Here is a 57671-nt window from a genome sequence, read left to right as displayed (position 1 = left end):
GGCACAACAACTGCTTCCGAAGCAAAAAGATATACAGAAAATGTGGTTGTCTCAAACGCCACAACCGTAGAAAGCGTAATTGCAAAAACGGTGAAAACATTAAAAATATAAAAATTATAAACCTAACAGGTTTTAAAAACCTGTTAGGTTTAAACTAAAACTTATGATAAAGAACGATTTATTCCTAAAAGCCCTCCGCGGCGAGACAGTAGAACGCCCGCCCGTTTGGATGATGCGCCAAGCAGGAAGATATTTGCCCGAATTTCAGGAAATAAAACAGAAATACGACTTTTTCACGCGGTGCCAAACACCAGAACTTGCCAGTGAAATAACCGTTCAACCCATTAGAAGATATGGAATGGACGCTGCTATTTTATTCAGCGATATTTTGGTAATTCCACAGGCAATGAACATTCACGTAGAGATGAAACCTGGCATTGGCCCGTGGTTACCAGACCCAATCCGTTCGGCAAAAGATTTGGAGCGCGTAATAGTTCCGGATATTCACGAAACCCTCGGTTACGTAATGGACGCTATAAAAATGACGAAAGAAAAACTCAACGACGAAATTCCGTTGATTGGTTTTGCGGGTAGTCCTTGGACTATTTTGTGTTATTGTGTTCAAGGTCAGGGCTCGAAAAATTTCGATATTGCAAAGGAATTTTGTTTCACACAACCTGTTGTTGCGCATGAATTGCTTCAGAAAATAACAGACACAACAATTCTTTATTTAAAGGAAAAAGTAAAGGCTGGCGTAAACGCCGTGCAGGTTTTTGACAGTTGGGGCGGGATGCTTTCGCCTACGGATTATCAAGAATTCAGTTGGCAATATATGCAGCAAATTATTGATGCCCTTAAAGATGAAACGCCTGTAATTGCTTTCGGGAAAGGATGCTGGTTCGCTTTGGACACGATGGCAAAAAGTGGTGCTTCGGCTTTGGGTGTGGATTGGACTTGTTCACCAAAAAATGCTCGTTATTTGACTGGAGGAAAAATCACCTTGCAAGGAAATTTTGACCCAACGCGACTTTTTAGTCCGCCTTCTGAAATAAAGAAAATGGTGAAAAAGATGATTGATGAGTTCGGAAAAGACCGCTATATCGTGAATTTGGGCCACGGAATTTTACCAAACATTCCATTGGAGAATGCGAGCGCTTTTATTGAAGCGGTGAAGGAATACAAACAAGAATAGATGCTTTGGCAGATTTTAAAGAAACTTGATTTTAAGCAACTTTTCGGGTTGTTTTGGATGTTTTTAAAAAATCCGATGTATGTTCTTCCTACCGTTCTTGCCACAAAAGAATGTATGGATATTGCGCAACGGGAATTTGGAAGCAAGCACCATTTAAGCAATCCGGCGAACGCATTTAGGCATGCGTTATGGGTTATTTTGATAATTCGGAAATGCCTAATTTGGAAGAGAAACGAGGAAAAAGCAATTTTGTGGGCAAAAAAATTCACCGATTGGCACGAAAAGTTTTCGCCAAACGAAGCTTTGGAAGAAGCGATGGATCTGCACAACAACCAAATGGGCATTGTTTTTTTTGAAGAAATAAAATATAAAAATGAAGTGGAAACCATTTCGTTTTTGAAACAAAAAGCTTCGGAAGCGGTTAAAATTGAAACTGTTGAAGAAGTTGAAAATTTTAAAACTAAATTAGTTTATATAGAATAATTGTCCGTTCGAGCGCAGTCGAGAACTTCAAATTAGGTCTCGACCGCGCTCGACCAGACATTTAACGGCAATGATTAAAAACATTCTAAAAGGCATAAAAGCATACGCAGGAACTTTCAAGCTCATTGGCCAACTTGGGCTTTGGAAGTATTTTGGTGTGCCAATGGCAATTAGTTTTTTTACTGCAGTTACGATTGGTTTTTCCGCTTGGGGACTGAGTGATAACCTTGGCTCCTTCATTTCAAAGATCTGGTTTTGGGAATGGGGCGCAGAAACTTTTAGAACCATCAGCGATTTTATTGGAGCACTAATTATTATTGCATTGGGAATTATTCTCTATCGGCATATTGTAATGGCCTTGAGTGCGCCTTTTATGAGTCCCGTTTCAGAAAAAATTGAAAAGCACCTTTTTTGCGAAAATCATTCCCACAGAAACACTTCAAATGTTGAACAACTTTGGCGCGGCATTCGAATAAACGTTCGAAATTTATTGATGGAGCTATTGCTAACCATCCCCATTATTTTGATTGGTTTTATTCCAGTTGTTGGAATAATTTCTTCAGTATTTTTGTTTTTGGTGCAGAGCTATTACGCAGGTTTCGGAAATATGGATTACACCTTGGAACGGCATTATAAATATTCAGAAAGCATTCAATTTGTTAGAAGAAATCGAGGTTTGGCTATTGGCAACGGAATAGTTTTTATGCTGATGCTTTTAATTCCCATTGTTGGAATAATATTGGTTTTGCCGCTTTCGGTAACTGCTGCGAGTACTGAAACTTTAAGGGTTTTGGAAAACGCAAAATCACTTCAGAAAAAATTACAATGAAAGAAAAATTTGTAGCATATATAAAGAATTTACAGAACGAAATCACTTCCGCATTAGAAGAAATTGATGGTTCAGCTAAATTCAAAGAAGATAAATGGACTCGCGCTGAAGGCGGCGGAGGAAGAACCCGCGTAATTGAAAACGGAGCAGTTTTCGAAAAAGGCGGCGTAAACATCAGTGAGGTTTTTGGGAAATTGCCAGATAGTATGCAGCAATATTTCGGCGTAAAAGATGCTGACTTTTTTGCTTGCGGATTAAGTTTGGTGCTTCATCCAAAAAGTCCGATGGTGCCAACGGTTCATGCCAATTGGCGCTATTTTGAAATGTACGATTCCGAAGGTAAAATCGTGGACAGTTGGTTTGGCGGCGGACAAGATTTAACGCCCTACTATTTGTTTGAAGAAGATGCCAAACACTTTCATCAAGTATGCAAAACTGCTTGCGATGGACATAATCCGGATTTTTATGAAACTTATAAAAAACGTTGTGACGAATATTTTTGGAACGCCCATCGCGAAGAAGCACGAGGAATTGGTGGTTTGTTTTTCGATTATTTGAAGAAGACTGATGAAATGGCGATGCAGGATTGGTACAATTTCGTGACAGAAGTTGGCAATAGCTTTTTGGATTGCTATCTTCCCATTGTTCAAAAAAGAAAAGATATTCCCTATACCGAAGAAAACAAAACTTGGCAGGAAATACGCCGTGGCCGTTATGTGGAATTCAATTTGGTTCACGATAAAGGAACGCTCTTCGGCCTAAAAACAAATGGCCGAATTGAAAGCATTTTGATGAGTTTGCCGCCCCACGTTCAGTGGCGCTATGATTTTCATCCCGAGAAGGGAAGTGAGGAAGAAAAGCTTGTTGAAGTTTTAAGAAAGCCGAAAGATTGGATTAATTAATTTTAGATGTACGATTTTAGATTTATGAATGAAATAATCGTAAATCTAAAATCGTAAATCACAAATCAAAAATAGCTATGTACCCATTAAGAAGAAACCGAAGATTGCGAACCAACGAAAGTATGCGAAGCCTGGTCCGTGAAACCATTATAAGCCCCAATGATTTTATCGTGCCACTTTTTGTGGTGGAAGGAAAGGGCGTGAAGGAGGAAATTGCCTCGATGCCGAACTATTACAGGTTGAGTTTAGATAATCTTCAAAAAGAAGTGAAGGAGCTTTGGAAACTCGGTTTGAAATCTGTTTTACTTTTCGTAAAAGTGGATGACAAATTGAAAGATAACAGCGGAAAAGAAGCATTGAATGCTGACGGATTGATGCAGCGCGCCATTAAAACCGTAAAAAACGCGGTTCCGGAAATGATTGTAATGACTGATGTTGCCTTGGATCCTTTTTCAGTTTATGGCCACGACGGAATAATTTCCGAAGGAAAAATTTTAAATGACGATACAAATGCTGTTTTGGCAGAAATGTCGTTAAGCCACGCCATTGCTGGAGCAGATGTTGTTGCGCCTAGCGATATGATGGACGGCCGGATTTTTGAAATCAGAACACTGTTGGAAGACGAAGGGTTCTGCGATACGGGTATTATTGCATACAGTGCAAAATATGCCTCGGCATTTTACGGACCATTCCGCGATGCCTTGGATTCTGCGCCAGTGGATTCAAAAGATATTCCTAAGGATAAAAAAACCTATCAAATGGATTACGGAAACCGCGAGGAAGCCATTCGCGAAACCTTGATGGATATTGACGAGGGCGCTGATATTGTGATGGTAAAACCCGGACTTTGTTATTTGGATATTGTTCGCGAAATTAAAGATGCCGTGAATGTTCCCGTGGCTGTATATCAAGTGAGCGGTGAATATGCAATGCTAAAAGCGGCGGCCGAGAAAGGTTGGTTGGATCACGATGCGGTGATGCTAGAACAAATTACAGCCATAAAACGCGCCGGAGCTTCCTTGATTGCGAGTTATTTTGCGAAGGATGTTGTAAAACTGATTAATTAGCAAAATTTTATCTTTCCGAATTCATTTTTCACATACATTTGCGGCGTGAAACATGTTGAAAAACATATAGGTAGGTTGCTGGTCTCGATTGCCATTTTGTTGGTTTTCGGGAATTTGGCTTTTGCTGGAGAAACGGTAGTTAAGAACAAAACCACCAAAATTTCGGCTTTACAACACAACGATCACGGCAAGCCTTTTGTTTTTAATGAAATCTCTATTGGCGAGGCTTCACAAACGGTTTCGCAGAATGAATATTTGGGGCTCGGATTGTTTGGAACTTTTTATTCCAATCAAGATTTTTCGTTTGCCAATGTTTCTTCTTTATTTAATTCTTCTTATTCTGTAAAAGACAAACGGGAGCTCATCTTCCGGCATTTGTTTCCCTTCCACTTTTTTTGGTGATTTTTTGATGATTTTTTGGCTGTGTTTGAATTGATTTTCAAACGCTTATCTATTCAAAATTATTCATCTTAAAAATTATTCATTATGGAATTCAGTGCAACCCTTGTGGGAATTATTATTACGTTAGTAATGTTGGCGCCAGTGGCTTATTTAATTATAGCCTCATCTGGCAAGGACAACAAAGTGAAGAAATCTGTAAAACAGCTTTCACAGACCAATGGTATTCAGTTAAAAAACATTGATGTTATTGGCAATTGTGTGATTGGCGTGGATGAGGTTTCAAAAAAATTGGTTTATACTTCGAAAACAAATCCTTCCGCAGATTTTAAAATTGTAAATATGGAAGATGTGAAGGATTGTCGCGCAAAAAGCATCAAACAAACCGATAAAACCCTGGATTGGGTTGGTTTGGAAATTGTGGAAAAAGCTGGCAGACGCGAGATATCTTTTTACAATGAGCACGATGAAAACGAGCTTTCCAAAGATGCATTTGTGTGTCTTCAGGATGCGAAACGTTGGGAAAGTACACTACGGCCACTTTTAAAAGCCTCGTAGTAATATAAAAAACCGCCCACTGTGGCGGTTTTTTTTATGCAATTAACAAAGTGTTTCGACTTTACCAATTTGTAAATCTTTATTTTAGAGGAAAATTATTTTATCACTATGACCTTACTGATTGTTTATGCGGTGCTTTCCATTTTCTTTTCGTTTTTATGCTCCATTTTGGAAGCCGCTTTGCTGAGTTTTACCCCCACTTATTTGCGTATGAAGGCTCAAGAAGGGAAAGCCTACGCAAAAACTTTGACGAATTTTAAAAAAGACATAGACAAACCACTGATTGCAATCTTGACCCTTAACACGATTGCACATACTGTAGGAGCAATACTTGTGGGGGTTGAAGCGGAAAAACTACCCTATAAATTAGAACTTTTTGGAATGAACATCGTTGGAATTGTTTCGGCGATAATGACGATGCTTATTTTAGTAGTTTCAGAAATAATCCCAAAAACCATTGGCGCTACTTACTGGAAAAAGTTAGGGTCATTTACTGCGATGTTTTTGAACTTTATAATATTCCCCTTAAAATATACTGGGATTTTATGGCTGTTAATGTTAATTACACGAATGGTTGGAAAATCTGCACACGTAAGCACCATGAGCCGCGAGGAATTTATCGCCATCACGGATGCTGCGGAAGAAGAAGGCGTTTTTGAAGAAAGCGAAACAACAGTAATAAAAAATCTTTTGGTTTTTAAAAGCGTGCAGGCAAAAGATGTGATGACGCCCTTTACGGTGGTTACGCTGGAAGACGAAACCATGAATTTGGAAAATTTTCATCAAAGCCACAAAAGCTTGCGGTTTTCAAGAATTCCCGTTTATAAGGGGAAAAGCCACAATATTACTGGGTTTGTACTGCGGGATGATATTTTGGAAGAAATTGTGGAAGACCGTGGCGATAAACTGTTAAGCGATTTGAAGCGGGAAATTTTTGTTGTTTCTGCAGAAAAACCGATTCCGGAACTTTTTGAAACCTTTATAAAACAGCGTGTGCACATTGCTTCGGTGGTTGATGATTTTGGAAACACCATAGGCGTTGTAACAATGGAAGATATTATTGAAACCCTTTTGGGACTTGAAATTATGGACGAAAGCGACAGCATTGAAGATATGCAACTACAAGCCAGAAAGAACTGGGAACGTCGTGCAAAACGTATGGGAATACAATTAAACGAGGTTTTGGAACCCAAACAAGAAGACGAATAATGAAAACCGCATTTATTAACACTCCCGTGGGAATTTTAGAATTGAAAGGAGATGCAGAGGGATTGGCATCGGTGCTTTTTAAAGACGAAGAAAATGATGTGGTTTCTGAAAAAATACCAAAAGAATTAAAAGATGCGGCTTTACAACTTCAAGAGTATTTTGAAGGAAATCGGAAGGAATTCAACTTAAAACTTTCCCCAGAAGGAACCGATTTTCAGAAGCGTGTTTGGGAAGAATTACAAGAAATCCCTTTTGGAAAAACGACCAGCTACCAACAAATGGCAAACACTTTAGGCGACCCTAAAGTAATCCGTGCGGCAGCTTCGGCCAATGGAAAGAATCCAATTTCTATCATTATTCCCTGTCATCGGGTTATTGGTAGTGATGGTTCGCTCACTGGTTATGCTGGCGGATTGCATCGAAAAAAATGGCTTTTGGAATTTGAAAATCCGTCACCACAGCAATCCTTATTTTAGATGAAAAGGCTCAAAAAATTCTTCAAATGGGTTTTTATTCTACTTATCGTTTCGGTAATTGGATTTTATGTTACGGGCTACGGCTATATTTTAAAAGGCGTTTGGGTGGTCTATCTTCACGGGCACACCACTGCCTATATTGACGATTTTAAATTTTTTGAAGTTGAAGAAATTCCTGCAAGCATCAATCCGCAGCCTTGGCCAATCCATAAAGATTACAATACGGTTGAAGCCACCAAAGCACTTTCAGAAATGAACGATACCTTGGGGACAGTTTCTTTTTTGATTATAAAAAACGACAGCATTTGGTATGAAAAATATTTTGATGGTTTTTCGAAAAACTCTCAAACCAATTCCTTTTCCATGGCGAAAAGTATTACCTCAGCCTTACTTGGAAAAGCCATCGACGATGGTTTCATAAAAAGCTTGGAACAACCCGTTGGTGATTTCTATCCACAATATGCAGGAACTGGAATGACGGTTGGCGATCTTTCCTCGATGGCTTCGGGCTTGGATTGGGACGAATCCTATTCCAATCCATTTGGAATGACGGCGAGAGCTTATTATGATTCTGATTTGGCGGAAACTATTTTGAAACTTAAAGTGGTTGATACGCCTGGGGTGCGCTACAAATATTTAAGCGGGAACACCGAACTTTTAGCGATGGTGATTCAAAAATCCATTCAAAGGGCAAGTATCAATTTAAGTGGTTATCTGCAAGATAGCTTTTGGCAGCCCATGGGTTTTGAGCAACCAGCAATTTGGCAAATTGATGATGATGAAAACAGATTGGTGAAAGCATATTGCTGTTTGGGAAGTAATGCACGGGATTTTGCACGTTTCGGAAAACTTTATAAAGATTACGGCAAATGGAACGGACAACAAATTTTGGATTCGGCTTTTGTGGCAAAATCCATCAAACCGCGATTTGCTGAAAGTGCAGAATACGGTTACGGCTTTTGGTTGAGTGATTTTATGGGAAAGAAAATTTTTGCAATGCGTGGTATTTTGGGTCAGTATGTTATTGTTGTTCCAGAGGATGATTTGATTATTGTTCGGTTGGGCCATCAGCGTGGCAATAAAACAGATTTACCTTTTAGTAGTGATTTTTATGTTTATGTGGATGAAGTTTATAAAATGCTGGAACAAAACCAATAATTTTTTGTAGCTTTAATTCTCTCCCCGATTGAAAATTTCAAAATATGATTAAGCGAATAAACTTGGAACATATCCTGTTTTTGGATATTGAGACCGTTCCGCAGCACGAAAATTTTGACGAATTGGACGATACTTCAAAAACGCTTTGGGAACTGAAAAGCCAATACCAAAGAAAGGATGAAGTTTCAGCAGAAGACTTTTATGAACGTGCTGGAATTTGGGCAGAGTTTGGAAAAATTGTCTGTATCTCCGTAGGCTATTTTGTATTGAAAGGCGATATTCGGAATTTTCGCGTAACAAGTTTTCATGGTGCTGAGGTGAAAATTCTGAAGGATTTTAAAACACTTTTGGAAACACATTTCAATAAACCTCATCATGTGCTTTGCGCACATAACGGGAAGGAATTCGACTTTCCATACATCGCCCGAAGGATGATTATTAATGGAATTGACATTCCTTTCAAACTTGACCTCTTCGGAAAAAAACCTTGGGAAGTTCCGCATTTGGACACACTGGAGCTGTGGAAGTTTGGCGATTATAAAACCTTTACCTCCCTCAAGTTGATGGCTCATGTCTTGGGCATTCCTTCGCCGAAGGATGATATTGATGGCAGCCAAGTGAGACAAGTTTTTTACGAAGAAAAAGATATTGACAGAATCATTATTTATTGTGAAAAAGACACAGTTACAGTCGCCCAGATTTTCTTGCGACTTCGGAATGAGGAAATTTTAAACGAAGACGAAATACTTTCTGTGTAGCATTTTTCTGGAAGAAATCTCTAAATGTGGATTTCTATTTTATTTTTAGTAGATTTATCAATCATAATAAAATAGCACATCTATGATAATTCCAAGATTCAATCCAAAATCATTTTTAATAGTTTTACTTGCTTCGGCTCCACTTTTTATTTCCTGTAAGGATAAAGAAACTGAAGTGGAAACACCTAATACAGTTCAAGAAGCAACCCTGGAACAGAAAAAACAAGCTTTGCAAAATGTAGCGCCTACTTCATCCCAAACAATAAACAATTCCGCTACTGGTGATGTAGCTGTAAATCCACCACACGGACAACCCGGTCATGATTGTGCTATTCCTGTTGGCGCTCCATTGAATGGTCCAGGAAGTGCTACTACACCTGGTTTAAACAAAACCAATTCGGTTCCTCCCACAATTTCAGGTGGTGGTGTAAATCCACCGCACGGGCAGCCTGGGCATAGATGTGATATTAAAGTGGGGGATCCCTTATAAAATTTTCAAAATATTTAAAAAGAAGAGGCCCATTTCAAAACGAAATGGGCCTCTCCAATTTTCAATATTAAATAACTATTCTTTTACAAAACGTTTCATTAGTTTGTTGTTTTCAGTATTTACTTCGATGATGTAAATACCACTTTGTAAAGAAGAAACATCAACGTTTTCAGTATATGCTCCTTTGCCCACAACTTGGCCAACGGTATTGTAGATCACGTAATCTTTGCCGGCAGCATCAATTAGCGAAATATTCAATGTGTGTTTTGCTGGGTTTGGATACAATGTCATTTCAGCATTGCTTAAAGAATTATTTCCGCCGTCAATACCTTGAACAGGATTAGTGCCTATATTAACTGTATAGTCTTCAACTTCACCATAGCTAAAAGTTTCACAAGCTGATTGTGAACTGCTATATTTCATAGAAACTCTCATTCTTGTTGGTCCTGACAATGCTGAAGTAGGTACGGTGAACGATGAACTCAACGTTCCGCTGCTTGTTGAATTTCTATTAACCATCAATTCATTGGAATCAAAAGTTCCATTGTGATTAAAATCTATCCAGACTCTCCAATATTCACGATAGCTACCGCTTGAAAAACCGGCACTATACTGTATAGTGTTTGAACCGTAGCCCACATTTGCGCTCAAGCTTGTATTATCTTTATAACCACCATCATTTCCTGAAGATTTATTGAGGTTATTTAATTTCACAAGATCAATCCATTCATAGCTTGAATTGTTCCCTTTTGAAGCACAATAAGTAATAGAATTAGACTGAGTAGTGAAATTCACCGTATTGCTAAAACCAGAATTGTTTCCGGCTGCATCATGAGCCCTAACTTTAAAGGAATATGCTGTAGAAGCAACTAAACCTGTAATATTTGCCGAAGTTCCCGTAACAGTGCCAATATTTGTACTTCCTTGGAAAACATCATAACCGGTTACGCCAACATTATCAGTGGAAGCATTCCATGAAAGTGTTGCGGTGGTTTGCGTTACGTTTGAAGCAACCAAATTGGTTGGGGTTGAAGGAGCTTGTGTATCTCCTCCAGTTCCTGCTTCAATACAGAAAGCGGTTGTTTCAGAACTTCCGAAACTACCTCCACTGAAAATAACTCCAGCATCACTGGATAAAGTATAAGAACCATTTCCATAAGAACAGCAAATACCGTCACCATAAGCATCAGTAATTGTGAATGTATAATCCCCAACAGCTAAACTTGAAAAAGTTCTGGTAACTGTTGATCCATCTGGGTTTGCAGAAGTATAACTTGCAGAATCTATGGTTGTGCCTGAAGAGTTTTTCAATGTCCAGCCAGTTTCTTCTGGGTAATTGTCAAAAGTAATTGACAGGTAAATATCCCCAGTTTGGCAATCTCCTGGAGGTGGATCTCCACCGCCATCATAAGCACTACCTACCCCAACAGCATACCAAGCGTTGGTTACAGCTTCTTCCTCGGCACTGCCAGCGCCGTATAAATCAATGGCTGCTTGAATAGCTCCAGTTCTAGCATTTGCATATGTAGAATTTGCAGATAAATAGAAACTTAAAGTTCTATATGCAATATTGGAAGCTTTTGTCATTCCTATTCCAGAAATGTTAAATGAATTTCCAATATCATTTGTTCCGGATCCACCTACAACTGTACGGTAAAACCAATGGTTTAAAACACCGGAATTGGTATGCACACCGCAGTAATCATTGTATTGTGTAGGAGTTCCACAATTTGGATTTTGCCAGTATTGGCCACCATAAGTATCCGGTTGACCTTGTGAAGTAGGATTGCTCATAGAGCGCAATGCGGCCGACCCGCTACGGCGATCAATTTCATCACCAATCAACCAAACGGCAGCTGATGGATTTGTGTCGCTTCCGTTTCCTTTTGCGAAATGCTCAATAGCAGCTCCCCAAATATCAGAAAACCCTTCGTTTAGACCCCCTGATTCTCTTTGGTAAGCCAAGTTTGCTGTATATGTTGTAACGGCATGTCCAATTTCGTGAGCCGCAACATCTATAGATGTCAATGCATCAAACCCATTACAGCCTTCGGAAACACAAGAGCCATCACCGTAAGACATTACAGAACCGTTCCAGAAAGCGTTGTCATAATTAGTGCCAACATGTACATAACTTCTTATTTGGGCGCCGTTACCATCATAACTATTTCTACCATGTTTTTGTTGCCAATAATCATAAGTCATCATAGCTCCCCAATGCGCATCAAGCGCTGCATTGTCTTTATTTGCACTGTGCTCAGCCGTCGTCCAGTTATTATCGTTGTCTGTAAATTGTTGATAATTGTTTACATAAGGATAAGGACTTGCTGCTGCTTGATGTAAAGCGTCACGGGTATAAACCTTTCTGCCTGCATCACTTAAAATATAGCTTCCGCCGCTTAGTGCTGTTTCAATTGTTCTTGTGCCGCTGTATCTGGTTTGTGCAGTTCCGCTTGCCAATACAACAGGTAATTCTTCAACTGCGATTCGCTCACAAAATTCCGTTTCGGTTTCTACGGTTGCTTTTGCTTTTCCAACGAATCCCATATCTGTTGCGTGTTTTATGATTGCATCATAAAAAAGAGGTTGTCCATTTTTTGCGTCTATATATAGGTAACCGCGACTTATTGGGTTTGTAGCAAAAATATCAAACTTATACGCCAGCTTATAGGCATTTATCTCTTTAATATTATCAGCACTTGAAAAATCTGGCAAAATTACAAGTTCGCCTTCCGGTTTTGTGTAATTGTCCATTTCTTTTGCTGCATCTGGATATTCCCACATATAGTTTTGAGCACCTATATGATTTATGGCTTTATTGAATGCTTGCGATTTGCTGATTGTTGGAGTTACGTCAAACTCATTAATTCTGTAAAATTCACTGCTTAATGATTTTACAGAGCCTTCTTTACTGTGCAATACTACTGTGCCAAATTCTACCTTAACACCTTTATAGTATTGTTGCATTTTTTGGTGTGTAAACCCTAAAGGGTCTTGTTCTTGTTTTAGCGTTGTGAATGAAGTTTCTGAGGAGGGATTTAAAACTTCTTTAAAAATTTGGGAGGAATTTTGAAGGGAATAGGATTGCGAAGCATCAAAAACCTTCAGACTTGGGGGTTGCTTAACGTTTCTCTTTTCATCGTTTTTGTTTTGGGCGGAAACGTCCGCAGAAAACACAAAGATTATTAACGAAAACAGAAAAACGAACTTGTTAATTTTTTTCATAATAATGTAAGATTTAGTGAATAAATAGTTTGTTATGTTTTTAAAAACACTTAAAAGAACGAAAAAATTCGATTAAACGAAATTCTTTTCGATGAACTGCAGTTAAAATATTATTCTCTTGTTTGTTATATCTTTGAATATATGAATAGCAAAAGCCTACTTTCAGCAACCAACCTTTCAATTTCTTTTGGCCATAAAGGCAAAAGCACAGAAGTTTTGCGCGGCATTTCTTTTGATGTTTTTGAAAATGAAATTTTGGGCATTGTTGGAGAATCCGGTTCGGGCAAATCGGTTACCTCACTTTCCATTATGGGCCTGTTGCCGAAAAAGCAAACAACGTTATCGGGGAATATTCTTTTTGAAAAAAAAAATCTGCTGAAAATTGATGAAAAGGAATTCCGAAAAATCCGCGGTAGTGAAATAGCCATGATTTTTCAAGAACCGATGAGCGCGCTGAACCCTTCGTTAAAATGTGGTTTTCAAGTTTCCGAAATACTGCGACTTCACTTAAAGATGAATCCTTCCGAAGCGAAAAAAGAAACCATCTCATTATTCGAAAAAGTAAAATTGCCGCGGCCCAATGAAATTTTTAATAGCTATCCACACCAAATAAGCGGTGGACAGATGCAGCGAGTTATGATTGCAATGGCCATTGCATGCAAACCAAAACTGCTCATTGCCGATGAACCTACAACTGCACTAGATGTAACGGTTCAAAAAGAAATTATTTCGCTTTTAAAATCAATCCAAAAAGAAACGAAGATGGCGATGGTTTTTATATCGCACGATTTGAACTTGGTTTCAGAAATTGCCGATAGAGTCGTGGTGATGTATAAAGGTGCCATTGTAGAAAACGCAACCACTGAAGAAATTTTCAAAAATCCACAGGCAGAATACACAAAAGCACTTTTAGAGTCGCGACCATCATTGAAAGTTCGCTTGGCCAAATTGCCCACCATTGCTTCCATTGCCGATAAAAGTTTTGTGGCACGGGAAGTGAAAGCGGCCGAGCGCGCAAAAAAACATAAACAAATTTATACCCAAAACCCAATTTTGGAAATCACCAATTTAGAAAAACAGTATTTCAGCAATGTTGGCATATTTGAGAAAAAAGAAATTGTAAAAGCGGTTGACAACGTTAGTTTTTCAGTTTTTGAAGGAGAAACTTTAGGACTTGTGGGCGAATCCGGTTGCGGAAAATCTACTTTAGGAAAAACAATTCTGCAACTTGAAAAGGCAACTTCCGGAAGCATAAAATACCGAGGAAAGGAACTTACAAAACTTTCAAAGAGTGAAATCAGAAATCTTCGGAAAGAAATACAGATTATTTTTCAAGATCCCTATTCTTCTTTAAATCCGCGTTTAATGATTGGCCAGGCATTGATGGAGCCTATGGAAGTGCACGATTTGGGAAAAAATAAAAAAGAAAGAAAAGAACGAGTTCTGTCCTTGCTTGAAAGAGTTGGATTGGATGAAAGTTATTTCTATCGCTATCCACACGAACTTTCTGGCGGGCAACGCCAACGGGTGGGAATAGCGCGAACCATTGCCGTGGAGCCAAAATTGGTTATTTGTGATGAATCTGTTTCAGCTTTGGATATTTCTGTGCAGGCGCAGGTTTTGAACTTGCTGAATGAACTGAAGAATGATTTCGGGTTTACCTATATATTTATATCACACGATTTGGCGGTGGTTAAATATATGTCTGATCAGCTTTTGGTAATGAACAAAGGAAAAATTGAGGAATTGGGCGATGCGGATGAAATCTATGCAAATCCACAAACGGAGTATTCAAAAAAACTAATTGAGGCAATTCCGAAAGGAATTTAGAAACACTTAAGAATAAGCAATAAAAAACCCGTTCTAACCTCACTAAGAACGGGATTTTTTTTATCTGCTTCACAACAGATTTGGGGCATAAACAACCATAAAAAAAGATTAGACCAATAAAAACACTTTCTTAAAAATGAAAAGCACGTTTACTAACAATTCTCTGGTGCTTTTAAAAGATCTAATTACTTTTTCCATATGAGGTTAAGTTGGTAAGATTTGGGTCTGCTAAGATGAAAACAATTTTCAAACAAAACGATAAAAAGCATATAAATTCGATGAAATGCATTAAATTTTAACATTTGATTGCTTTTAGACCTTTTTTTAACATAAAAAAACCATGAAAATCATGGTTTTTAAAACTTTTGAGATTGATATTATTCTTAAAATTCCATCTCTTTTATGGTTCCATTTACTATTAAATCACCTTCCGTAGCTTTTATAATTTCTTGCACCGAAACCCCCGGTGCACGTTCAAGAAGGTGAAATTTCCCATCCACGATTTCCAAAACGGCAAGATTTGAAACTATTTTCTTAACACATTTAACGCCCGTAAGTGGCAAACTGCATTCTTTCAATAATTTAGACTCGCCTTCACGGTTAGTGTGCATCATCGCGACGATAATATTTTCTGCGGAAGCAACCAAATCCATGGCGCCACCCATTCCTTTCACCATTTTCCCGGGAATTTTCCAATTGGCAATGTCTCCGTTTTGGGAAACTTCCATTGCCCCAAGTATCGTTAAATCTACATGCTGCCCACGAATCATCCCGAAACTCATGGCCGAGTCAAAAAAAGATGCACCAGGTAGGGCTGTTATAGTTTGTTTTCCTGCATTAATCAAATCTGGGTCTTCTTCGCCTTCAAAAGGAAATGGACCCATTCCTAGAATTCCGTTTTCACTTTGAAATTCTACGCTTATATCGTTACGTACAAAGTTGGCTACCAAGGTTGGAATTCCAATTCCCAAATTAACGTAGTAGCCGTCTTTTACTTCTTTTGCAATTCGCTGTGCTATTTGTTCTTTTGAAAGTGCCATTAGTTTCTTTTTCTTACAGTTAATTGCTCAATACGCTTTTCATACTTTTCCCCTTGAAATATTCTTTGGATAAAAATTCCTGGAATATGGATTTGATTTGGGTCTAATTCGCCAGCTGGAACTAATTCTTCTACTTCCGCAACGGTAATTTTTCCTGCGCCACACATGGCTGGGTTAAAATTTCTAGCGGTTCCCTTAAAGATGAGGTTTCCGGCTTCGTCACCTTTCCAAGCTTTTACGAAGGAAAAATCTGCTTCAAAAGCTTTTTCCATAACGTACATTTTTCCGTGGAATTCTCTAGTTTCCTTGCCTTCGGCCACTTCTGTTCCATAGCCCGCGGGAGTATAAAATGCAGGGATTCCGCTTCGAGCGGCTTCACAGCGTTGTGCTAAAGTTCCCTGTGGCACTAGTTCAACCTCCATTTCACCGCTTAACATCTGCCGCTCAAACTCTGCATTTTCGCCTACATAGGAAGAAATCATTTTTTTTATTTGGTGCTTTTTCAATAAAAGTCCAAGGCCGAAATCATCAACACCCGCATTGTTTGAAATACAAGTAACATTTTGGATATTTCTATTAACCAATTCCGAAATAATATTTTCGGGAATGCCACAAAGCCCAAAGCCCCCGAGCATAAAAGTCATCCCGTCTTTAATGCCTTCACAGGCCTCGCGAACGTTTGCAACTGTCTTTTTTATCATTTTTTAAATTTTCTGAAAATTACAAAATTTCAACCTATAAAAAAACCTCACATTTTCCTAAGATCTGTGAGGTTTTCATTTATAAGAATTTTATTAAATACCAAATTCATCAGGCATTTCCTCTACATCGGGATTGCCTTGGCGCCATTTGGAACAATCGGTTTCTATGGAAAGATTTGCGGGACGTGTAAAACTTCCCGTTGAAACATCCAAATCTTTATCGGCATAGCAGCTTTTCATATACATTCCCCAAATAGGCAATGCCATTGTAGCTCCCTGTCCGTAGCTTGTGGAACCAAAATGCGTAGCGCGATCATCACCACCAACCCACACACCAGTAACCAAATTTGGAACCATCCCCATAAACCAGCCATCGCTATTGTTTTGGGTAGTTCCTGTTTTACCAGCAATTGGGTTTTTAAAATCATAGGGATAACCTGTTACTGCATTTTTATAGACTGGAGAATTTACCGCCCATGTTCCTCTCAGGCGAGCACCCGATCCGGATTGTGTTACGCCTTCCATTAAACTTACCGTTACATAGGCCGTTTCATTGCTAATAACATCTTTGGTTTTTGGAACATTTTGATAAAGAACCGTTCCGTTTTTGTCCTCAATTCTTTGAATTAGTATTGGTTCAACATAAACCCCTTCATTTGCAAAGGTGCTATACGCGCCAACCATTTCATAAACCGAAACATCAGGTGTTCCAAGCGCTATGGAAGGTACGGCAGGCATATTTTCGGTATCAACGCCCATTTTCTTAACTAAATCAATTACTGGTTCTGGACCCACGCGGTCTATCAACCTTGCCGTAATAGTGTTTATGGAATTTGCGAGTGCATATTTTAAAGTTACCATTCCTCCATAACCGCCGCCAGCATTTTTAGGTGCCCAAGGTTTTATTAAATTGTGTCTTCCCGCTGGAATGGTGTACATTGTGTTTGGCAATGTATCACAGGGCGACATATGCATTTGGTCTATTGCCGTGGCATATACAAATGGTTTAAAGGTGGAGCCTATTTGACGTCTTCCCTTTTTTACCATATCATATTTATAATGTTTATAGTTAATGCCTCCCACCCACGCTTTTACTTCACCTGTTTGCGGAGTCATGGACATCATTGCTGCCTGCAGAAAAGATTTGTGGTAGCGAATGGAATCCATAGGTGTCATTATAGTATCAATATCTCCTTTCCAGGAAAAAACACGCATTGGGATTTTCTTTTTGAAGCTTTTTATAATTTCTTCTTCGTCTTTTCCTTGTTTTTTCATCTCCCGCCAGCGGTCACTTTTTCGCATAGCGGAATTTAGAATGCCTTCAGTTTCTTTTTCAGTAATGTCTCTAAAAGGAGCGGTTTTATTTTTTTTATTCTGTTCATCGAATGCTTCCTGAAGATGCGCCATATGCTTCTTTACGGCTTCTTCTGCATATTCCTGCATTTTGCTATCAATGGTTACATAAACTTTTAATCCATCTTGGTAAATGTTGTACTTGCTGCCATCTGGTTTTGGATGCTCCTTTATCCAGTTTTCCATAAAGGCACGCGCATATTCGCGGAAATAGGTAGCACTTCCTTCATCGTGGCCTTGTGGCGTAAATTTTATATTTAATGGAAGCGCTTGTAACGAATCCATTACTTTTTCAGAAATATAATCGTACTTCTCCATTTGGGAAAGCACCACATTTCTTCTGTTGGTCACGCCTTCTGGATTTCGAATAGGGTTGTATAATGAAGCATTTTTGAACATCCCCACAAGGGTAGCTGCTTCAACCGTACTCAATGCTGATGGTGGTTTGTCAAAATAAATGTTTGCGGCAGATTCAATGCCTACTGCTTGGTTCACAAAATCGTATTCGTTAAAATACATTGTGATTATTTCTTCTTTTGTGTAACGGCGCTCCAAACGGGTGGCGATGATCCACTCCTTTATTTTTTGCAAGCCCCGCTGTACTTTGTTTCGGGAAACCTGCTCGGTAAAAAAGAGTTTTGCCAATTGTTGGGTGATGGTACTTGCGCCACCGCGACTGCCCAAAAAGGCAAATGCACGAATGGTTCCCCTTCCGTCAATTCCCGAATGGTCATAAAAACGCACATCTTCAGTAGCTATTAAAGCATTTACCAAATGGTCCGGCAATGAGTCAAATGGAACGGGGGTTCTGTTTTCTTTATAAAATTTCCCGATGGTTTTCCCGTCGGAAGAAATGATTTCGGTGGCGAGGTTTTTTTCAGGGTTTTCAAGACTTGTTTCATCCGGAAGACTTCCAAAGACTCCCCACGAGGCCAAGAGAAAAAACAAAATAACCACGAGTATAAACCCAGCAAAAATTTTCCAAAATGTTTTGATATGATGGCTTACATCATTCTGGTTTTTCTTTTTAGGAGCTGCTTTTTTTGTTGCCATAATTTTTACTGTTTGGAGGCTTCTTCAACGCTGAAACCAACATCTGTAATACCTTCGAGTTTTGTAACGCCTTCCACCTCGCCATTATTGCGCATTGCTTGGGCAATTGTTATGGTATAAATACCGTCTTCAAAAAAACTGACGTGTTCTTTGTAAAATAACTTATTTTCCTTTACATCACCAATTCCCTGGCCCATCCATGAACCATCCGGATTTGCCATTCGGTATTCAAGTGTGTCGGTTACTGTTTTGCCGTGCGGAAAATTCATTGAAACAATCAAAAACAGATTGTTGAACTTGTATTCGTTTGTATTTCTAATATTTAAAAAGAGATTGTATTTTTTAATAGAATCCAACTCTGGGAGTTTAAATTCCACTACTTCCTCAGCGCCCCAAAACCCGTCCATAGCACGTGTTTCGCTAAAAACCGTATTGGATTCGCAGGATGTGAATATTCCAATTAACAAAAAAAATGCCAGTACTTTATTCATTCTTCGGCGGCTTTCTATTTCTGTTTTGATTCCCGGATTTGTTCCTCGACTTTTTTGGAGCATTGCCCTTCGGGTTATTTTTAGGAGCATTTCCAGCCGTAGCTTCAACTTTGCCTTTATTTCGGTTTTTATTTCTGCGTTTTTTGTTTTTTTGTTTTGGTTGGTCAAAACGGGTCAAACTGTCTTGGCCAACAACGTTGCTGAACGGCTCCTTTTCTGGTTTTGGAGTTTCAATTATATATTCCTCCAGCGCCATTGGCTTTTTGCCTTTTGTGTTCAAAGCTATTATTTCATTGGCTTTTTCAGCGGTAAGCTCGTGCCAATTCATAAATTCCTTTTCGTAGGCATACCAAAGCAAGCCTTTAAAAATGTCTATTTTTTGGCAGGTTGCATATCCTTTTTCGGTCTGTAGTTTGGTTTCTGTATTTGGAAATGATTCCAAAGCCTCCAAATAGGTATCCAATTCATAATTTAAGCAACATTTCAACTTTCCACATTGCCCAGCAAGTTTTTGCGGATTCAAGGAAAGTTGCTGATAGCGCGCTGCGGAAGTATTCACCGAACGAAAATCCGTAAGCCAAGTAGAACAGCAAAGTTCGCGGCCACAACTGCCAATCCCACCCAAACGTGCCGCTTCCTGCCGGAAACCAACCTGTTTCATTTCAATACGGGTATTGAAGGTGCGGGCAAATTCCTTTATCAATTCACGGAAATCTACACGCTCTTCAGCCGTGTAATAGAAAATAACTTTTGAAGCATCGCCCTGAAATTCCACATCGCTAATCTTCATTTGAAGCCCCAAACGAATAGCGATTTCACGGGAACGTTTTTGCACATCAGCCTCTTTATCGCGTACGCCCTGCCAAATGTCTATATCTTTTTGGGAAGCTTTTCGGTATATTTTGGGCAAAGCCTCCACTTTTACTGGAATTTTTTTCTTTTTCATTTGAACCCTAACGAGTTCGCCTGTTAAAGTAACCATACCAATGTCATGCCCTGGCGAAGCTTCGGTAGCAATTGTATCGCCTATACTTAAAGTAAGATTTTCAGAATTTTGGAAGAATTCTTTCCTTCCGTTTTTAAAGCGCACTTCCACCGCATTGAAGGGTTCCATATCGGCAGGAAGTTGCATATTTGAAAGCCAGTCAAACACCGTTAATTTGTTGCAGCCATCGGTTCCGCAAGTACCATTGTTCTTGCATCCCTTTGGCTGTCCGTCGGCGCCTGTGGCACAGCTGGTACAGCCCATAAATTTTATATATAAAGCCCTTTTCAAAACGAAGAGGGACGAAAATTAAACAAACAATTTAATCAGTAAAGATACCAATAATTAATTATGAATGCGGAATTCAAAATTCGGAATTTTTAAATCAAGAATCGAATATCATATTTAGAAGTGCCTAAAGTTGAAAGTGCGCTAAAGTTAAAAGTTCTTCCCCAGACTCAAAACCATAAATTTGCTAATTCCCCCTTTGGGGGCTAGGGGGCCTTTTAAACTTCAGCTTCTCCGAACGCCCTTTCTTAAAAATCTTGTTACTATTCGGAATGCCTTGGCGTAGGCGTTTCTGCTCTTCGTATGGCAAGTGGATTATTTCAATACACTCCTCGCTACAGCAGTTTTCCATGGCCACGGCACATTTCTCACATTGAATAAACAGCAAATGGCAAGCTTCGTTTGCACAATTGGTATGCGTATCGCAAGCTTCGCCACATTGGTGGCAGTGGCTTATTACCACGTCGGTAATACGTTCGCCACGGCGATGGTCAAAAACAAAATTCTTCCCCAAAAATTTATTTTCCAGGCCTAAATTCTCAACCTGTCTGGCATATTCAATAATACCGCCCTCAAGCTGAAACACATTCTTAAAACCCTTGTGTTTATAGTATGCGCTGGCCTTTTCACAACGTATGCCGCCCGTGCAGTACATAACCAGCTTCTTGTCTTCTTTATGGTCTTTTAAATCTGCTTCTATAATATCCAGCGAATCCCGAAACGTATCAACGTCTGGTGTAACGGCGTTTTTGAAATGGCCGATTTCACTTTCATAATGGTTTCGCATATCTACCAAAACCACGTTTGGATCTTCAATAAGTTCGTTGAATTTCATCGCATCAACGTGAATTCCTTTGTTTGTAACGTCAAAAGTTTCATCATTCAAACCATCCGCCACAATTTTATCGCGCACTTTTACTTTCAGTTTTAGGAAGGATTTCAAATCCTGTTCAATGGCAATGTTCAAGCGAACGTCTTTCAGAAAATAAATCCCGTCCAGAAATTCCTTAAATTCCATAAAACGCTTTGCTGGAACTGAAAGTTGGGCGTTAATGCCCTCGTGGGCAACATAAATACGCCCCAAGACATCCTGCTCATGCCAAGCGATAAACAAATGATTTCGGAAAAGATGCGGATTGCCAATCTTGGCATATTGATAAAAAGAAAGGGTAAGCCGTTCCTCGCCGGCCTGTTCCAAAAGTGTTTCCCTCTCTTTTGCACTTAATTTATTGTACAGTTGCATGCTATACTTTTTTAGGTGAAAAGAATCGATTTTAATAGATTCGGCAAAAATAATCATTATATTTATTGTTAACAAAAATCGTTTCTCCCCATATTTTACTTTTGTCCCAAGCACAAAGAAATAGTATCTTAGCATACTCATCCACCAAAGCATTTTTTTGCGGAGGAGGATTAAAATTCCATCATAAAAAATACTGAAAATGAGCACTGAAAAAGACGCAAAACTAAAAGCTTTAAAGCTAACTTTAGATAAACTTGACAAAACCTACGGTAAGGGAACCGTAATGAAAATGGGCGATAGCGCCGTGGAAGATGTAGATGTAATTCCAACAGGTTCGCTTGGTTTGGATGTTGCTCTCGGCGTGGGCGGTTATCCGAGGGGAAGAGTAATTGAAATTTACGGTCCGGAATCTTCGGGTAAAACAACCCTAACACTTCACGCAATTGCAGAAGCCCAAAAAAAGGGAGGAATCGCTGCTTTTATTGATGCAGAACATGCTTTTGATAGAGGCTATGCCGAAAAACTGGGCGTTGACATTGAAAACCTTATCATTTCACAACCTGATAATGGGGAACAGGCTTTGGAAATCGCCGATAACCTAATCCGAAGTGGTGCCATTGACATTGTGATCATTGACTCCGTTGCCGCATTAACGCCAAAAAGCGAAATAGAAGGCGAAATGGGTGATAGCAAAATGGGTCTGCATGCGCGATTAATGAGTCAGGCTTTGCGAAAACTTACAGGTTCCATCAGCAAAACAAAATGTACAGTAATCTTCATTAACCAGTTGCGTGAAAAAATTGGAGTGATGTTCGGAAACCCAGAAACCACAACGGGTGGGAACGCTTTGAAATTTTACGCTTCGGTACGATTGGATATTCGCCGTTCCACACAAATAAAAGATACCGATAGCAACGCGACCGGAAACAAAACCCGGGTTAAAGTGGTGAAAAACAAAGTTGCGCCGCCTTTCAAACAAGTGGAATTTGATATTATGTATGGCGAAGGAATCTCCAAAGTTGGTGAAATAATAGACCTCGGCGTTGATTTCGAAATTATTAAAAAAGCTGGTTCTTGGTTCAGCTATGACGATACAAAACTCGGGCAAGGGCGCGATGCCGTTAAGGCACTTCTTCTGGACAACCCAGAATTAATGGACGAACTGGAAAAGAAAATTAAGGATGCAATTGTTGCTATAAGTAAATAATTTTCAGCCAACCACGCAACCCTTTTGATACAGTGGTATCTACAAAATGTAGGAACCTTGATTATTACGGTTGCCCTCTACAATAAAGGAGGTATTTACAACGGAACAATAATTCACGGTACCGCATTTGACTTTAGACGAGCTCATCATACAATGTAAGAAGCAGGATGCAAAGGCACAGGGCGAATTGTACACACAGTACAGCAGGATTTTATTCGCCATTTGCCTTCGATATTCTCCTAATTATGCAGAAGCAGAAGACAACCTGCAAGATGCGTTTCTTACTATTTTTAAAAAAGTTGAGCAGTATAATGGCAAAGGTTCTTTTGAAGGCTGGATGAAACGGATTACCGTGAACACCGTCCTTCAGAAATACAGAAAACAGCGCACCTTTGAAATTGTTGATGAAGGACAGATTGAAGATGGGGAAGATGATTCTGAAATTGAAAGCGAGGAAATTCCACTGGATTTTTTGCTGAAAATTGTGCAGGAACTTCCGGATAGATACAGATTGGTTTTCAGTATGTACGTGATGGACGGCTATCAACACAAAGAGATAGCAGAAATGTTAGGAATCAGCGATGGAACGTCTAAATCAAACCTGGCCCGTGCCAGAATGATTTTGAAAAATAAAATTGAAGAGTATAATGCAAAAAATAACACTTAATAGCATTATTTGATTATTTAGATTGAACAAAAGAACCCCTGCTCTTTGCGGGGGATTCCCAATGAAAGAAAAGAAAAACATAGACAACATTTTTAACGAAGGCTTCAAAAATTTTGAGGCCACACCTTCGCCGCGCGTTTGGGAAAATATCCAATCAGAGCTGAAAAAGGAGAAAAAAGAACGCAAGGTTATTCCACTTTGGATAAAACTTGGCGGCGTTGCCGCGCTGATCGCTATTTTGCTTTCAGTGGGCAATTGGGTTTATAACCCTACAGATATTGGAACGCCTTCAATAACTGATGAAAATGTTATAAAAACAGAAAAAAACCAACAAGAAACTAATTCTGAAATAGTAAAAGAAGCAAATGAAACACAAGTTGCTTCGGAAGAAAAAACGCTTCAGAGTGATGCGGTTCAGAATTCTGAAATTTCCCAAAGCAATTCTTCAAAAAATAAAGGAGAAACAAAAATTTCGAATAAATCCTCAAATAAAAGTTTAATTAATTCTTCCGAAAAAGAAAACCGCACCATAATTGCTTCAAACAATTCTGAGAAGAAAAATTCAAACGACAAAACAAACGCCAATGCCAACTTCTTGGAAAAAAACATTTCAAAAAATGATTTGAAGGAAGATGTTGCAGTCTCAAAAAATAATTCCGAAAAAATAAATTCAGACAAAAACGCAAAAGAAGCAACCGAAAATTTCCTGAAAAAGGACAAAGATATTTTCGACAAAAACCCACAAGGTAAAGAAGGCATTGCCATAAACGATAAAACTGTAAAGGAAAGCACTGAAAAAAATTCAGTAAAAACCGACACGGAAGTAGCCCAGGAATCACAAAACAAAAAATCAATCTTTGATGCAATTGCTGAAGAGAAAAAAGAGGATGTGGCTACTGAAAAAACAAAAAAACAAAAACCCGAACATCGCTGGAATGTGGCGCCCAATGTAGCCCCAGTTTATTACAGCAGTCTTGGCAATGGCTCTTCCATAGATCCAAGTTTTGCGGACAATCCACAAAAAGGAGAGGTAAATATGAGTTATGGTGTGCAAGTTAGCTATGCTTTGAACAACCGTTTAAGCGTTCGCACCGGAGTTAATAATGTAGATTTAAGTTATAGCACTTCCGGTATTGAAGTTGGTACGGGTCCCGTAGCTGTGGCTTTACGCTCTGTAGATTACGGCTCTAGGCAAGTAGTTGTTACCGCTGCCGATAAAGGCTCTTTTGCGAATGCAAGTCCTTCCAATGGTTTTGGTGATATTATGCCAAAATCAACTCAGGGAGATGCGCGGCTTATTCAAAATATCAATTATTACGAAGTGCCCGTAGAACTTAAATACGCTGTAATTAACAACAAATTTGGCGTTAATTTAATTGGAGGTGTGAGTACTTTACTTTTGGGCAACAATGAAATTTCAGTAAAAGCAGATAATTATAATACCGTGCTGGGAGATGCCAACAATCTTTCTTCGGTAAGTTTTTCAACTAACGTCGGGCTGGGATTGGACTATAAACTGTCCAAAAAATTTACGTTTAATATTGAGCCAATGTTTAAATACCAGCTCAACCCATATACAGATTCTTCTGTAAGCTTCAAGCCATACTACTTGGGAGTTTACAGTGGATTTAGTTTCAAGTTTTAGGTTAGTTTTTAGTTGGATGTGTTTGATATACTTCAAACAAAATGATTGCCAAAAACCGTTCTTTCGCCATAGGACGGTTTTTTTTATTCAAAAAAAATTTCAAACCGTTGGAGCAAGCAATTCATTCAAAATTACTTCCCTTGTTTCTTTTTTCAATTCCTTTCTGCTATCCAAAGTCAAGGTTGCGGTTGGTATAAGTTTGTGGACTTTTACCCGCATTTTGCCGGGGCCACCAATGAAGAAAGAATATGGAAACCGTTTTTTATTATCGTGAAAGGTCATTGGGGCAATAGGAATTTGATGTTCAATAGAAAGACGAAAAGCGCCGTCCTTAAATTCATCCAACAAAATAGAAAGATCATCCGGCACGCCACCTTCGGGGAAAATACAGACGCTTAAACCTTCATTTAAACGAATTTCTGCTCTTCGGAAAGCTTCAACGCGACTTTTCGTGTTTCCGCGATCCACCAAAATACAGGTGCGCTTATAAATATATCCGAACAGAGGAATCTTCGCCAATTCCTTTTTTCCGACGAAAACAAAAGGGTTTTTAGTTGCATAAAACATCAACATAATATCCGTCATTGACGTGTGGTTGGCAACAAACATATAACTTCTGCCCTTTTCATACTGTATGTCACGTTTTATGATGGGGTAACAACCAATTCCATAAATTATTAATGCAGACCAAGTTCGAGCTACTTTGAAGAAAAATGGATACCAAGAATGTTTCAAAATACTTATCAGCAGAAAAGGAAAAAGCAGAATAGTAGCAATTGCTACAATGATATAAAACCAAATACGGTAAAAGGTGGTAAAAATGTAATTAAATATTTTCATCGAGTTTCAAAAGTAACAATTTGAACGATGCGAATAAATCAAAAAAAGTACCTTTGCTGAAAATTTTTTAAAACAATGTCCAGAATACTCACAGGAATACAAAGTACAGGCACGCCACACTTAGGAAATATTTTAGGCGCAATCGTTCCAGCCATTGAAATGGCAAACGATTCTAAAAATGATTCTTTCCTTTTTATTGCAGACATGCACTCGTTAACGCAGATAAAAAATGCGGAAATACTTCGCGCAAATACTTATAGCGTTGCCGCAACATGGTTGGCTTTTGGGCTGGATATTGAGCGGGTGGTCTTCTATCGTCAAAGCGATGTGCCACAAACTGCAGAGCTTACTTGGTATTTAAGCTGCTTTTTCCCTTTTCAGCGGTTGACATTGGCGCATTCCTTTAAAGACAAGGCAGACCGCCTGGAAGATGTAAATGCTGGACTTTTTACCTATCCAATGCTTATGGCGGCTGATATTCTTTTGTACGATGCCGAAATTGTGCCCGTGGGAAAAGACCAAATGCAACATATTGAAATTACGCGCGATGTAGCTTCCCGTTTTCATGCGCAGATGGGCGAGACTTTTGTGTTGCCCGTTGGAAAGGTACAGGAAGAAACGATGTATGTTCCGGGAACTGATGGTACTAAAATGAGCAAATCGAAAGGAAATTTCATCAATATATTTTTGAATGACAAACAACTTAGGAAACAGGTAATGACTATTGAAACGGACAGCACTCCGCTGGAAGAACCAAAGAATCCTGATACTTGCAATGTATTTGGACTCTATAAATTATTAGGTTCCAAAGAAGAAGTTTCACAAATGCGAAAAAATTACGAAGGTGGAAACTATGGTTACGGTCACGCCAAGCAAGCCTTGTTTGAATTGTTAACAGAAAAGTTTTCCGAAGAACGCACTCGCTATCATTATTTTATGGAAAACCTTCCAGAAATAGATGCTGCACTCGCTACGGGAGCCGAAAAGGCCAGAAAGGTTGCAGATGGAGTTTTAAAAAGAGTTCGAGAAAAAGTAGGTTATTAAACTAACTGAAACAATTTTCCGGGTAAAGGCCGAACAACTCCTTTCAATTCCATATTCATTAAAATGCTGGCGGTTTTATAGGCTGGAATGTTACATTCCAAAGCGATGATGTCTAAAAGTTCTTTTTCCTTTTCCTTTAAAAAACGGAATACTACTTTTTCTTCTTCATCCAATTCCACAAAAAGTTGGGTTTGTTTTGGTTTTTGAGCTTCTTTAAGCTCCCAATCCAACATATAAATTATATCTGCAGCGCTGGTTAGCAATTGAGCTTTTTGCTGTTTTATCAAATTATTGCAACCGCGACTTTGACTATCGGTGGCCCTTCCGGGGACTGCAAAAACTTCTCTGTTATAAGAGTTCGCAATATCTGCAGTTACCAAACTTCCGCCTTTCTCTGCGGATTCTATAACGATAGTAGCTTCGGAAAGCCCCGCGATTATTCGGTTTCTTTTTAGAAAATTATTTCTATCGAAGGCATCATTGCTCCAAAATTCTGTAATAAAACCGCCATTCTCCTCAATTTTGGCAACGTATTTTTTATGGTCTTTGGGGTACATTTGATTTAATCCATGCGCCAAACAAGCTATGTTTTGCAAGTTGTTTTCTATTGCAGCTTTGTGTGCACAAATATCAACCCCATAAGCCAGACCCGAGACTATAACAGGGTTTAATGGCGAAAGTTCCTCAATTAAATTTTGGCAAAAAGCATTGCCGTAACTCGTAATTTTTCGGGTGCCCACGATGCTTATTATTTTCTTTCCAACTAAATCTATATTCCCGCGATGGAAAAAAAGAATTGGGCCATCTATGCAATGTTTCAGTTTTTCGGGATACGTTTTATCTTTGAAGTAGCTATATTCAATGTTGTTTTTCTCGATAAATTCCAATTCGGCATCGGCTTCCTCCAATTGTTGTTTCAGATTTATTTCCTTTAATCGCAGCAGTCCGATACCATCAATTTTGGCGAGATTGCTTTTTTTCTCATTGAAAATAGCTTCCGCAGAACCCATTTTCCGAAGCAATTTTTTTGTTGAAATATCCCCTAAATTTGGAATTCGCTGTAAAGCAAGTGTATAGCGCAGTTCGTTTTTTGAAAGCATGGTCTTAAAAATTAAAACCGGGGAGAACATTAAAAATACAACATTTTAAGTTGTTAATAAATTCCAAAAACAAAAATTGGATAGCCCTCAAAAAAGGCTAACTTTGTTTTTATGCAACTTACAACCTACATAGCAGACCTGCTTTACCGATACGAATGTGTGATTATTCCTGGTTTTGGCGCATTTCTTACGCGTTATAAATCTGCACATATTGACGATGCCACAAACACTTTCAACCCGCCTTCAAAAATTGTTTCTTTCAATAAACAATTGCAGGCCAATGATGGTTTGTTTGCAAATTATGTGGCTTCGGTTGAAAAATGTAGTTATGAAACTGCGTTGCAACAAATACGGAAATTCACTGCTGAAATTTCAACTGCGCTTTCTGAAGGGAAGACTATTTCTTTTAAAAATATAGGTGATTTTTCATTGAACGAAGAGAAATCACTTCAGTTTGAACCATTCCACCAACAAAATTTCAGCACCTCGGCATTTGGGCTTGCTTCTTTCGTTTCACCAAAAATAAGCCGTGAGGTTTACAAAGAAACCGTTGAAGCTTTGGAAGATAAAGCTCCAATAATTTTCACCCCAAAAAGAAAAGAAGCAAAACCCTATCTTAAATATGCCGCAATAGCCGTTATTGCCCTTTCTGCGATAGGTTTTGGAAGTTTGAAGCTTTATGAAAACCAAGTTCAGCAATTCAATTATGCGGAACGGCAAAAGGCAAACTCGCTTGTTGAAAACCAAATTCAGGAAGCAACTTTCGTAATAGAAAATCCGCTTCCGGTGCTCAGTCTTCAACTTCCGAAGCATACCGGAATGTACCATATTGTTGCGGGAGCTTACCGCGAAGAAGCCAATGCCGATAAAAAAATGCAACAATTGCGCGATAAAGGATTTTTACCTTTAAAAATGGAACCTACCCGTTACGGTCTTCACCAAGTTTTATATGCAAGTTTTGCAGACCGTTTGGAAGCGCAACAAAAACTTCACGAAATCCAAAGGACCGAGAATGCTGATGCGTGGTTGTTGGTACAGGATATTCAGTAATTAGTTTTCAGTAGTCAGTACGCAGTATTCAGTAAACAGAAAGTTGTTTAAAAAACTCTGAATTTTCTTTTTTCTCTTTTCTTTTTCCCAACTTGGGTATCTTTGCAAAAAAATAATTCAAAATGCAATCCAAAACACCCCAACAATCCTTAACCATTTATACAGATATGGTGCTGCCAAGCGAAACCAACCCCATCGGCAATATGTTTGGCGGGGAACTTCTTGCAAGAATGGACCGGGCTGCAAGTATAGCCGCGCGTCGCCACAGCAGAAGAATTGTTGTTACCGCTTCCGTAAACCACGTGGCCTTTAACAAGATGATTCCTTTGGGAAGTGTTGTGACCGTTGAAGCAAAGGTTTCAAGAGCATTTAAAAGTTCTATGGAAGTTTATATGGATGTTTTTATTGAAGACCGTGAAAGTGGGGAGAGAAGCCTTTCCAATGAAGCTATATATACTTTTGTAGCCGTTGATGAAATGGGAAACCCAGTTAGGGTTCCAGAGATTGTTCCGGAAACAGAGCTTGAGAAAAAACGATTTGTAGCTGCACTTCGCAGAAAACAATTGAGCTTAGTTCTTGCTGGAAAGATGAAACCCAATGACGCTACTGAATTAAAGGCTTTGTTTCAATAAATATAGTTTATTCTTTCTAAAATATTGATTTACTGATTCTTCCCAAAAGATGGATTTTTGTTAAATTTCCTTTTTTTCGTTTTTAAATAACTTGTTTATGGATTCAAATAAATATATTTGAGAAGATATGACGGTGTTTTATGCCGTTTTTTTTAACCCATAACCCATCTAAAACAAGTCAATTATGGCAAAAATTACTTTCTCAAAAATTAAAATCTTTTCGTTTTTGACGCTTATGTTAGTTTTTTCACTAACGTTTGCGCAAAATTCAAATGACATCCGTTTTCAGGGTGAAACTTATGAAATGCCTGAAAACATTGCAACTTTTCAGTGGAATCAAATGCCTGAATCTGCTAGACTGAATAATGGCTATGTTGGCTGGATTCAATTTTACGAAACCCCAACACAACAGGTTCAGGATTTGTTTAAACAGAACAATTTGCAATTATTGGAATATATTCCACACCAAACTTATCTGTTTTATTTTCCAGAGAACACTTCCATCACCTTGCTAAAAAACAACGGGGTGCGCACCATTGTTCCGGTTGATGGCAATGCAAAACTTTCGGCAAAATTAAAAAGCGGCGATTATGATTATTGGGCAATGAACGGCGACAATATTTTGGTAACGCTTCAATACCATAAAAATGTTACAGATACTTATGCCATTAATGAATTAGGCAGGCAACAAATAATAGTAAAGCAAAATTACAAGGAACAGCATATATTGGATCTTTCCATTCCAAACAATTGCTTGGAAACGCTTTCAAATCTTTCTTTTGTTAAATGGGTTGATCTTGTTGTAGCTCCAGCTGTACCTGATGATACTCGAGGAAGAAGTCTTCACAGAGCCAATAGTTTAGATACACAAACAGGGGCAGGTAGAAATTATACAGGCGAAGGTATTGGGGTAATGGTTCGCGATGACGGCCGCGTAGGGCCACATATTGATTTTGAAGGAAGACTGACAAACCTTACCAATGTTGCGAACCAATCCCACGGCGATGGTGTTGCCGGAATTATGGCAGGAGCAGGAAATTTAATTCCTTCAAACAGAGGTATGGCTGCGGGCTCAGATGTATATGTTGTTAATTATCAAAGTAACTTTTTGGATAATCCAACCCTAAATTTGATTAATGATGGCTCTGTTCAAATAACAAATTCTTCCTATAGCAATGGTTGCAACGACGGTTATACCAGCATTACAAGAACAGTGGACCAACAAACATTGGATACACCTACATTGCTTCATGTTTTTTCGGCCGGAAATTCAAACGGAAGTAATTGTGGCTACGGTGCAGGAACCCAATGGGGAAATATTACCGGAGGCCATAAACAAGGTAAAAATGTTATTGCAACTGCTAATGTATTTTTTGATGGATCTTTGGTAACCTCTAGTAGCCGTGGGCCAGCTCACGATGGAAGGATAAAGCCAGACATCGCTGCAAATGGTCAAAACCAAATTTCAACCAATGAAAACAATACCTATCAAACCTTCGGAGGTACTTCTGGCGCAGCTCCGGGCATTGCTGGAATTTCGGCACAGCTCTATCAGGCTTATGGAGATTTGCACGGGGGCGATTTTCCTCCTTCGGCCTTAATAAAAGCAACCCTTTTGAATACTGCAAATGAAGCAGGAAATGTGGGCCCCGATTACAAATTTGGATGGGGAATAGTGAATGCTCTTCAAGCCGTAAAACTTATTGAAGATGGCCGTTATCTTTCTGATGAAGTTTCACAAGGCAACACAAACACTCATACCATCAACGTTCCCTCTGGAACTACCCAAGTTCGTTTTATGGTTTATTGGAGCGATCAAGCTGCGTCACCTGGAGCAGATCCAGCTTTGGTAAACGATTTGGATTTGGTTGTAACCGATCCTTCAAGCAATACGTATGAGCCATGGATTCTTGACCCAACTCCAGATCCAGTAACGCTTAATAATCCTGCAACCAATGGCCCAGACCATTTAAATAATGTGGAGCAAGTTTTAATAAACGATCCAGCAGTAGGTAATTATGAATTAGATATTACTGGCTTCAACGTCCCCGTTGGACCACAGGAATATTACATTGTTTATGAACTTATTTCTGAACATGTTGTAATGACGTATCCAAATGGAGGCGAACACTTCCAACCATTTATAGCGGAAACAATTCATTGGGACGAAGTAAATACCACAGACGATTTTGTTTTGGAATATTCCAATAACAATGGAAGCAGCTGGAACAACATTACAACTGTGCCAAACGATACTCACTTTTACACTTGGAGCGTTCCGGATGAAGTGGGTGGAAATTTGCTCATTAGAGTAACCAGTGGCTCTTTTCAAGATGTTAGTGATGCAACTTTTAATATTGCCAGAAGTCCGCTTGTGATTAATGTTATTCAAGTTTGTGAAGATTCTGCCACTTTTGAATGGAGTGACATAGATGATGCAGATTCGTATGATTTGTATATGTTAGGCGAAAAATATATGGAAGTAGTTGGAACTTCAAGCACCAACTCTATAACAGTTCCAATTACAAATCCTGATGACCCAATGTGGTTTGCCGTAAGTGCAAAAAATGATACAGAAGGATGGGAAGGTGAACGTAACCGAGCCAAGTTTTACGCAGGAGGCATTTTAGATTGCTTGATAGGTGTTTCTGAAAATGAATTTGACAATGCTTTGTCGTTATATCCAAATCCCGCTACCAGCGAAGTTTATATTAGTCTTTCAGACAAAACATACAGTAATTTTGATATAACTATCGCCAACAGTTTAGGACAAGTGTTACAAAACAAAACAAATATTGATAACACTTCCATTGCAACGATAAACGTTTCAAACTATGCCTCTGGAATTTATTTTGTAACTATAAAAGCAGGTGAAAGTATTGCAACTAAAAAATTGGTAATTCAATAAATTTTAAAATTTTTTAAAATGAAAAGGGAGCTGTTGTGGCTCCCTTTTTTTACATTCTATAAATCCAATCTGCCGGATTTATTTTTGTCTTGTTTTGATAAATATAGAATTTCAAAACTGTCTTTCCTTCCGTTGGGCTTTTTGCCACAGTTCCTATATTTTGTTTGGTAGAAACCTTATCGCCTGTTTTCACTGAAACAGTAGCCAAGTTACTGTACACTGAAATATAATCTCCATGTTGGATTAGAACAACTTTATTGGCTCCTTTTATAACTTGAATTGACAAAACCTGCCCTTCAAAAATGGCGCGCACGGCAGCATTGTCTGCAGTAGCTATTTCCACCCCGCTACTATTTGTAGTAACATTAGGAAATTGCGGATGTTGGTGGGTTCCAAAACTTTTTATAACCATTCCTTTTTCAACTGGCCAAGGTAGTTTTCCTTTATTGCTTGTAAAGCTGGCCGCAAGGGCTTTATCTTCAGCCGTCATTGCAAACTCTTCCTTAGAGGCTGGTTTTGTTATTTCGTTTTTAGTAGTTGTGGCAGTATTGTTTGTTGTATTATTCGCGTTTGCCTTCGCTTCTGCTAAAGCTTTTTCCCGAGCTATTCTGTTTGCTTCTTCAATAGCTGCCTTAATCAATGCATCTATCTGTCGGTCTATTTTGTCAGCCTCTTTTTGTTTGTCCCTTATTTGGGTTGTAAACTTGCCTTCATCTTTCTTTAAGGTTGCCACCAACGCTTGCTGATCTTTCCGTTCTTCAGTCAAGTTGGTTTTGGCCAGTTCATTTTCAGCAATCAATTTTTGTTTTGTCTTTTTCTGTGCAATTAAATCTGAATTGAGTTTTTGCAATTCCTCGGTTTTAGCTTTAATGCCCTCTCCCTGCTTTTTTCGGAACTTGGCATATTGCTTCATATATTGAACGCGCTTGTAAGCCTGTAGAAAATTCTGTGAAGACAACAAAAACATAACCCGGCTCTGTTGACTTTTACTTTTGTATGATTTGCGGATCATTTCGGCATAATCCGCTTTCATTACTTTCAGTTCTTCGCGAAGACTGCTAATTTTAGTAATATTATCGTTTATATTTCTGCTAAGCAGGTTTGCTTGCTGATTGGTAACGCGGATTAAATTTTCAGTTGCACTAATGCGCTGATTCAAGTCTTCAACTTGCGAAAGCACAGATTTTTCCTCCTTTTTTGTTTTGAAGAGAAGCGAGTTTATCTGCTTTATTTCTTCCAAAATAGCCTGCCTTTTTTCCTCCAATTCCTTTTGTTTATCCGGTTGGGCAAAAGCGTTTGAAACTGTAACTAAACAGACGAATAAAAAAAGATATGTGCGGAATGGCTTCATTTAATTAAGTTGAATTTCTTCATAACCTGCTGGAATATCAAACGGAAAACTTACGTCCACGTTCAAATCGATTTTTTTATAATTGATTTCAATTTTCGTTTTTGAGCCTTTTTCCGAAGTATCTATCAAAATAGTTGAAGGATAAAACTGGTTTTCAATTTTTTGATAATCGCCGTAGCGAATGCTCAACAAACGGTCATCTTTTGGCTGTGATAACGTTTCTGAAGCAACCTTAAAATTATCGGGGTTCAAAAAAAGCGAATGTATAAAATTTTGCGGTTGTTGCTTCGGCTGTACTTTGAATTTATTCTGAAAAACGGCTGCCGAATATTCCGAAGGATTTAGCGTGAATATAGACTGGCCCAAAAGCATATTCTGTGCCTGCTGGAAGTTTATTGGCGTGCCGATCCATTCTCCCAAAAGTGCAAAATCGCCTTCAAAATAAGTGTTTCCTATGGTTTCGTAATAGCTGACACTCGTTGGGGTAATCAAAACTTTTGCAATAGTAATTCCTAAAATTGATGCTTTTATCCAAATGTTTTTATCCTTTTCCATCCGAAGACTTACGGTAATACTCTGTGATTTTTCATCGGTTTCATAAACCAGTTGCACACGTCCAGCCAAGGTTTTAAAATCAGGGCTTGCGGCTTTGTGCGAAGAAATAACTTCCTTGGCCGAAGCATTTTCAAGATTTGAAATATTTTTGGTGCTTCCGCAGGATGCCAACACCAGTAATAATAGAAAATATAATGATTTCAGTTTCATATTTTTTAGTTCGGCATTTTGGTTGCAGCGGCTTTATCGGCATACATTTTTGCCTTTTTGGAATCCCCTTTTGTTGTGTAAGCAAGACTTAATTGTTGGTAAAAATCATGCTGCATTTTTGGGTCTTCAAGTATAAAATCCAAACCGGTTTCAAGACTTTCAATTGCGACATCGCTTTTTTGAAGTCCGTTGTTGGCCACGCCATTCAGCAAATATAAAAGTGCCTGCGCGGGAAAAATCTCCAAACCGTCGGAACTCAATTTTGCGGCAGCTTCATATTTTTTAAAGTCAATTTGAAACAGCAGTGTGTTCTTCAATAGGTTGTAATTATCTGCGTCTTTTGCAATTCCTTTTTCATAGGCAGCTAATGCGTCTTCTTTTCGATTTTTGGCTGCGTAATAATCGCCCAGTTTTTCATAAATGCGTCCATTTTCAACAGAAAATTGATTTACGATTTCAGCCAAATCTGTTTCATACTGCGGGTTTTCATTCACAAACTGGATGAAATCGCCCAGCACTTTATATTTTGTTTCCTTATCAACTTCTTCCGAAGCAAAAACTATTTTCATGGATTTTATAGCTTCCGAAGCATTGCCTTCATCCAAATAAAACTTGTAAAGCGCCAAATGCACCAACTGCGATTTTGGATTGTTTTTCAGCAAATCCTTAGCAGCGTCAAAAGCTTTTTCTTTGTTACCCTGCTCGCTATAAAGAAAAATTAGGTTTAGGTATTCTTTTTCATTTTTTGGGTTGCTGTCAATCTTTTGTTCCAAGTTTTCAATAGCACCTTCGGTATTTCCGGTAGCGCGGTAAATTTGGGCGCGCAAGGCATTTCGGATATCGCTTTCACCCCAAACATAATCCAATTCATCTAACTGCTCCAAAGCCTTGTCATATTGCTGGGTGAGTGTGTAAAGATTTGCCAAATCCTCTTTGTAATCTTCATCAAAAGGAATGAGTTTTTGAACTAACGGAATGGATTTTTCGTATTCTTTTTGCTGATAATAAAGTTCATAAAATTGCTCCAAAACATCCAACCGATTTCCTTGGCTTTTTAAAACCTTATTGAAATTTTCTTCCGCTTGGGCGTATTCTTTTAAATAGGTGTGGTTTTTGCCCATTTCAAAATATACAACGGCTTTGTTCTCTTCGCTTTTCGCAGCTTTTTCGGCTTTATTTAAAGCAGTTAAGGCCAATTCATAATTTTCGATTGCTTTTTGTTTCAAAGCTTCAAAAAAGTTTTCCTGAAAAGCATCTGTAACCTCACCCAATTGATCCATTGGATTTTGGATAGAATCGCTTTTAATTTCTTGTGCGCAGAGTTGCTTCGGAAGAAGAATTCCGAAGAGAAGAAGAAAAGTATATAAGAGTTTAAATTTCAAACTTAATGTCAGGTCGAGCGCAGTCGAGACCTTTTTGATTTAAAAAACCCCTCGACTGCGCTCGGGGGGACATTTGCTGTTATTTCAATTCAGAATAATCGCCAATGCTCACGTTGGTGAACTTGCCATCAAAAGTAGCATGATTGCCAATCATTGCGTTGTCCAAATTCGCGTTTTTTATTTTTGAATTGGTTTGAATGATACTGTTTTTAACCGTACTATCTTCAATTACCGTGCCTTCGCCAATTGAGGCGTAGGGGCCAATAGTACTGTTTTTTAAAATTACATTTTTACCGATAAAGCAAGGTTCAATAATTTTTGAATTTTCATTATTGATGTTTTCAGCAATTAAAGGGTAATTGGCTTCAGAAAGAAAACCCAACATTTTTTGATTGGTTTCCACGGTAACCTCTTTGTTTCCGCAGTCCATCCATTCATCAACCGTTCCGGTTTTGAAAATTTTTCCAGCGGCCATCATCCTTTTGATTCCGTCGTTAATTTGGTACTCACCACCGTTGATGATGTTATTGTCCAAAACGTATTGCAATTCATTTTTTAATTGCGAAACATCCTTAAAATAGTAAATACCTATAACGGCTTGGTCGCTCACATATTCTTTTGGCTTTTCAACGAGCTCTATTATTTCGTTCTTTTCGTTGAGGTTTACTACGCCATATGCTTCGGGATTTGCAACTTTTTTGGTCCAAATTACGGCGTCCGCTTCTTTATCCAAATCGAAATCTGCACGAATCAAAGTGTCTGCATAAGCAATAACAGCTGGTCCGGAAAGTGAATTCTTTGCACACATAATGGCGTGGCCCGTTCCTTTAGGGTCTAGCTGACGATAAATAGTAGGCTTTGCATTTAAACTTGTTGCAAGTGCTTTTAAACTTTCAACCACATCATCTCCAAAAAAAGCGGGATCGCCGAGAATGAAAGCAATTTCGTCAATATCTTCGTTAAGAACGCCAACAATGTCTTCCACCAAACGGTGAACAATTGGTTTTCCCGCAACGGGAATCAACGGTTTTGGAACTGTAAGTGTATGTGGGCGAAGACGGCTTCCGCGGCCTGCCATTGGGACTATAATCTTCATATTTACGATTGTCGATTAACGATTTTAGATTTTTTTGAATTGCTATTTTTATTTTGTGCCCGTTGAACCAAAACCTCCCGCTCCACGTGAAGTATCGGTTAATTCTTCAACTTCTTCCCAAACGGCGCGTTCGTGTTTTGCGATTATCAATTGTGCAATGCGCTCACCGTGCTCGATAGTGAAATCTTCATTGGAAAGGTTTACCAAAATCACCCCGATTTCTCCGCGATAATCGGCATCAATTGTTCCGGGCGAATTTAAAACTGTGATTCCCTTTTTTGCTGCCAGACCGCTACGGGGACGGACTTGTGCTTCGTAACCAATTGGTAATTCTATAAACAACCCGGTTTTTACGATGGCTCGCTGCAAAGGTTTTAAGGTTGAAGGCCCGTCAACGCAGGCGCGTAAATCCATTCCTGCGGAAGCTATTGTTTCGTAGGAAGGCAATGGGTGGTTTGATTTGTTGATTATTTTAATTGTCATTGAAATTATTTTCGGATGATTTTTAAAAATTCCTTCTTTTCAGAATAGAACATAATTACGGCAAATACAATTAACAACGCAGTTCCTATCAATATATTTCCGTTGAAAGCGTAAAAGGAAATTGCCGAAAAACCAATGGCCAAAAGCAAATACCCGCTTATTTTTTTCGCTTCGTAAGGCACGTCATAATACTTGCGGCCGTAAAGATACGAAAGCACCATCATACTGCCATAGGCGGCAAGCGTTGCGATTGCGGAGCCCATATAACCGATAATTGGGATTAAAACATAGTTGAGCACTAGCGTTACAATTGCTGCGAAAACTGAAATGTAGGCCCCGAACTTTGTACGGTCCGTAACTTTGTACCACACTGAAAGGTTATGGTAAATTCCCAAAAAAAGATTCGCCAAAAGTATCAGCGGAACTATTTTTAAAGCTTCCCAATATTGACTGTTTGGGATTAAAATTCTTTTAAAAACGTCAATATACACAACTACTACCAAAAGAATCAAGCATCCAAAAAGCGTGAAATATTTTGTAATTGTAGCGTAGGTATTTTTTGCGTTTTCGTGACCGGAATGGTTAAAGAAAAACGGTTCAATCCCCAAACGGAAGGCCATTACGAAAAGCGTCATAAACATTCCCAATTTGTAGCAAGCGGAATAAAGCCCAACTTGTGTTTCGGCTACATTTTCGGGCAAAAGATATTTGAGAAGAATCCTGTCAAAAGCTTCGTTTATACTGAAAGCAATTCCTGCAATTAGCACTGGAATGGCATATTTCATCATTTGTTTCCAAATGTTTTTGCTGAAACCGAAACCAATTTTCACATAAAGCGGAAGCAGAACCAAAAGCGTTACGGCACTCGCAATTAAGTTCGCTATGAAAACATAAGCCACTTTATTATCGGGAAACCAAAGGGAATTCCAATAGCTACTGCTTTCGGCAAGTTTCGGAAGCATTAAAAGGAAAAACAGATTAAAGAGAAGATTAATAACTACGTTGAAGATTTTGATAGTAGCATATATCATCGGTTTTTCATTGGCGCGAAACCATACAAAAGGCAACACCACTAAAGCATCCAAAGCTAAAATTAAAAGTCCGTAGGTTACGTATTCGGGCTTAAATTCTGAAACCTCAGCGATATAATTTCTGAAAAGTAAAGTAATTCCCAAGAAAAATAATGTGGAAACCGTGAGCGATGTAAGCGTTGTAGATTGAACGATTTTTTGTTGCGATTTATCTTTTGTAACAAATCTGAAAAACGCCGTTTCCATTCCGTAACTCAGTAAAACATTTCCCAAAATAAGGAAAGCCATAACCGTGGAATAGATTCCATATTCCTCGGGCAACAAGACTTTCACATAAAGCGGTACTAAAATTACCGAGAGCACTCGCGGCAAAACCGTGGCAAGGCCATAAATAAATGTCTGTTTAAAAAGTTTTTTGAAAACGCTCAATGCGGTGCAGTTTTATAGCGCAAAAGTATTGAAAATAATAGTTTTGAAGGCTACTTCCCTAACTTCATATTTTAAATGAAAAGGTTTGAAATTTCCTCCGTAATTTTTGTGGGGCGAAATGTTTTCGCATCCAAAAAGCACCAAAGCGTGGTAGCTTCAACGATAATTTTTCCGTCAGTGGGACGGATTATTTTATAATGCCGTTCGCTTTTTACGCCTTCGTAATTGTCAATCCACGTTTGCGTTTCAAGTTCTTCGCCTAAAAAGGAAGGGTTTTTATAGGAAATAAAATGGTTCAAAACCACCCAAACATTTTGTTCGCGCTGCGCTTCCGAAGTTTTTGAAATCCAATGTGCTTCCGCGGCATCCAAACACCATTGCAAATAAGTTACATTATTTACGTGATTCAAACCATCAATAGCTGAAGCGGGAACGGTGAAACGCTGTTTGAAAATTTCAGATTTCAAAAGCCTAAAATTAATTTCGCAATAAGAAAATAGGTAAGTATTCCGAAAATATCATTGCTTGTGGTTATAAACGGTCCCGTTGCTACGGCAGGATCAATTCCTCTTTTATCTAAAAGAATGGGAATGAATGTGCCAATCAAAGCTGCAAGAATAATAACAGTTATAATTGCGATACCAATACTAATGGATTCGAGATAAGAAGTAAAGAAAAGAAAATGGCTAATAACCAAAACAACCAAAGCGATGGCAATTCCGTTAACGAGCGCTAGCAAAGATTCTTTCAATAATCGTGTTATAATATTTCCTTTTATGGTATCATTCGCCAAACCCTGTACCACAATGGCGCTGGACTGTACGCCAACATTTCCTGCGGTTGCTTGAATTAGCGGTACAAAAATTATGATTTTTGGAAAAGTGGTCATCATGGATTGGAAACCTGTAATGATGCTAGCAGCTCCCAAACCGCCCAACATTCCAATCATCAGCCAAGGTAAGCGGGCTTTTGTAAGCTTAAAAATACTATCATCCGCCTCAACGTCCTGCGAAATACCGGCAGCCATTTGGTAATCTTTTTCGGCTTCTTCTTTAATGAAATCTACAATATCATCAATGGTAATTCTTCCCACCAAAATTCCTTCGTCATCAATTACGGGAATGGCTTCCAAATCGTATTTCTGCATAATTCGCGCAACGTCCTCGGCATCGGTATGTACGTTTACATAATCTACCTTTGGAATATAGATATCGCTGATGTGCGCACGTTCCGGCGCTGTAAGTAAATCCTTTAGGGAAAGTCTTCCCTTTAATTTTCCGTGTCTGTCGGTAACATAAATGGAATGTACTCGGGTAACGTTTTCAGCCTGGCGGCGCATTTCACGAACACAACCAGCAACGGTCCAAGTTTCTTTAACGCGAACCAATTCCTTCGCCATTAAACCACCCGCAGTATCTTCGTCATAGCGCAACAGATCCACAATATCTGCGGCGTGCTCTTCATCCTCAATATGGTCGATTACCTGTTTTTGAATATGGTCGTCAAGCTCGGCGATAATATCGGCCGCGTCATCGGTGTCCATTTCATCAAGCTCGTCAGCGATTTCAGAAGGGGAAAGATTGTCGAGAATGCGTTCCCTAAAATCGTCATCCAACTCCATTAACGCCTCACTGGTAATTTCGCTGTCGAGAAGTTTTACCAAATAGGTAGCTTCTTCGTGATTTAGTTCTTGAAGCAATTCGGCAACATCGGCAAAGTGAAAATCGTCCAAGAGCCCTTTCAGCGCATCGCCATCATTGTTGGCGATGTACTGTTCAACTTGCTCTATAAACTCTTCAGTCAGTTCAAATTGCATCGTTTTCCAGTTTTTGTGTAAGGGCTATAAATTGCGAAACGGAAAGTTGTTCCGGGCGTAGGCCAAAGATAGCATCTTCTTTTATTTTATCGGAAAGATTGAAGGATTTTAAACTGTTGCGAAGTGTTTTTCTGCGTTGCTGAAAAGCAGTTTTTACAACTTTATAGAGCATTTTTTCATCACACGGAACCGAAAAATCTTCTTTTCTTTTTAAACGAAGCACGCCGCTGTCCACTTTTGGTGGCGGATTGAAAACCGAAGGCGGCACCGTGAAAAGATATTCCGCATCATAAAAGGCTTGTGCCAAAACCGAAAGAATTCCATAAGCTTTGCTGCCTTCCTTTTCACAAATGCGCTGGGCAACCTCTTTTTGAAACATTCCCGTAAATTCTGGAATTCGCTCTTTCCATTCCAACATTTTAAAAACAATTTGGGTTGAAATATTGTACGGAAAATTACCTGTAATGGCGAATTGTTCCTCCCCGAAAAGTTGTGAAATATCGTACTTCAAAAAATCCGCTTCAAGGATTTTAAGATTTTTATCGGGATAATTTTCCTCCAAATATGCAATGGATTCCGTGTCGAGATCCATCGCGATAACTTCTACATTTTTTTGAATTAAATATTTGGTGAGCACGCCCATTCCGGGACCGATTTCCAAAACGTTTTTATAGCCTTTCAGCGTCAAGGTATCGCCAATTTTTTCAGCAATAGTTTCGTCTTTTAGAAAGTGTTGGCCTAAGTGTTTTTTGGCACGTACTTCTTTTCCCATCAGTGTTCGCTTACAATTTCAAGTTCGGTGCGGAATGCTACAAATTTTCCCTCAAAAGGTTTGCTTTGCGCGCGAAGTTCGGCTGCATTTTCTGCATAATATTTTTGAAGTGTTTCCTTGCTGTCGGTTGTATATTGAATCGAATAGGTAATTCCGCCCATTTCTTCCTTTATAACTACACGTGTCATCAAAGCCTTGCTGAATTTTCCAGTGGCGAGCATGGCGGGAATGTGTTCGGTTTTCATCCACTCAAGCCAGCGGTCGTGGATGGTTTCTTCTATGTTTATGGTTACGTTGTAGATGTACATGTTTTTTTAAATTCCAATTTTCAAGTACCAAATTCCAAAATCATTTAATCCAAATTTGTATTCCGATTTGGAATTTGGTATTTGAAATTTGGTGCTTCTTAGGTTTGGTGCTTTTTTTTAATTTATAGCATCCCCCCGCAAAGCACGATACTTTTTCCGTGCATCCACAAAATAAATACTGTCCGCAAAGTTGAAAATGATCGCTTCGTATTGTGACTTTGCTTTATCGGGCTGGTTTAGCTTTTCTTCGTAAATTTTTGCCAAGCGGTAATGGGCGTCGTCGGCTAAAATATCTTCGTTGTAAAACTCTATTATTTTAAGGTAATTGGCTTCGGCTTTTTCGTATTCACCTTTCTTTTCATAAATCTCTCCTTGCTTTAAAAGAGCTTCATCCTCTATCTTTTCGCCTTTGTTATTGGTTAAAATATCTTCTAAAATAACGATAGCATCTGCGTGTTTGTCCTGAAATTCCAAAAGATCAGCACGCGCATATTTCTTTAAAGCAGTTTGGGTGGAATCTTCCAAGGAATTATCGCGAATAAGCAAACTGAGCTGCATGGCATCATTCGCCATCAGTTGTGAAGTAGATTTTTTAAGTACGTCAAGTTGCACCTGTGCCCATTCAAAATCGCCTTTAAAATAGCTGGTGCGTGCCACTTTAAAACGGGCTTCCTGCGCAAGTACATCGCTCTGCACTTTTTTCTGTATTTGGGAATAATAAATTAAAGCTTCGTTGAATTTTTCATCAAAAACCAAAATATCTGCCAGCTCCATTTTTACCCGAGCCTCTTGATAGACGGTTAAATCTTTTTTTGCTAATGTTTTCAGGTTTTCAATAGCCAGTTCTTTTTTGTTGTTTTGAAAAGCCAAAAAGTGGTTGTAGTCAATCTGAAGCAAATATGTTTCACGGTTTCGGCCAAACTCATCGAGCAGCTTTTCAAACTTTTTTTCAACTTCAGTATATTCTTTAGGTTTGGCAGTTTTCACCTCCGTCTTCATCAAAATTTGATTGCCCTGCAGTTTGTTTTGTGGTGTAAAGGAATTTTCAATAATGTAATTTACTATTTCCCTTCCTGTTTCGTAATCTTCATCAGCAATAGCAATATAGGCCAGGTCCGTTATACCACCAAGATCTTCGCCAATTCGCTTGTAGATTGCTTTTTCCTGTGTAAATGCTTTTTTGTATTCCTTTTGCTGAATAAATAACCAACTCAGCAATTCGTTATAAAGCACATCCGGATTTTGCTGGGAACGTTGCAACAAGGTTTTTTTAAGAAGTAAATTGGCTTCATTGTTTGGATCTTCAGTAGTGTAAAGACTGAAATAACGCTGTGCCGTGCCCTTGAAAGCAACATTTTTTTCTACCAGCCCGAGGTAGCTGTCAAACATTTTCTCCAATTTTCCTTGCTCGCCGTAAATCTGCGCAAGTTGCATGTTAAAATCTATTTTATCGCTGAGTGCCATTGCTTTTTCATAAGCTATTACGGCTTCGTCTAAGAGGCTGTATTTTTCAAAAGTATTGCCAATATTGTATGCAAAATTTGGATTTACATCAATTGCCGATATGGCTTTATTGAAATTGGTGGTGGCGAGTTCCGTTTGGTTTTGAAGTGAATAATTATAGCCCAGTTCCACATAAAGTTGGGGGAAATTGCGCCCATCTGCCAATTTATTTTTTAAAAGCGTTTCGGCTTCGGTGAAATTTTCAAGTTGTTGGTTGCTTTCCACCATTCCTAAGAAGTAATCCAGTCTATATGGACTTTCTTTACTCAGTTTTTCATAAATGCGCAAGGCTTTTTCAAACTGGCCCTGTTCAAAATAGTTTTTGGCCAAAGCATCGCTTTGCGAAAAGCCCGCAGTAACTACAAAAAAGAATAAAATGAAAAGAAAATTGCGCATGCCGTAAATATAAACAAATGACGTGACTGCTATTGGTTTTTATAGAAATTTATCAAAAACAAAGCCGCAATTTTTACTTTTCAATATGTTTTATCACTAAATTTTTTAATAAAAAAAGGGAGCCGCTTTAAAGCAACTCCCCTCTTTTCAACATCAAACAATCTCCTCTTATTGTTTAATGAATTTGTATGTGGCCGATTGGCCATTTACGGCTAATTTCAATAGATAAACCCCCGGAGAAAGGCTCGCAACATTTATTGAGCCTTTATTTTGGTTGATGGAAGTTTCCATAACTTTTTGGCCCAGCAATGAATAAATTGCAACATTCTCAATTGTATTATTTGCTGAAAGGTTTAAGGTTTCACGGGTTGGATTTGGATAAAAAGTGAAGCCTTCAAAGCTGTTTTCTTGGTTTCCAAGGATTACTGCCTTGGCATCAAAATACAATCCATAGCCAAAAGAGCCCCCGCCACTGGTTCCTGCAAAAGCCATACAAGGCAACTCATCATTTGTTTCAGCAATAGCTGAAGCAAAACCATCGAATACATTCAGTCCTGTGTCACCCACTCCTTCAAAAGGACCAAATCCAGTACCATCATATTGAAAAGAACGGTTTAGGTCATTTTCCGAATCATCAATATCATCGCGAACGTAAGCTGTTTCGATAACCTCATTATTGTTTATTTTTCGCATCCATGTATCAATATGTGCAATGTTGGCATCTGAACCTGCACCTATATATGATATTGGTGCGAAGGCAGCGCCACTTTCTCTTCGATACCCTTGGCCAATATAGGAATCTGAGCTTCCAGCAGTGCGGGAAGATGTAATTATCAATACCTCGTCAGTTGCAAAATCTTTACGTGCAGCCCTAATTGTAGGGTTTAATGATTCTGTTGATGCTCCAGGCGCAACAGTTTCGTTGGAACTCCACGATGCAGGATCATTATAATTTGAATTTGCTGCTGCGTATAAGCTTCCCGAAGATGCTCCAGTAAACGTTGTATAACATCCACCATTTAATCCATAGGTAAATTCAACTTGCTGACCGCAAAGGCCTAGGGTTACTTCATCAATCCAATCAAAACCATAACTGCCTGAGGTGCTTCTGGCAGAATGTACTTCGGTACAACTAGTTGTTTTTTCATAGGTTGCAAAACTGCGCTGTGAAGCGGTACTCACAGGATAATTACGATCCACACCAAAATCTGTAACACTGGAAGCTATAACTTGGGCATCAAAAGCACCTGTAGCCATATTCCAACGCCAAGCCTGAAAATTTTCTGAATCGGTTACTAGATAAGCAAGTAAATAATCGTCGCCATCCCCATCCATGGACATTATTTGCATTTTGCGCATCGGTGCGGTTACTCCAACTTTCTGCCATTCTTGAAATGTAACACCTGCATCTACTGATCTGTATAAAAAGATAGAATCAAATGTTCCTCCAAAGTCAATGATGTTTTCATACACTCCAATATAAATATCACCATCAAGGGTAACATCCATATCTACGGCATCAATATAATCATCTCTTAAAAGTCGGTCTGTATCCCAATCTTCCGGATAATCTGGCGCTCCGTCTCGCACCAATATTTCAGAAGGAGTATAGACTCCATTTATGGGAAGGTTTTCAACCGTTTCCGGCAATTTATTGGTAACAATAGGTTTGTAGAGCGTAGCTACATTAGGGTCAATGTCTTGCCAAGCGTTTTTGATGGCAAGTCGGTTTGCGTTAATTTCTGCCGCGGTTCCGTTCTGTTCAAGAGCTTTTGCCTCTTGGTACAAGGCTTCAAGTTCGGGTGTTCTTTCAGGAACAATAGTTGTGTTCCCGCTTAAATCTGATTGTGCAATCCCTGTGATTATACAAAGTGAGCACATTAAAAAGGTAATTACGTTTTTCATGATTACATGTTTTTAATTAATACTTGTTTATTTCACTTTATAATTGGAGGAGTTTTGCTAATAAGTGAGTTAATAATCTAAGGCAAACTTAAGGCACGTATTCGCGAAGTGATATAAGCATTGTATCAAAATCTATAACATATGTAACACAAATGAAAAAAGCCGAAAACACTGGCGTTTTGGGCTTTAAAAGATAATTTTAAAGGAGTGTTTATCCTAACTTTTCCAAATCTAATTCATCAATTGCATCCCAAGTTTCATCAAGATCCATGTTTTTTCCGTTGGCTTCAAGATAGAAACGGTTTCCTTCCATTAGCTGGATTTTACTGTTATTATTACCGGATCGATATTCCTCAATAGCTTTTTTCCCGTTCTTGGTAACTGTCTTGCGGGAGCCGTTCTCATCTTCTTCCTCAAAATCCTGTGACATTACCATTCTCAAACCAGCCGTAGCTGCTGCGCCCACTTGTCCTGCGCCATCAATAATATTAATTGTAAATCTTTTTGACTTGTCTTCGTTTGCATAAGAAGCTTCAATAGAAGAGATATTCATCATTCCCGCTTGGCCAGCTTTATAGCTTATACGCTTCATACCTTCAACTTCCTCGGGCAGCCAAGACTTTAATTCTTCGTTGGTGAGTGGTGTGGTTTCTTGCAGTTCCTTTATATCGTCCTGCATTTTGTTCATTTCCTGCACCGCATTTGTTGAATTTGAAACGGCGTCTTTTGTTTCCTTTATTTTTTTACTCACGGGATTGTCTTTACAGCTTACCAAAGCCGAAAAAACAAATAAGGCCAATACATACTTTTTCATAATTTAAAAATTTAGTTTGTTGAATATTGAACACTAATATAGTCAATATCAAAAAATTATACCTGAAAATTAAAAGAAGATATGATGAAGCATTACATTTCCGAGGCTACTTTTTCAAGCTCGGCATACCAGTTTTCACCAAATTTGCGAATAAGGGCAGTTTTCACAAATTTATAAACCGGCACTTTTAGTTCTTTTCCTAAAGTACAGGCATCGTCACAAATGGGCCAACGGTGGTAATTTACTGCAGCAAATTCACTGTAATCCTGCACGCGAACAGGATATAAATGGCAAGATATAGGTTTTCTGAAATCAATCGCGCCCGCATTGAATGCGTCTTCAATACCACAACTGGCTATACCTCTGTCAGTAAAAGTAACGTAGGCACATTCCTTTCCGTCAACAAGTGGGGTTTCCAATTCGTCAAGATCCGTCTTAATGTAAGTGCCCTGTTTTTCAATTGCCACTATTCCTTCAGGTCTAAGAAAGGGTTTCACTTTTGGGTAGATTTCTTTTAAAATCTCCACTTCCTCTTCGGTTATAGGGGCTCCCGCCTCACCTTCAATACAGCATGCACCCTTGCATGCGTTGAGGTTGCACACAAAATCTTTTTCGATTAAATCTTCGGAAACTATAGTTTTACCCAATTGAAACATGCTGCAAAACTATGAAATTCCAACGTACAAGCACCAAATTCCAAATAAAAAGAGGGCGATGGTTTTACAAATAAAACTTCCTTCGGAATTCTTCTATAGAATGCAACATTAAACATATTTTTGCATCCTTAATGAGAAGCTATGGTTTTAAATTTTAAGGAAATCGTTACGGCCACGATGGTGCTTTTTGCGGTTATTGATATAATCGGCAACATTCCTATTATTATTGGGCTTCGCGAAAAGGCCGGCCATATCAATTCTGGAAAAGCTTCCATAATTGCAGCCATAGTGATGATTGTTTTTCTTTTTTTGGGCGAAAGTATTTTAAAACTTATTGGCGTAAACGTAAATGAATTTGCCGTTGCAGGTGCGTTGATACTTTTCTTTATCGCGTTGGAAATGATTCTTGGTGTTACACTATTTAAAGAAACGGATACTAGCCCAGATTTGGCTACCATTTTTCCATTGGCGTTTCCGCTCTTGGCCGGGCCGGGAAGTTTAACAACCTTGCTTTCACTAAGGGCGGAATATGCAATACAAAACATTATTGTGGCTATACTGGTGAATATCGTGATTATTTATGCAGTATTAAAGACTTCGGGAAGATTGCAACGCTTTTTGGGAAAGAACGGAATTGCTGTTATCCAAAAAATATTTGGTGTAATTTTGTTGGCGATTGCAGTGAAGCTTTTTACTTCAAATATTCAAGAACTTTTTAATTAGAACGCATGAAAATTTTTATCTACATTTTGATGGCACTCTCCTTGGGATTGGTTGTTTTCAATTTGACCAAATTGGATTTTGACCATTTGCTGGGAAAAGACAGCTCGGTAGCAGTTATTGGTATTTTGGCGGGATTATGTGCAATTTTGATGCTCGGCATTTTGCTTATTTCTAAGAAAATTGCCGCAAAAACAAAAAGGTAAATTCCTATTATTTGTCTAAATGGTTATTGGCTTCCAGCTCCAAAACCTTTAGTAGCATTGGATCGGTTTCATTTAGGATTATTTCGTATTCGTTAGGCCCAAAAAGTTGCTGGGCAATGTTTGCTTTCAAGGTTCTTTTCAATTCTTCGGTATAGTTTGAAAGATTTATTTGCGCTTCGTTGAATTTTGCATATTCTATAAATTCTTTGGAAAGATTATCGTCCACTTTAAAATTCTTTCTAAAATCGTTGAATTTAATTCCCTTAAAAAGCGATCTGTTTTTTTCGAGATATTCAAAAATGAAATAACTCATAAACCCGCTTCTGGATACATATTGAAGCGTTTCATTTTCCACACTTGTGTCTTTCGGCACAAAAACATCGGGGATAATTCCACCGCCACCGTAAACAATTTTCCCTTTTGGGGTAACATATTTTAGGGAATCTGCAACTTTGATGCTGTCTGCGTGTATCAGTTCGCCGTTGCGGTACCGTTTTTCGTAATCGCTGTAATAGGTATCATTCCCATTCCCATAAGGCCTTTGAATGGAGCGACCTGTTGGGGTGTAATATCGGGCAATTGTGAGGCGTACGGCACTGCCATCGCCAAGAGACATTTCGCGCTGCACCAATCCTTTTCCGAAAGAACGGCGCCCGATTATGGTTCCTTTGTCATTATCTTGAAGCGCTCCCGCAACAATTTCACTGGCAGATGCTGAATTTTCATTAATCAAAACATACAATTTGCCATGTTCAAAATCGCCTCGGCGCGTTGCATAACTTTTGTTGATGTCACCGCTTTTGTTTTTTGTGATCAAAACCAACTTATCTTTTTCCAAAAACTCATCAACTACCCTTTCGGCTGTTGAGATATACCCACCAGGATTGTCACGAAGGTCTAAAACCAATTTTTTTATGCCTTGGTCTTTTAGATTGTCAAGTGCGTTTTCAAATTCTTTAAAAGTGGTTTCAGAAAAACGGTTCAGCTTTATATATCCCAAATCGTCATCCAATTTATAGGAAGCATCTACACTCACAAGTGGCACTTGCTTTCTTCTCACTTTTATTTCAAGAACTTTCTTTTCGCTCGGGCGGTAAACATCTAATGCTACTTTGCTGTTTATTTCACCTTTTAAATAATTGGAAATGCTGTCGCGCTGCACCAGTTCGCCAAAAAGCTTTTTCCCGTCTGCATATAATATTCTGTCTCCGCCTTTAATTCCAGCTTGGGCGGCAGGTCCGCCTTCAATGGATCTGATTACGGCAATGGTATCTTTATAAATGTAGAAGCTTACGCCAATACCAATGAATGCACCCCGCATATCGTCCGCATTATGCGCATATTCACTTTTAGGAATATAGACTGAATGTGGATCAAGATTTTCTAAAATTCCGTTTACGGTAACGTCAACAATACTGTCAGTATTCACGTTATCTACATATTCGTAATCTATGTAATCAATAAGCTTGTTGAGTTTATCTTTTTTTGATTTTGTGGCGAAGATTTTTTCAGTGTTATCGTCAAAATTGAGTTTTGACCCAATAAAAACACCTGCGGCAAGCGCCAGTCCAATCCACAAAGGCAAGTATTTTTTTTGATTTCCCATTATTCTATATCCAAATCTGAAATGTGCTGTATGCTCACGCCCGCTTTTTCAAGAAAAGCAATTCCGGAGTTGTCTTTATATTCATTGTAATAAACCATTCTTTTTATACCAGCTTGGTGAATTAATTTGCTGCATTCCTTGCAGGGCGACATTGTTATATAAAGCGTTGCACCCTGACACGCCTGTGTTGACGATGCTACTTTTAAAATTGCATTTGCTTCGGCATGCAGCACATACCATTTTGTGTAGCCTTCGTCATCTTCGCAAATGTTTTCAAAACCAGTGGGAGTTCCATTATAGCCGTCGCTGATAATCATTTTATCTTTCACAATAAGTGCGCCAACCTGTCTTCGCTTGCAATAAGATAATTTGCTCCATTCTTGGGCCATCCGCAGATAGGCAATATCGTACTTGCGTTGTTTGCTGTCCTTCATACTTTTAAATAGACAACGAAATTACTTTGAAGTTACGCCACTGCCAAAAAAAATGTTGTTAAGTTATTGCCAAATGAGTTTATGCGTTGAGAAGTCGATTGGTTGAGGAGTTGAGGGGCCAAATAAGAAATTAACAAATAAAAAAATCCAAAGCGCTCTACCCACTAACGAAAACCAGTTCTTTAAAAAATCCAATTGTTGATGAGCATCGGGATAATCATACCTATAACCAATGAAGAAACCACCAAAACCCAATCGCGTTTGTTAAAGCGGAAAATGGTTTGGAATATGAAGGCAATTATCAAAATAATAATTACAACTATTATTTGTGCAGTTTCAATACCTAAGGCAAATTCCAGCAATGACAGAATTCCACCACCGCTGTCCAGTGCAGTGAAAAAAGAGGCAAATCCCAACCCATGGATTAATCCGAAGAAAATGGTGACTATATAAAAAATGCCCATTTTCTCCATTTTTTTCTCTTTCCCAGCAGTGAAAAGATTAAAAAGCGCCGTAACCAAAATTGTTACAGGAATTAAAAATTCAATAAGCTTTCCTGAAACAGTTACCACATTATAGCTTGCCAACAGCAATGAAATTGTGTGGCCAATGGTGAACATAGTCACCAAGAGCAGTAATCTTTTCCAAGAAGAAAAAGTATAAGCGGCGCAGAGCACGATCAAGAATAGAATGTGGTCATAGGCTTTCCAGTCCAGCACGTGGTGGAGGCCAAGGTTAAAATACAACCAGAAATCAGACATTGGGGATAGTGGTTTTTCAAGGTTTGCCCAAATATAGTGATTGTGGGGAAGATTTCTAATTAATTAGAAAAATAAAAACCCCATCATTTCTGATGAGGTTTTGCTTTGTACTCGAGGTGGGAATCGAACCCACACTCCCGAAAGAACTGGATTTTGAATCCAGCGCGTCTACCAATTCCGCCACTCGAGCAAACGGGAGGCAAAAATAAACAAATATTTATAATTTCATTAATTTTTTATGAGGCTATTTTTTTAAATATCGCTTGCTATTAATTTTTACCTTTGCTACCTAAATAAACCAAAACCACAAATTATGTCAACCGCTGTTCCGGAACCAAAGATTTTTGCCTGTAAACAAAGTGAAGCGCTCGCGCAGGATATTGCGAATGCATTCGGAATTTCATTGGGAAATGTAATCACCGCCCATTACAGCGATGGTGAATTTCAACCTTCCTTTGAAGAATCGGTCCGCGGAAGCCGTGTTTTTTTGATTGGCTCCACATTTCCGAACAGCGACCATTTAATGGAACTTTTGTTGATGATTGATGCCGCAAAACGAGCTTCAGCACGACACATTACAGCAGTACTTCCTTATTTTGGTTGGGCGCGCCAAGACAGAAAAGACAAGCCTCGCGTTCCCATTGCCGCAAAATTAGTTGCAAAAATGTTGGAAACGGCGGGAGCAACTAGAATCATTACAATGGATTTACACGCTGACCAAATTCAAGGATTTTTTGAAAAACCTGTGGACCATCTTTTTGCCTCCACAATATTTTTGCCTTATTTGAGAAGCTTAAATTTGGAAAACCTAACAATCGCTTCCCCAGATATGGGCGGTTCAAAACGTGCCTATGCCTATTCAAAGTTTTTGGAAAGCGATGTGGTAATTTGTTACAAACAACGTGAAAAGGCAAACGTGATTTCCTATATGGAATTGATTGGCGATGTAAAAGGGAAAAATGTAGTGCTGGTTGATGATATGGTAGATACTGCGGGAACGCTTACAACAGCTGCAGATTTGATGATGGAGCGTGGCGCACTTAGTGTTCGCGCAGTTTGTACACACCCGCTTCTTTCAGGCAATGCTTATGAAAGGATTGAAAAATCACAGCTTTTGGAATTGATTGTTTCAGATTCCATTCCCACAAAACCGCATAATAAAATCAGGGTTATAAGCTGTGCAAAATTATTTGCAGATGTTATGTTGAGCGTTAACGCGAATAAATCTATCAGTTCTAAATTTTTGATGTAGAATTTTTTTCATAAGAAAAAATCAAATTTCCTAAACTGATAATCCAAAATAAAAATTATCTTTGCACTCCCTAAAAAACAGCTTTTTAGGGAGTTTTTTAATAAATAAACAATTCAAACAAAATGAAATCTATTACAATTAAAGGATCACAAAGAGAAAGCGTGGGCAAAAAAGCAACGAAAGCCCTACGTAATGCTGGAATGGTTCCTTGCGTAGTTTACGGAGGGGATGAGCCAATAAGCTTTTCAGCAGAAGAAATTGCATTTAAACATTTGGTTTACACTCCAGACGTACACACGGTTGTAATCAACTTAGGTGGCACAAAAATCAACGCCATCCTTCAGGATATACAATTTCACCCAGTGACTGACAGTATTCTTCACATCGATTTTTATCAAATTTTTGATGATAAGGAAGTAACTATGGAAATTCCTGTCCGTACCACAGGAAATTCCCGTGGTGTTCGTAACGGTGGGGTTTTGCGTATTGTTAACCGTAAGCTTCGCGTAAAAGCATTGCCAGAAAATCTTCCAGATTTTATTGAGGCTGACATTACCGAAATGCGTATTGGCAACAAAATGTACACCAAGTCTCTTAAAACAGACAATTACAAAATTATGCACCCAGAAAACACTGTTATCTGTCAAGTTAGAACTTCACGTACTGCTATTGCAGAAGTGGAAGAAGATGATGCTGAAACAGCCGAAGGTGCAGAAGGAGAAGAAGTTCCAGCTACAGAAACCGATGATGTTGCTGCAGTAAAGGAATAAATTTCTTTTTAAGAAGATTACCCAAAAGCATCCCGTTAATTCGGGGTGCTTTTTTTATTTTTACCGAAGAAAAGCCGAAATTCCAAATTACAAGTACCAAATTCCAAATAGATTCCATTTTTTTGAAAAGTGAAGAGAGGAATTTTAAAAAATAAAATTTTGAGATAAGATGAATATACTTTCAACTTTTAGAAAATTATTTTCGGCAAAAAGAGAAAATTCCATCATTTTAGAAGTAGCAGATCCCATGAAAAAATTTCTTATTGTTGGCCTTGGCAATATTGGCCCCAAATATGCAAATACCCGCCACAACATCGGTTTTAAAGTGGTCGATTTTTATGCTGAAAAGAATTCACTTACGTGGGAAACAGCAAAGTTGGGTGATGTTGCATCACATAAAATTAAAGGAAGAAACTTGATTTTTCTGAAGCCGAGCACTTATATGAATTTAAGCGGAAAAGCCATAAATTACTGGCTGGAAAAAGAAAAAATTCCACTTGAAAACCTACTTGTAATTACGGACGATTTAAACTTGGCTTTCGGAACAATTCGAATAAAAACCAAAGGCAGCGATGGTGGCCACAACGGTTTGAAAGATACTCAAAACACATTGCAAACCACCAACTACAACCGCTTCCGTTTTGGAATAAGCGATGCTTTTGCCAAAGGAAGACAAGTAGATTACGTTTTGGGCGAATGGGAAAGTGAAGAAGAAAAACAGCTTCCCGAACGGCTGGAATTGAGTTGCAACATAATAGAATCTTTCGCTCTCGCAGGAATAAACATTACAATGAATACCTTTAACGGAAAATAATTTTGAAGAAATATTCCTCAGCTTCCAACTACAAAAACGAACGCCAAAGTGTTGTGACCATTGGCACTTTTGACGGTGTGCATATTGGCCACAAAACCATTTTGAAACGTGTTGTTGAAACTGCAAAGAAGGAAAACCTGGATTCTGTTGTGCTTACTTTTTTTCCACATCCGCGAATGGTGCTTCAACAAAATTCAGATATAAAACTTTTAAACACCATTGAAGAACGCACCCAATTGCTAGAAAAAACTGGGCTTGATCATTTGGTGATCCATCCGTTTACCCACGCTTTTTCACGGTTGACCGCTTTGGAATACGTGCGCGATATTTTGGTAAATAGCCTAAAAGCAAAAAAAATAATCATCGGTTACGACCATCGTTTTGGAAGAAATAGAAATGCCGATATTGAGGATTTAAAGGAATTCGGGAAAACATATAATTTTGAGGTTGAAGAAATTTCAGCAAAGGAAATTGACGACGTAGCCGTGAGTTCTACAAAAATTAGAAAAGCTTTGGATGCGGGCGATGTTGAAACCGCAAACAGTTATTTGGGCTATAATTTTATGATTTCCGGTGAAGTAGTTCGGGGAAAAGCTATTGGACGGACCATCAATTACCCAACTGCAAATTTAAAACTGAAGGAAAACTACAAGCTTGTTCCAAAAAATGGGGTTTATGTTGTTCAATCACAAATCAATTCAGAAAAAATCTTCGGCATAACAAGCATTGGCACAAATCCAACTGTTGGTGGAAAAGAAAAAACCATTGAAACCCATTTCCTGAACTTCAACAAAGATTTGTACGGAAAGGAAATCACCATCGAATTCTTAAAATTCATTCGGGACGAAGAAACTTTTGATTCTGTGGAAATTCTTCGACAGGAAATTATAAAGGACGAAAAATTCGCAAAGCAATATTTACAGGAACGTGAATAAATTTCTATTTAAACAAATAGACAATATTGGGCTTGTTCTTTTTAGGGCGGTCTTCGGACTTTTGATTGCTACGGAAGCCTTTGGTGCCATTTTTACGGGATGGGTACACGACGTTTTGATTGAGCCACCCTTCACCTTCAACTTTATTGGCTTTGATTTTTTACAATATCTTCAAAATGACATACTGTATATTTATTTTACATTAATGGGCATCTTCGGCATTTTTGTGATGTTGGGCTACAAATATCGCTTGAGTATGGTTGCTTATGCCATTATGTGGACTTGCGTTTATTTATTGCAGAAAAGTAGCTACAACAATCACTATTATTTAATGATGCTTTTGTGCTGGATAATGGCCTTTCTTCCCGCCAATCGTTGGTTTTCAGTAGATGCTAAAATAAATCCTAAATTGAAAAATCCTTCAATGCCGCGTTGGGTACTTTTGGTTTTGATATTCCAAGTTTGGATTGTTTATACCTACGCTTCCGTGGCAAAAATGTATCCAGATTGGCTCGACGCCTCCATGCCCGCTTTGTTAATGAGCAGTAAAAGTGATTTTTGGCTGGTTGGGGAATTGTTGCAAAAAAGTTGGGTGCATTGGTGCATCGCTTATACGGGCCTTTTTTTCGATTTGCTCATTGTGCCTTTAATGCTTTGGAAACGCACACGAATGTTGGGTTTTATCATTTCAATATTTTTTCATCTTTTCAATTCGTTTATTTTCCATATTGGTATTTTTCCCTATATGTCAATCGCTTTTGCGTTGTTTTTCTTTTCGCCGGAAATACTTCAAAAACGTTTTCTTCCGAAGAAAAAATTATATACAAAAGGCGAAGTAATTGTTCCGAATTATAAAAATGCACTAATAGCAGTCTTCGGAATTTACTTTGCTTTTCAAATTGGTTTGCCGGTGCGCCATTGGTTCTTTAAGGATGATGTGCTTTGGACCGAAGAAGGCCACAGGCTTAGTTGGAGGATGATGCTGCGGTCCAAAAACGGAAGCCTTACAGTTTGGATAAAGGATAAGGAAACAGGCGAAAAATCGCGTTATAATTACAGTGAATTATTGGGAAACAAGCAAGCGGGAGCCGTTAAAACCAAACCGGATTTAATGTGGCAACTTGCCCAAAAGATTAAAACTATTGAAGCCGAAAAAGGTAAAAACGTTGCCGTTTATATGGAATCCATGGTTCGTGTGAATGATGGCATTTATCATCCCTTTATCGATCCAAATGTAGATTTGGCGGCAGAGGAATGGAGCCATTTTAAACATAGTGAATGGATTTTGCCTTCGCCGGAGGATTATAATGAAAAGCCTACTGAAGAATAAGGTGATTTTCCTAACTTTGACTTCTCAAAATAAATTAGGAAAATGCTACAAGTAACCGACATTCGCGAAAACAAAGAAAAATATATAAAAGCCCTTGCCAAACGTGGCATTGACGCTGCTTCCGTTTTGGAAGAAGTTTTAAATGTTGATGAAGAACGCCGCAGTTCGCAAGCACAGTTAGATGAAGTTTTGGCGCAAAGCAATTCCTATTCAAAGGAAATCGGGAAACTTTTTCAGAGTGGCGAAACCCAAAAAGCAAACGAGCTTAAGGGAAAAACAGTTGAATTGAAGGAATCTTCAAAACAATTGAACGAGCAAATGGTTAATGCTGCTGAAAAATTACAGCAATTGCTTTACACACTTCCAAACATCCCAAATGATTTGGTGCCAGCGGGAACTGATGAAAACGATAACGAAGAGGTTTACAAAGAAGGCGAAATTCCAAAATTGGTTGAAGGCGCGCTTCCACATTGGGAACTTGCAAAAAAATATGATTTAATCGATTTTGAACTTGGTGTGAAAATAACGGGCGCAGGTTTTCCTGTTTACAAAGGTAAAGGCGCGCGTTTGCAACGTGCTTTGATTTCTTACTTTTTGGATAAAAATACTTCCGCTGGTTACACCGAATACCAAGTTCCGCATTTGGTGAACGAGGCTTCGGGCTACGGAACTGGGCAATTGCCGGACAAAGAGGGACAAATGTACCATGTTGGCATTGACGATTTATACTTGATTCCAACAGCCGAAGTTCCCGTTACAAATATGTTCCGTGGCGATTTGCTGAACAATTCAGATTTGCCAATTACTTGCACGGGTTATACACCTTGTTTCCGACGTGAAGCTGGAAGCTACGGCGCACACGTTCGCGGCTTGAACCGTTTGCACCAATTTGATAAAGTGGAAATAGTTCGCATTGAGCATCCCGATAATTCATACACGGCTTTGGACGGAATGGTGGAGCACGTAAAGGATATTCTTCGCGAATTGAAATTGCCGTACAGAATTCTTCGTCTTTGCGGCGGTGATTTGGGTTTTACTTCTGCATTGACGTATGATTTCGAAGTATTTTCAACAGCGCAGGACCGTTGGTTGGAAATTTCCTCAGTTTCAAATTTTGAAACTTTTCAGGCGAATAGATTGAGACTTCGTTTTAAAGATACTGACGGAAAAAACAAACTCGCGCACACATTGAACGGAAGTGCTTTGGCATTACCCCGTGTTTTGGCCGGAATTCTTGAAAATTACCAAACTGAGGATGGAATTAAAATCCCCGAAGTTTTGGTTCCGTATTGCGGGTTTGATTTTATAAAATA

At 38.7% G+C, this 57671-nt stretch carries 55 protein-coding genes and 1 tRNA gene (2 of these 56 running past the window's edge); 29 read left to right on the top strand and 27 right to left on the bottom strand.

Going from position 1 to position 57671, the window contains the following annotated elements; translation table 11 throughout:
• The 13 genes from A7A78_RS09670 to A7A78_RS09610 all read left to right on the top strand — a co-directional run.
• A protein-coding gene (locus A7A78_RS09670) for a uroporphyrinogen-III synthase (protein ID WP_068762249.1) crosses the window boundary here: on the top strand, positions 1-111 show its 3' end. 567 nt of this gene lie to the left of the window's left edge; only the last 111 of its 678 coding nucleotides appear in the window; its start codon lies beyond the left edge, outside the window; it ends in the stop codon at positions 109-111.
• 52 nt (positions 112-163) lie between these two features.
• A complete protein-coding gene (hemE, locus tag A7A78_RS09665; RefSeq protein ID WP_068762248.1) occupies positions 164-1192 on the top strand; it encodes a uroporphyrinogen decarboxylase in 1029 nt (342 codons plus the stop codon).
• On the top strand, positions 1193-1675 hold the full coding sequence (locus A7A78_RS09660; RefSeq protein WP_068762247.1) for a DUF6973 domain-containing protein: 483 nt from the start codon (positions 1193-1195) through the stop codon (positions 1673-1675).
• Positions 1676-1745: 70 nt separating this feature from the next.
• Positions 1746-2504: an EI24 domain-containing protein gene (locus A7A78_RS09655; RefSeq protein ID WP_068762246.1), complete on the top strand. Its 759-nt coding sequence runs from the start codon at positions 1746-1748 to the stop codon at positions 2502-2504.
• On the top strand, positions 2501-3406 hold the full coding sequence (gene hemF / locus A7A78_RS09650) for an oxygen-dependent coproporphyrinogen oxidase (RefSeq protein ID WP_068762245.1): 906 nt from the start codon (positions 2501-2503) through the stop codon (positions 3404-3406). Before A7A78_RS09655 ends, hemF begins: the two co-directional genes overlap by 4 nt.
• A gap of 77 nt (positions 3407-3483) precedes the next feature.
• The gene (hemB, locus tag A7A78_RS09645) at positions 3484-4473 is read left to right on the top strand and encodes a porphobilinogen synthase (RefSeq protein ID WP_068762244.1); all 990 of its coding nucleotides are present in this window, start codon (positions 3484-3486) and stop codon (positions 4471-4473) included.
• Between the two features lie 45 nt (positions 4474-4518).
• Positions 4519-4875, top strand: coding sequence for a hypothetical protein (locus A7A78_RS09640; protein WP_131811123.1), 357 nt, complete (start codon positions 4519-4521; stop codon positions 4873-4875).
• 84 nt (positions 4876-4959) lie between these two features.
• Complete coding sequence (locus A7A78_RS09635) at positions 4960-5430, top strand: hypothetical protein (protein WP_068762242.1); 471 nt, start codon at positions 4960-4962, stop codon at positions 5428-5430.
• Between the two features lie 108 nt (positions 5431-5538).
• Positions 5539-6639, top strand: coding sequence for a CNNM domain-containing protein (locus A7A78_RS09630; protein ID WP_068762241.1), 1101 nt, complete (start codon positions 5539-5541; stop codon positions 6637-6639).
• Positions 6639-7115: a methylated-DNA--[protein]-cysteine S-methyltransferase gene (locus tag A7A78_RS09625; RefSeq protein WP_068762240.1), complete on the top strand. Its 477-nt coding sequence runs from the start codon at positions 6639-6641 to the stop codon at positions 7113-7115. Before A7A78_RS09630 ends, A7A78_RS09625 begins: the two co-directional genes overlap by 1 nt.
• Positions 7116-8273, top strand: coding sequence for a serine hydrolase domain-containing protein (locus tag A7A78_RS09620; RefSeq protein ID WP_068762239.1), 1158 nt, complete (start codon positions 7116-7118; stop codon positions 8271-8273).
• 44 nt (positions 8274-8317) lie between these two features.
• Complete coding sequence (locus tag A7A78_RS09615; protein ID WP_068762238.1) at positions 8318-9031, top strand: 3'-5' exonuclease; 714 nt, start codon at positions 8318-8320, stop codon at positions 9029-9031.
• An 82-nt stretch (positions 9032-9113) separates the two neighbouring features.
• Complete coding sequence (locus A7A78_RS09610; RefSeq protein WP_068762237.1) at positions 9114-9521, top strand: hypothetical protein; 408 nt, start codon at positions 9114-9116, stop codon at positions 9519-9521.
• Between the two features lie 75 nt (positions 9522-9596).
• On the opposite strand, the gene A7A78_RS09605 is transcribed toward A7A78_RS09610, so the two are convergent.
• Positions 9597-12746, bottom strand: a complete 3150-nt coding sequence (locus A7A78_RS09605; RefSeq protein WP_068762236.1) for a M4 family metallopeptidase — start codon at positions 12744-12746, stop codon at positions 9597-9599.
• Between the two features lie 141 nt (positions 12747-12887).
• Between A7A78_RS09605 and A7A78_RS09600 the strand changes: the two genes are divergently transcribed.
• The gene (locus A7A78_RS09600; protein ID WP_068762235.1) at positions 12888-14576 is read left to right on the top strand and encodes an ABC transporter ATP-binding protein; all 1689 of its coding nucleotides are present in this window, start codon (positions 12888-12890) and stop codon (positions 14574-14576) included.
• 383 nt (positions 14577-14959) lie between these two features.
• On the opposite strand, the gene A7A78_RS09595 is transcribed toward A7A78_RS09600, so the two are convergent.
• From A7A78_RS09595 to trhO, 6 genes are all read right to left on the bottom strand, one after another.
• Positions 14960-15616: a CoA transferase subunit B gene (locus A7A78_RS09595; protein ID WP_068762234.1), complete on the bottom strand. Its 657-nt coding sequence runs from the start codon at positions 15614-15616 to the stop codon at positions 14960-14962.
• Positions 15616-16317: a CoA transferase subunit A gene (locus A7A78_RS09590; protein ID WP_068762233.1), complete on the bottom strand. Its 702-nt coding sequence runs from the start codon at positions 16315-16317 to the stop codon at positions 15616-15618. Before A7A78_RS09590 ends, A7A78_RS09595 begins: the two co-directional genes overlap by 1 nt.
• 93 nt (positions 16318-16410) lie before the next feature.
• A complete protein-coding gene (locus A7A78_RS09585; protein WP_068762232.1) occupies positions 16411-18723 on the bottom strand; it encodes a penicillin-binding protein 1A in 2313 nt (770 codons plus the stop codon).
• A 5-nt stretch (positions 18724-18728) separates the two neighbouring features.
• Positions 18729-19214 (bottom strand): gliding motility lipoprotein GldH, encoded by a 486-nt coding sequence (locus A7A78_RS09580; protein WP_068762231.1) that lies wholly within the window; start codon positions 19212-19214, stop codon positions 18729-18731.
• Positions 19207-20463: a PSP1 domain-containing protein gene (locus tag A7A78_RS09575; protein ID WP_068762230.1), complete on the bottom strand. Its 1257-nt coding sequence runs from the start codon at positions 20461-20463 to the stop codon at positions 19207-19209. Before A7A78_RS09575 ends, A7A78_RS09580 begins: the two co-directional genes overlap by 8 nt.
• A 211-nt stretch (positions 20464-20674) precedes the next feature.
• Entirely contained in the window at positions 20675-21730 is a 1056-nt protein-coding gene (gene trhO / locus A7A78_RS09570; RefSeq protein WP_068762280.1) for an oxygen-dependent tRNA uridine(34) hydroxylase TrhO, read from the bottom strand.
• A 199-nt stretch (positions 21731-21929) separates the two neighbouring features.
• Here trhO and recA point away from each other — a divergent pair, with 199 nt between their 5' ends.
• The 3 genes from recA to A7A78_RS09555 all read left to right on the top strand — a co-directional run bounded on the left by recA (position 21930) and on the right by A7A78_RS09555 (position 25249).
• Positions 21930-22937, top strand: a complete 1008-nt coding sequence (gene recA / locus A7A78_RS09565; protein WP_068762229.1) for a recombinase RecA — start codon at positions 21930-21932, stop codon at positions 22935-22937.
• Between the two features lie 127 nt (positions 22938-23064).
• Positions 23065-23604, top strand: a complete 540-nt coding sequence (locus A7A78_RS09560; protein ID WP_068762228.1) for an RNA polymerase sigma factor — start codon at positions 23065-23067, stop codon at positions 23602-23604.
• A gap of 61 nt (positions 23605-23665) precedes the next feature.
• On the top strand, positions 23666-25249 hold the full coding sequence (locus A7A78_RS09555) for an outer membrane beta-barrel protein (protein WP_068762227.1): 1584 nt from the start codon (positions 23666-23668) through the stop codon (positions 25247-25249).
• Positions 25250-25348: 99 nt separating this feature from the next.
• Here A7A78_RS09555 and A7A78_RS09550 read toward each other — a convergent pair whose 3' ends face one another.
• The gene (locus A7A78_RS09550; RefSeq protein WP_068762226.1) at positions 25349-26089 is read right to left on the bottom strand and encodes a lysophospholipid acyltransferase family protein; all 741 of its coding nucleotides are present in this window, start codon (positions 26087-26089) and stop codon (positions 25349-25351) included.
• A 75-nt stretch (positions 26090-26164) separates the two neighbouring features.
• On the opposite strand from A7A78_RS09550, the gene trpS reads away from it, so the two are divergent.
• Complete coding sequence (gene trpS / locus A7A78_RS09545) at positions 26165-27133, top strand: tryptophan--tRNA ligase (RefSeq protein ID WP_068762225.1); 969 nt, start codon at positions 26165-26167, stop codon at positions 27131-27133.
• Here trpS and dprA read toward each other — a convergent pair.
• Positions 27130-28233: a DNA-processing protein DprA gene (dprA, locus tag A7A78_RS09540; protein WP_068762279.1), complete on the bottom strand. Its 1104-nt coding sequence runs from the start codon at positions 28231-28233 to the stop codon at positions 27130-27132. The genes trpS and dprA overlap by 4 nt on opposite strands.
• Positions 28234-28344: 111 nt before the next feature.
• Between dprA and A7A78_RS09535 the strand changes: the two genes are divergently transcribed.
• The 3 genes from A7A78_RS09535 (at position 28345) to A7A78_RS09525 (ending at position 32823) form a co-directional block, all read left to right on the top strand.
• The gene (locus A7A78_RS09535; protein ID WP_068762224.1) at positions 28345-29283 is read left to right on the top strand and encodes an HU domain-containing protein; all 939 of its coding nucleotides are present in this window, start codon (positions 28345-28347) and stop codon (positions 29281-29283) included.
• A 122-nt stretch (positions 29284-29405) separates the two neighbouring features.
• A complete protein-coding gene (locus A7A78_RS09530; RefSeq protein ID WP_068762223.1) occupies positions 29406-29915 on the top strand; it encodes an acyl-CoA thioesterase in 510 nt (169 codons plus the stop codon).
• A 184-nt stretch (positions 29916-30099) separates the two neighbouring features.
• Positions 30100-32823 (top strand): S8 family serine peptidase, encoded by a 2724-nt coding sequence (locus A7A78_RS09525; RefSeq protein ID WP_068762222.1) that lies wholly within the window; start codon positions 30100-30102, stop codon positions 32821-32823.
• Positions 32824-32872: 49 nt separating this feature from the next.
• Here the strand turns inward: A7A78_RS09525 and A7A78_RS09520 are convergent, their stop codons facing one another.
• From A7A78_RS09520 to A7A78_RS09455, 14 genes are all read right to left on the bottom strand, one after another.
• On the bottom strand, positions 32873-34174 hold the full coding sequence (locus A7A78_RS09520; RefSeq protein WP_068762221.1) for a murein hydrolase activator EnvC family protein: 1302 nt from the start codon (positions 34172-34174) through the stop codon (positions 32873-32875).
• Positions 34175-34939, bottom strand: a complete 765-nt coding sequence (gene lolB1 / locus A7A78_RS09515; protein WP_068762220.1) for a lipoprotein insertase outer membrane protein LolB1 — start codon at positions 34937-34939, stop codon at positions 34175-34177. It abuts the gene before it with no gap.
• Between the two features lie 5 nt (positions 34940-34944).
• Positions 34945-36321 carry a tetratricopeptide repeat protein gene (locus A7A78_RS09510; RefSeq protein WP_068762219.1) on the bottom strand — a complete coding sequence of 459 codons (1377 nt, stop codon included), beginning with the start codon at positions 36319-36321 and terminating at the stop codon, positions 34945-34947.
• A 79-nt stretch (positions 36322-36400) separates the two neighbouring features.
• A complete protein-coding gene (locus A7A78_RS09505) occupies positions 36401-37417 on the bottom strand; it encodes a sugar phosphate nucleotidyltransferase (protein WP_068762218.1) in 1017 nt (338 codons plus the stop codon).
• Between the two features lie 48 nt (positions 37418-37465).
• On the bottom strand, positions 37466-37900 hold the full coding sequence (gene dut, locus A7A78_RS09500; protein WP_068762217.1) for a dUTP diphosphatase: 435 nt from the start codon (positions 37898-37900) through the stop codon (positions 37466-37468).
• A gap of 5 nt (positions 37901-37905) precedes the next feature.
• Positions 37906-39360 carry an oligosaccharide flippase family protein gene (locus A7A78_RS09495; protein ID WP_068762216.1) on the bottom strand — a complete coding sequence of 485 codons (1455 nt, stop codon included), beginning with the start codon at positions 39358-39360 and terminating at the stop codon, positions 37906-37908.
• A 71-nt stretch (positions 39361-39431) separates the two neighbouring features.
• The gene (locus A7A78_RS09490) at positions 39432-39827 is read right to left on the bottom strand and encodes an acyl-CoA thioesterase (protein WP_068762215.1); all 396 of its coding nucleotides are present in this window, start codon (positions 39825-39827) and stop codon (positions 39432-39434) included.
• A complete protein-coding gene (gene mgtE / locus A7A78_RS09485) occupies positions 39824-41176 on the bottom strand; it encodes a magnesium transporter (protein ID WP_068762214.1) in 1353 nt (450 codons plus the stop codon). The genes A7A78_RS09490 and mgtE overlap by 4 nt, the downstream gene beginning before the upstream one ends.
• On the bottom strand, positions 41166-41948 hold the full coding sequence (rsmA, locus tag A7A78_RS09480; protein WP_068762213.1) for a 16S rRNA (adenine(1518)-N(6)/adenine(1519)-N(6))-dimethyltransferase RsmA: 783 nt from the start codon (positions 41946-41948) through the stop codon (positions 41166-41168). Before rsmA ends, mgtE begins: the two co-directional genes overlap by 11 nt.
• Positions 41948-42256 (bottom strand): DUF4286 family protein, encoded by a 309-nt coding sequence (locus A7A78_RS09475; RefSeq protein WP_068762212.1) that lies wholly within the window; start codon positions 42254-42256, stop codon positions 41948-41950. Before A7A78_RS09475 ends, rsmA begins: the two co-directional genes overlap by 1 nt.
• 117 nt (positions 42257-42373) lie before the next feature.
• Positions 42374-44155, bottom strand: a complete 1782-nt coding sequence (locus A7A78_RS09470) for a tetratricopeptide repeat protein (protein ID WP_068762211.1) — start codon at positions 44153-44155, stop codon at positions 42374-42376.
• A 168-nt stretch (positions 44156-44323) separates the two neighbouring features.
• Positions 44324-46060, bottom strand: a complete 1737-nt coding sequence (locus A7A78_RS09465) for a T9SS type A sorting domain-containing protein (protein WP_068762210.1) — start codon at positions 46058-46060, stop codon at positions 44324-44326.
• Between the two features lie 211 nt (positions 46061-46271).
• The gene (locus tag A7A78_RS09460) at positions 46272-46874 is read right to left on the bottom strand and encodes a hypothetical protein (protein ID WP_068762209.1); all 603 of its coding nucleotides are present in this window, start codon (positions 46872-46874) and stop codon (positions 46272-46274) included.
• A gap of 92 nt (positions 46875-46966) precedes the next feature.
• Positions 46967-47530, bottom strand: a complete 564-nt coding sequence (locus tag A7A78_RS09455; protein WP_068762208.1) for a DUF3109 family protein — start codon at positions 47528-47530, stop codon at positions 46967-46969.
• A 141-nt stretch (positions 47531-47671) separates the two neighbouring features.
• Here A7A78_RS09455 and A7A78_RS09450 point away from each other — a divergent pair, with 141 nt between their 5' ends.
• Both A7A78_RS09450 and A7A78_RS09445 read left to right on the top strand, forming a co-directional pair.
• Positions 47672-48253: a MarC family protein gene (locus A7A78_RS09450; protein WP_068762207.1), complete on the top strand. Its 582-nt coding sequence runs from the start codon at positions 47672-47674 to the stop codon at positions 48251-48253.
• Between the two features lie 5 nt (positions 48254-48258).
• Positions 48259-48456: a hypothetical protein gene (locus tag A7A78_RS09445; protein ID WP_068762206.1), complete on the top strand. Its 198-nt coding sequence runs from the start codon at positions 48259-48261 to the stop codon at positions 48454-48456.
• Between the two features lie 7 nt (positions 48457-48463).
• Here the strand turns inward: A7A78_RS09445 and A7A78_RS09440 are convergent, their stop codons facing one another.
• The 4 genes from A7A78_RS09440 to A7A78_RS09425 all read right to left on the bottom strand — a co-directional run bounded on the left by A7A78_RS09440 (position 48464) and on the right by A7A78_RS09425 (position 51447).
• Positions 48464-50062 (bottom strand): S41 family peptidase, encoded by a 1599-nt coding sequence (locus A7A78_RS09440; protein ID WP_068762205.1) that lies wholly within the window; start codon positions 50060-50062, stop codon positions 48464-48466.
• Positions 50062-50496 carry a deoxycytidylate deaminase gene (locus tag A7A78_RS09435; protein WP_068762204.1) on the bottom strand — a complete coding sequence of 145 codons (435 nt, stop codon included), beginning with the start codon at positions 50494-50496 and terminating at the stop codon, positions 50062-50064. Before A7A78_RS09435 ends, A7A78_RS09440 begins: the two co-directional genes overlap by 1 nt.
• Before the next feature lie 182 nt (positions 50497-50678).
• Positions 50679-51257 carry a HupE/UreJ family protein gene (locus tag A7A78_RS09430; protein ID WP_068762203.1) on the bottom strand — a complete coding sequence of 193 codons (579 nt, stop codon included), beginning with the start codon at positions 51255-51257 and terminating at the stop codon, positions 50679-50681.
• Positions 51258-51365: 108 nt separating this feature from the next.
• A tRNA-Leu gene (locus A7A78_RS09425) sits at positions 51366-51447 on the bottom strand.
• 123 nt (positions 51448-51570) lie between these two features.
• Here A7A78_RS09425 and A7A78_RS09420 point away from each other — a divergent pair.
• The 6 genes from A7A78_RS09420 to serS all read left to right on the top strand — a co-directional run.
• On the top strand, positions 51571-52509 hold the full coding sequence (locus A7A78_RS09420) for a ribose-phosphate pyrophosphokinase (protein WP_068762202.1): 939 nt from the start codon (positions 51571-51573) through the stop codon (positions 52507-52509).
• Positions 52510-52631: 122 nt separating this feature from the next.
• Entirely contained in the window at positions 52632-53279 is a 648-nt protein-coding gene (locus tag A7A78_RS09415; RefSeq protein WP_068762201.1) for a 50S ribosomal protein L25/general stress protein Ctc, read from the top strand.
• A gap of 169 nt (positions 53280-53448) precedes the next feature.
• The gene (gene pth, locus A7A78_RS09410; RefSeq protein WP_068762200.1) at positions 53449-54093 is read left to right on the top strand and encodes an aminoacyl-tRNA hydrolase; all 645 of its coding nucleotides are present in this window, start codon (positions 53449-53451) and stop codon (positions 54091-54093) included.
• A 2-nt stretch (positions 54094-54095) separates the two neighbouring features.
• Positions 54096-55028 (top strand): bifunctional riboflavin kinase/FAD synthetase, encoded by a 933-nt coding sequence (locus tag A7A78_RS09405; protein ID WP_068762199.1) that lies wholly within the window; start codon positions 54096-54098, stop codon positions 55026-55028.
• The gene (locus A7A78_RS09400) at positions 55021-56358 is read left to right on the top strand and encodes an HTTM domain-containing protein (RefSeq protein ID WP_068762198.1); all 1338 of its coding nucleotides are present in this window, start codon (positions 55021-55023) and stop codon (positions 56356-56358) included. The genes A7A78_RS09405 and A7A78_RS09400 overlap by 8 nt, the downstream gene beginning before the upstream one ends.
• A 42-nt stretch (positions 56359-56400) precedes the next feature.
• A protein-coding gene (gene serS, locus A7A78_RS09395) for a serine--tRNA ligase (protein WP_068762197.1) crosses the window boundary here: on the top strand, positions 56401-57671 show its 5' portion. 1 nt of this gene lie beyond the right edge of the window; the window shows 1271 of its 1272 coding nt (coding positions 1-1271); it begins with the start codon at positions 56401-56403; the stop codon is cut by the window's right edge — 2 of its three bases fall inside, at positions 57670-57671.

The organism is Aequorivita soesokkakensis, from assembly GCF_001641085.1.
Classification (GTDB): domain Bacteria; phylum Bacteroidota; class Bacteroidia; order Flavobacteriales; family Flavobacteriaceae; genus Aequorivita; species Aequorivita soesokkakensis.
This window is presented reverse-complemented; position numbering and strand designations above follow the sequence as displayed.

What these genes read in the sequence shown, in the direction of transcription:
- hemE (WP_068762248.1), top strand. Translation starts at nt 164, where the DNA reads ATGATAAAGAACGATTTATTCCTAAAAGCCCTCCGCGGCGAGACAGTA.
- A7A78_RS09660 (WP_068762247.1), top strand. Translation starts at nt 1,193, where the DNA reads ATGCTTTGGCAGATTTTAAAGAAACTTGATTTTAAGCAACTTTTCGGG.
- A7A78_RS09655 (WP_068762246.1), top strand. Translation starts at nt 1,746, where the DNA reads ATGATTAAAAACATTCTAAAAGGCATAAAAGCATACGCAGGAACTTTC.
- hemF (WP_068762245.1), top strand. Translation starts at nt 2,501, where the DNA reads ATGAAAGAAAAATTTGTAGCATATATAAAGAATTTACAGAACGAAATC.
- hemB (WP_068762244.1), top strand. Translation starts at nt 3,484, where the DNA reads ATGTACCCATTAAGAAGAAACCGAAGATTGCGAACCAACGAAAGTATG.
- A7A78_RS09635 (WP_068762242.1), top strand. Translation starts at nt 4,960, where the DNA reads ATGGAATTCAGTGCAACCCTTGTGGGAATTATTATTACGTTAGTAATG.
- A7A78_RS09630 (WP_068762241.1), top strand. Translation starts at nt 5,539, where the DNA reads ATGACCTTACTGATTGTTTATGCGGTGCTTTCCATTTTCTTTTCGTTT.
- A7A78_RS09625 (WP_068762240.1), top strand. Translation starts at nt 6,639, where the DNA reads ATGAAAACCGCATTTATTAACACTCCCGTGGGAATTTTAGAATTGAAA.
- A7A78_RS09620 (WP_068762239.1), top strand. Translation starts at nt 7,116, where the DNA reads ATGAAAAGGCTCAAAAAATTCTTCAAATGGGTTTTTATTCTACTTATC.
- A7A78_RS09615 (WP_068762238.1), top strand. Translation starts at nt 8,318, where the DNA reads ATGATTAAGCGAATAAACTTGGAACATATCCTGTTTTTGGATATTGAG.
- A7A78_RS09610 (WP_068762237.1), top strand. Translation starts at nt 9,114, where the DNA reads ATGATAATTCCAAGATTCAATCCAAAATCATTTTTAATAGTTTTACTT.
- A7A78_RS09605 (WP_068762236.1), bottom strand. Translation starts at nt 12,746, where the DNA reads ATGAAAAAAATTAACAAGTTCGTTTTTCTGTTTTCGTTAATAATCTTT.
- A7A78_RS09600 (WP_068762235.1), top strand. Translation starts at nt 12,888, where the DNA reads ATGAATAGCAAAAGCCTACTTTCAGCAACCAACCTTTCAATTTCTTTT.
- A7A78_RS09595 (WP_068762234.1), bottom strand. Translation starts at nt 15,616, where the DNA reads ATGGCACTTTCAAAAGAACAAATAGCACAGCGAATTGCAAAAGAAGTA.
- A7A78_RS09590 (WP_068762233.1), bottom strand. Translation starts at nt 16,317, where the DNA reads ATGATAAAAAAGACAGTTGCAAACGTTCGCGAGGCCTGTGAAGGCATT.
- A7A78_RS09585 (WP_068762232.1), bottom strand. Translation starts at nt 18,723, where the DNA reads ATGGCAACAAAAAAAGCAGCTCCTAAAAAGAAAAACCAGAATGATGTA.
- A7A78_RS09580 (WP_068762231.1), bottom strand. Translation starts at nt 19,214, where the DNA reads ATGAATAAAGTACTGGCATTTTTTTTGTTAATTGGAATATTCACATCC.
- A7A78_RS09575 (WP_068762230.1), bottom strand. Translation starts at nt 20,463, where the DNA reads ATGGGCTGTACCAGCTGTGCCACAGGCGCCGACGGACAGCCAAAGGGA.
- trhO (WP_068762280.1), bottom strand. Translation starts at nt 21,730, where the DNA reads ATGCAACTGTACAATAAATTAAGTGCAAAAGAGAGGGAAACACTTTTG.
- recA (WP_068762229.1), top strand. Translation starts at nt 21,930, where the DNA reads ATGAGCACTGAAAAAGACGCAAAACTAAAAGCTTTAAAGCTAACTTTA.
- A7A78_RS09555 (WP_068762227.1), top strand. Translation starts at nt 23,666, where the DNA reads ATGAAAGAAAAGAAAAACATAGACAACATTTTTAACGAAGGCTTCAAA.
- A7A78_RS09550 (WP_068762226.1), bottom strand. Translation starts at nt 26,089, where the DNA reads ATGAAAATATTTAATTACATTTTTACCACCTTTTACCGTATTTGGTTT.
- trpS (WP_068762225.1), top strand. Translation starts at nt 26,165, where the DNA reads ATGTCCAGAATACTCACAGGAATACAAAGTACAGGCACGCCACACTTA.
- dprA (WP_068762279.1), bottom strand. Translation starts at nt 28,233, where the DNA reads ATGCTTTCAAAAAACGAACTGCGCTATACACTTGCTTTACAGCGAATT.
- A7A78_RS09535 (WP_068762224.1), top strand. Translation starts at nt 28,345, where the DNA reads ATGCAACTTACAACCTACATAGCAGACCTGCTTTACCGATACGAATGT.
- A7A78_RS09530 (WP_068762223.1), top strand. Translation starts at nt 29,406, where the DNA reads ATGCAATCCAAAACACCCCAACAATCCTTAACCATTTATACAGATATG.
- A7A78_RS09525 (WP_068762222.1), top strand. Translation starts at nt 30,100, where the DNA reads ATGGCAAAAATTACTTTCTCAAAAATTAAAATCTTTTCGTTTTTGACG.
- A7A78_RS09520 (WP_068762221.1), bottom strand. Translation starts at nt 34,174, where the DNA reads ATGAAGCCATTCCGCACATATCTTTTTTTATTCGTCTGTTTAGTTACA.
- lolB1 (WP_068762220.1), bottom strand. Translation starts at nt 34,939, where the DNA reads ATGAAACTGAAATCATTATATTTTCTATTATTACTGGTGTTGGCATCC.
- A7A78_RS09505 (WP_068762218.1), bottom strand. Translation starts at nt 37,417, where the DNA reads ATGAAGATTATAGTCCCAATGGCAGGCCGCGGAAGCCGTCTTCGCCCA.
- dut (WP_068762217.1), bottom strand. Translation starts at nt 37,900, where the DNA reads ATGACAATTAAAATAATCAACAAATCAAACCACCCATTGCCTTCCTAC.
- mgtE (WP_068762214.1), bottom strand. Translation starts at nt 41,176, where the DNA reads ATGCAATTTGAACTGACTGAAGAGTTTATAGAGCAAGTTGAACAGTAC.
- rsmA (WP_068762213.1), bottom strand. Translation starts at nt 41,948, where the DNA reads ATGGGAAAAGAAGTACGTGCCAAAAAACACTTAGGCCAACACTTTCTA.
- A7A78_RS09475 (WP_068762212.1), bottom strand. Translation starts at nt 42,256, where the DNA reads ATGTACATCTACAACGTAACCATAAACATAGAAGAAACCATCCACGAC.
- A7A78_RS09470 (WP_068762211.1), bottom strand. Translation starts at nt 44,155, where the DNA reads ATGCGCAATTTTCTTTTCATTTTATTCTTTTTTGTAGTTACTGCGGGC.
- A7A78_RS09465 (WP_068762210.1), bottom strand. Translation starts at nt 46,060, where the DNA reads ATGAAAAACGTAATTACCTTTTTAATGTGCTCACTTTGTATAATCACA.
- A7A78_RS09460 (WP_068762209.1), bottom strand. Translation starts at nt 46,874, where the DNA reads ATGAAAAAGTATGTATTGGCCTTATTTGTTTTTTCGGCTTTGGTAAGC.
- A7A78_RS09455 (WP_068762208.1), bottom strand. Translation starts at nt 47,530, where the DNA reads ATGTTTCAATTGGGTAAAACTATAGTTTCCGAAGATTTAATCGAAAAA.
- A7A78_RS09450 (WP_068762207.1), top strand. Translation starts at nt 47,672, where the DNA reads ATGGTTTTAAATTTTAAGGAAATCGTTACGGCCACGATGGTGCTTTTT.
- A7A78_RS09445 (WP_068762206.1), top strand. Translation starts at nt 48,259, where the DNA reads ATGAAAATTTTTATCTACATTTTGATGGCACTCTCCTTGGGATTGGTT.
- A7A78_RS09440 (WP_068762205.1), bottom strand. Translation starts at nt 50,062, where the DNA reads ATGGGAAATCAAAAAAAATACTTGCCTTTGTGGATTGGACTGGCGCTT.
- A7A78_RS09435 (WP_068762204.1), bottom strand. Translation starts at nt 50,496, where the DNA reads ATGAAGGACAGCAAACAACGCAAGTACGATATTGCCTATCTGCGGATG.
- A7A78_RS09430 (WP_068762203.1), bottom strand. Translation starts at nt 51,257, where the DNA reads ATGTCTGATTTCTGGTTGTATTTTAACCTTGGCCTCCACCACGTGCTG.
- A7A78_RS09420 (WP_068762202.1), top strand. Translation starts at nt 51,571, where the DNA reads ATGTCAACCGCTGTTCCGGAACCAAAGATTTTTGCCTGTAAACAAAGT.
- A7A78_RS09415 (WP_068762201.1), top strand. Translation starts at nt 52,632, where the DNA reads ATGAAATCTATTACAATTAAAGGATCACAAAGAGAAAGCGTGGGCAAA.
- pth (WP_068762200.1), top strand. Translation starts at nt 53,449, where the DNA reads ATGAATATACTTTCAACTTTTAGAAAATTATTTTCGGCAAAAAGAGAA.